Annotated in this window: 49 protein-coding genes and 1 pseudogene; 29 read left to right on the forward strand and 21 right to left on the reverse strand. The window is 73.4% G+C overall.

The window, feature by feature from the left end:
* Positions 1–156: 156 nt before the first annotated feature.
* Positions 157–1,596 (reverse strand): GuaB1 family IMP dehydrogenase-related protein, encoded by a 1,440-nt coding sequence (locus AB0E96_RS01945; protein ID WP_359817350.1) that lies wholly within the window; start codon positions 1,594–1,596, stop codon positions 157–159.
* A 332-nt stretch (positions 1,597–1,928) separates the two neighbouring features.
* Here AB0E96_RS01945 and AB0E96_RS01950 point away from each other — a divergent pair, with 332 nt between their 5' ends.
* Entirely contained in the window at positions 1,929–3,431 is a 1,503-nt protein-coding gene (locus AB0E96_RS01950) for an SDR family NAD(P)-dependent oxidoreductase (RefSeq protein WP_359817437.1), read from the forward strand.
* A gap of 21 nt (positions 3,432–3,452) precedes the next feature.
* Positions 3,453–4,022: an NUDIX domain-containing protein gene (locus AB0E96_RS01955; protein WP_359817352.1), complete on the forward strand. Its 570-nt coding sequence runs from the start codon at positions 3,453–3,455 to the stop codon at positions 4,020–4,022.
* Between the two features lie 60 nt (positions 4,023–4,082).
* Here the strand turns inward: AB0E96_RS01955 and AB0E96_RS01960 are convergent, their stop codons facing one another.
* Genes AB0E96_RS01960 through AB0E96_RS01970 form a run of 3 tightly spaced genes read right to left on the reverse strand, consistent with a single transcriptional unit; the run spans position 4,083 to position 7,521 of the window.
* Complete coding sequence (locus AB0E96_RS01960; protein WP_359817354.1) at positions 4,083–6,317, reverse strand: FtsX-like permease family protein; 2,235 nt, start codon at positions 6,315–6,317, stop codon at positions 4,083–4,085.
* Positions 6,314–7,000 carry an ABC transporter ATP-binding protein gene (locus AB0E96_RS01965; protein WP_359817356.1) on the reverse strand — a complete coding sequence of 229 codons (687 nt, stop codon included), beginning with the start codon at positions 6,998–7,000 and terminating at the stop codon, positions 6,314–6,316. The genes AB0E96_RS01960 and AB0E96_RS01965 overlap by 4 nt, the downstream gene beginning before the upstream one ends.
* Entirely contained in the window at positions 6,997–7,521 is a 525-nt protein-coding gene (locus AB0E96_RS01970) for a PadR family transcriptional regulator (protein ID WP_359817358.1), read from the reverse strand. The genes AB0E96_RS01965 and AB0E96_RS01970 overlap by 4 nt, the downstream gene beginning before the upstream one ends.
* A 396-nt stretch (positions 7,522–7,917) precedes the next feature.
* Here AB0E96_RS01970 and AB0E96_RS01975 point away from each other — a divergent pair, with 396 nt between their 5' ends.
* Positions 7,918–8,577 (forward strand): hypothetical protein, encoded by a 660-nt coding sequence (locus tag AB0E96_RS01975; protein ID WP_359817360.1) that lies wholly within the window; start codon positions 7,918–7,920, stop codon positions 8,575–8,577.
* A gap of 150 nt (positions 8,578–8,727) precedes the next feature.
* On the opposite strand, the gene AB0E96_RS01980 is transcribed toward AB0E96_RS01975, so the two are convergent.
* Positions 8,728–9,405 (reverse strand): YoaK family protein, encoded by a 678-nt coding sequence (locus tag AB0E96_RS01980; protein WP_359817362.1) that lies wholly within the window; start codon positions 9,403–9,405, stop codon positions 8,728–8,730.
* A gap of 139 nt (positions 9,406–9,544) precedes the next feature.
* Positions 9,545–10,279 (reverse strand): MgtC/SapB family protein, encoded by a 735-nt coding sequence (locus AB0E96_RS01985; RefSeq protein WP_359817363.1) that lies wholly within the window; start codon positions 10,277–10,279, stop codon positions 9,545–9,547.
* A 548-nt stretch (positions 10,280–10,827) separates the two neighbouring features.
* On the opposite strand from AB0E96_RS01985, the gene AB0E96_RS01990 reads away from it, so the two are divergent.
* The 4 genes from AB0E96_RS01990 to AB0E96_RS02005 all read left to right on the forward strand — a co-directional run bounded on the left by AB0E96_RS01990 (position 10,828) and on the right by AB0E96_RS02005 (position 15,904).
* Positions 10,828–11,616 (forward strand): ABC transporter ATP-binding protein, encoded by a 789-nt coding sequence (locus AB0E96_RS01990; RefSeq protein WP_359817365.1) that lies wholly within the window; start codon positions 10,828–10,830, stop codon positions 11,614–11,616.
* Entirely contained in the window at positions 11,613–14,354 is a 2,742-nt protein-coding gene (locus AB0E96_RS01995) for an FtsX-like permease family protein (protein ID WP_359817366.1), read from the forward strand. Before AB0E96_RS01990 ends, AB0E96_RS01995 begins: the two co-directional genes overlap by 4 nt.
* 264 nt (positions 14,355–14,618) lie before the next feature.
* The gene (locus AB0E96_RS02000; RefSeq protein ID WP_359817368.1) at positions 14,619–14,990 is read left to right on the forward strand and encodes a BlaI/MecI/CopY family transcriptional regulator; all 372 of its coding nucleotides are present in this window, start codon (positions 14,619–14,621) and stop codon (positions 14,988–14,990) included.
* Positions 14,987–15,904 (forward strand): M56 family metallopeptidase, encoded by a 918-nt coding sequence (locus tag AB0E96_RS02005; RefSeq protein ID WP_359817370.1) that lies wholly within the window; start codon positions 14,987–14,989, stop codon positions 15,902–15,904. Before AB0E96_RS02000 ends, AB0E96_RS02005 begins: the two co-directional genes overlap by 4 nt.
* Before the next feature lie 217 nt (positions 15,905–16,121).
* Here the strand turns inward: AB0E96_RS02005 and AB0E96_RS02010 are convergent, their stop codons facing one another.
* The 3 genes from AB0E96_RS02010 to AB0E96_RS02020 form a co-directional block, all read right to left on the reverse strand.
* Complete coding sequence (locus AB0E96_RS02010) at positions 16,122–17,141, reverse strand: acetamidase/formamidase family protein (RefSeq protein WP_359817372.1); 1,020 nt, start codon at positions 17,139–17,141, stop codon at positions 16,122–16,124.
* Positions 17,138–18,664 carry an APC family permease gene (locus AB0E96_RS02015; protein WP_359817374.1) on the reverse strand — a complete coding sequence of 509 codons (1,527 nt, stop codon included), beginning with the start codon at positions 18,662–18,664 and terminating at the stop codon, positions 17,138–17,140. Before AB0E96_RS02015 ends, AB0E96_RS02010 begins: the two co-directional genes overlap by 4 nt.
* 161 nt (positions 18,665–18,825) lie before the next feature.
* Positions 18,826–19,902: a substrate-binding domain-containing protein gene (locus AB0E96_RS02020; protein WP_359817376.1), complete on the reverse strand. Its 1,077-nt coding sequence runs from the start codon at positions 19,900–19,902 to the stop codon at positions 18,826–18,828.
* Between the two features lie 55 nt (positions 19,903–19,957).
* Here AB0E96_RS02020 and AB0E96_RS02025 point away from each other — a divergent pair, with 55 nt between their 5' ends.
* Positions 19,958–20,470 carry a MarR family winged helix-turn-helix transcriptional regulator gene (locus AB0E96_RS02025; RefSeq protein ID WP_359817378.1) on the forward strand — a complete coding sequence of 171 codons (513 nt, stop codon included), beginning with the start codon at positions 19,958–19,960 and terminating at the stop codon, positions 20,468–20,470.
* A gap of 126 nt (positions 20,471–20,596) precedes the next feature.
* Here AB0E96_RS02025 and AB0E96_RS02030 read toward each other — a convergent pair whose 3' ends face one another.
* Positions 20,597–21,691: an NlpC/P60 family protein gene (locus AB0E96_RS02030; protein ID WP_359817380.1), complete on the reverse strand. Its 1,095-nt coding sequence runs from the start codon at positions 21,689–21,691 to the stop codon at positions 20,597–20,599.
* Between the two features lie 364 nt (positions 21,692–22,055).
* Between AB0E96_RS02030 and mutA the strand changes: the two genes are divergently transcribed.
* The 3 genes from mutA to meaB are packed head-to-tail and all read left to right on the forward strand — an operon-like array spanning position 22,056 to position 27,157.
* Positions 22,056–23,924: a methylmalonyl-CoA mutase small subunit gene (gene mutA, locus AB0E96_RS02035; RefSeq protein ID WP_359817382.1), complete on the forward strand. Its 1,869-nt coding sequence runs from the start codon at positions 22,056–22,058 to the stop codon at positions 23,922–23,924.
* The gene (gene scpA, locus AB0E96_RS02040) at positions 23,921–26,158 is read left to right on the forward strand and encodes a methylmalonyl-CoA mutase (protein WP_359817384.1); all 2,238 of its coding nucleotides are present in this window, start codon (positions 23,921–23,923) and stop codon (positions 26,156–26,158) included. The genes mutA and scpA overlap by 4 nt, the downstream gene beginning before the upstream one ends.
* A gap of 12 nt (positions 26,159–26,170) precedes the next feature.
* A complete protein-coding gene (meaB, locus tag AB0E96_RS02045; protein WP_359817385.1) occupies positions 26,171–27,157 on the forward strand; it encodes a methylmalonyl Co-A mutase-associated GTPase MeaB in 987 nt (328 codons plus the stop codon).
* 71 nt (positions 27,158–27,228) lie between these two features.
* On the opposite strand, the pseudogene AB0E96_RS02050 reads toward meaB, so the two are convergent.
* Positions 27,229–27,549 (reverse strand): annotated as a pseudogene (locus AB0E96_RS02050) (ATP-binding protein); the annotation flags it as partial.
* Positions 27,550–27,659: 110 nt separating this feature from the next.
* Between AB0E96_RS02050 and AB0E96_RS02055 the strand changes: the two are divergent.
* From AB0E96_RS02055 to AB0E96_RS02085, 7 genes are all read left to right on the forward strand, one after another.
* Entirely contained in the window at positions 27,660–27,986 is a 327-nt protein-coding gene (locus tag AB0E96_RS02055) for an antibiotic biosynthesis monooxygenase (RefSeq protein ID WP_359817387.1), read from the forward strand.
* Positions 27,983–29,221, forward strand: coding sequence for a helix-turn-helix transcriptional regulator (locus tag AB0E96_RS02060; RefSeq protein ID WP_359817389.1), 1,239 nt, complete (start codon positions 27,983–27,985; stop codon positions 29,219–29,221). The genes AB0E96_RS02055 and AB0E96_RS02060 overlap by 4 nt, the downstream gene beginning before the upstream one ends.
* A gap of 164 nt (positions 29,222–29,385) precedes the next feature.
* A complete protein-coding gene (locus tag AB0E96_RS02065; RefSeq protein ID WP_359817391.1) occupies positions 29,386–29,586 on the forward strand; it encodes a hypothetical protein in 201 nt (66 codons plus the stop codon).
* 2 nt (positions 29,587–29,588) lie between these two features.
* On the forward strand, positions 29,589–30,125 hold the full coding sequence (locus AB0E96_RS02070) for a DUF6879 family protein (RefSeq protein ID WP_359817393.1): 537 nt from the start codon (positions 29,589–29,591) through the stop codon (positions 30,123–30,125).
* Entirely contained in the window at positions 30,122–30,958 is an 837-nt protein-coding gene (locus tag AB0E96_RS02075; RefSeq protein ID WP_359817395.1) for a helix-turn-helix transcriptional regulator, read from the forward strand. The genes AB0E96_RS02070 and AB0E96_RS02075 overlap by 4 nt, the downstream gene beginning before the upstream one ends.
* Positions 30,959–31,222: 264 nt before the next feature.
* Complete coding sequence (locus AB0E96_RS02080; protein ID WP_359817397.1) at positions 31,223–31,396, forward strand: hypothetical protein; 174 nt, start codon at positions 31,223–31,225, stop codon at positions 31,394–31,396.
* 173 nt (positions 31,397–31,569) lie between these two features.
* Entirely contained in the window at positions 31,570–32,583 is a 1,014-nt protein-coding gene (locus AB0E96_RS02085; RefSeq protein WP_359817439.1) for a methyltransferase domain-containing protein, read from the forward strand.
* A gap of 150 nt (positions 32,584–32,733) precedes the next feature.
* Here the strand turns inward: AB0E96_RS02085 and AB0E96_RS02090 are convergent, their stop codons facing one another.
* The 5 genes from AB0E96_RS02090 to AB0E96_RS02110 form a co-directional block, all read right to left on the reverse strand.
* A complete protein-coding gene (locus AB0E96_RS02090) occupies positions 32,734–33,153 on the reverse strand; it encodes an SMI1/KNR4 family protein (RefSeq protein ID WP_359817399.1) in 420 nt (139 codons plus the stop codon).
* Positions 33,154–33,231: 78 nt separating this feature from the next.
* Positions 33,232–34,041 carry an aminoglycoside 3'-phosphotransferase gene (locus AB0E96_RS02095; protein WP_359817400.1) on the reverse strand — a complete coding sequence of 270 codons (810 nt, stop codon included), beginning with the start codon at positions 34,039–34,041 and terminating at the stop codon, positions 33,232–33,234.
* 58 nt (positions 34,042–34,099) lie between these two features.
* Entirely contained in the window at positions 34,100–34,621 is a 522-nt protein-coding gene (locus AB0E96_RS02100) for a hypothetical protein (protein WP_359817401.1), read from the reverse strand.
* Between the two features lie 108 nt (positions 34,622–34,729).
* Positions 34,730–35,554, reverse strand: coding sequence for a phosphoenolpyruvate hydrolase family protein (locus tag AB0E96_RS02105; protein WP_074002548.1), 825 nt, complete (start codon positions 35,552–35,554; stop codon positions 34,730–34,732).
* A 39-nt stretch (positions 35,555–35,593) separates the two neighbouring features.
* Positions 35,594–36,829: a Tm-1-like ATP-binding domain-containing protein gene (locus AB0E96_RS02110; protein ID WP_359817403.1), complete on the reverse strand. Its 1,236-nt coding sequence runs from the start codon at positions 36,827–36,829 to the stop codon at positions 35,594–35,596.
* A gap of 181 nt (positions 36,830–37,010) precedes the next feature.
* Here AB0E96_RS02110 and AB0E96_RS02115 point away from each other — a divergent pair, with 181 nt between their 5' ends.
* On the forward strand, positions 37,011–38,495 hold the full coding sequence (locus AB0E96_RS02115) for a PLP-dependent aminotransferase family protein (RefSeq protein ID WP_359817405.1): 1,485 nt from the start codon (positions 37,011–37,013) through the stop codon (positions 38,493–38,495).
* Between the two features lie 114 nt (positions 38,496–38,609).
* Here AB0E96_RS02115 and AB0E96_RS02120 read toward each other — a convergent pair whose 3' ends face one another.
* Both AB0E96_RS02120 and AB0E96_RS02125 read right to left on the reverse strand, forming a co-directional pair.
* The gene (locus AB0E96_RS02120; protein ID WP_359817407.1) at positions 38,610–39,638 is read right to left on the reverse strand and encodes a glycosyltransferase family 2 protein; all 1,029 of its coding nucleotides are present in this window, start codon (positions 39,636–39,638) and stop codon (positions 38,610–38,612) included.
* Positions 39,639–39,887: 249 nt separating this feature from the next.
* Positions 39,888–40,490, reverse strand: coding sequence for a superoxide dismutase (locus tag AB0E96_RS02125; protein WP_359817409.1), 603 nt, complete (start codon positions 40,488–40,490; stop codon positions 39,888–39,890).
* A 163-nt stretch (positions 40,491–40,653) separates the two neighbouring features.
* On the opposite strand from AB0E96_RS02125, the gene tsaD reads away from it, so the two are divergent.
* From tsaD to AB0E96_RS02145, 4 genes are all read left to right on the forward strand, one after another.
* Positions 40,654–41,706, forward strand: a complete 1,053-nt coding sequence (gene tsaD / locus AB0E96_RS02130; RefSeq protein WP_359817411.1) for a tRNA (adenosine(37)-N6)-threonylcarbamoyltransferase complex transferase subunit TsaD — start codon at positions 40,654–40,656, stop codon at positions 41,704–41,706.
* 353 nt (positions 41,707–42,059) lie between these two features.
* Positions 42,060–44,339 carry a collagenase gene (locus AB0E96_RS02135; RefSeq protein ID WP_359817413.1) on the forward strand — a complete coding sequence of 760 codons (2,280 nt, stop codon included), beginning with the start codon at positions 42,060–42,062 and terminating at the stop codon, positions 44,337–44,339.
* Positions 44,340–44,896: 557 nt separating this feature from the next.
* On the forward strand, positions 44,897–45,943 hold the full coding sequence (locus AB0E96_RS02140) for a cytochrome P450 (RefSeq protein WP_359817415.1): 1,047 nt from the start codon (positions 44,897–44,899) through the stop codon (positions 45,941–45,943).
* A 61-nt stretch (positions 45,944–46,004) separates the two neighbouring features.
* Positions 46,005–47,060, forward strand: a complete 1,056-nt coding sequence (locus AB0E96_RS02145; protein ID WP_359817417.1) for a cupin domain-containing protein — start codon at positions 46,005–46,007, stop codon at positions 47,058–47,060.
* Between the two features lie 12 nt (positions 47,061–47,072).
* Here the strand turns inward: AB0E96_RS02145 and AB0E96_RS02150 are convergent, their stop codons facing one another.
* Complete coding sequence (locus tag AB0E96_RS02150; protein WP_359817419.1) at positions 47,073–49,163, reverse strand: ABC transporter ATP-binding protein; 2,091 nt, start codon at positions 49,161–49,163, stop codon at positions 47,073–47,075.
* Between the two features lie 253 nt (positions 49,164–49,416).
* On the opposite strand from AB0E96_RS02150, the gene AB0E96_RS02155 reads away from it, so the two are divergent.
* Both AB0E96_RS02155 and AB0E96_RS02160 read left to right on the forward strand, forming a co-directional pair.
* The gene (locus AB0E96_RS02155; RefSeq protein WP_359817421.1) at positions 49,417–49,560 is read left to right on the forward strand and encodes a hypothetical protein; all 144 of its coding nucleotides are present in this window, start codon (positions 49,417–49,419) and stop codon (positions 49,558–49,560) included.
* Positions 49,561–49,635: 75 nt separating this feature from the next.
* Positions 49,636–50,157 (forward strand): histidine kinase, encoded by a 522-nt coding sequence (locus AB0E96_RS02160; RefSeq protein WP_359817423.1) that lies wholly within the window; start codon positions 49,636–49,638, stop codon positions 50,155–50,157.
* Between the two features lie 151 nt (positions 50,158–50,308).
* On the opposite strand, the gene katG is transcribed toward AB0E96_RS02160, so the two are convergent.
* On the reverse strand, positions 50,309–52,525 hold the full coding sequence (katG, locus tag AB0E96_RS02165; RefSeq protein ID WP_359817425.1) for a catalase/peroxidase HPI: 2,217 nt from the start codon (positions 52,523–52,525) through the stop codon (positions 50,309–50,311).
* Positions 52,526–52,814: 289 nt separating this feature from the next.
* Between katG and AB0E96_RS02170 the strand changes: the two genes are divergently transcribed.
* From AB0E96_RS02170 to AB0E96_RS02185, 4 genes are all read left to right on the forward strand, one after another.
* The gene (locus AB0E96_RS02170; RefSeq protein WP_359817427.1) at positions 52,815–53,231 is read left to right on the forward strand and encodes a Fur family transcriptional regulator; all 417 of its coding nucleotides are present in this window, start codon (positions 52,815–52,817) and stop codon (positions 53,229–53,231) included.
* Between the two features lie 130 nt (positions 53,232–53,361).
* A complete protein-coding gene (locus AB0E96_RS02175) occupies positions 53,362–53,841 on the forward strand; it encodes an Rrf2 family transcriptional regulator (protein ID WP_359817429.1) in 480 nt (159 codons plus the stop codon).
* 90 nt (positions 53,842–53,931) lie between these two features.
* Positions 53,932–55,161, forward strand: a complete 1,230-nt coding sequence (locus AB0E96_RS02180; protein WP_359817431.1) for an MFS transporter — start codon at positions 53,932–53,934, stop codon at positions 55,159–55,161.
* Positions 55,162–55,244: 83 nt separating this feature from the next.
* Positions 55,245–55,865, forward strand: coding sequence for an L-threonylcarbamoyladenylate synthase (locus AB0E96_RS02185; RefSeq protein ID WP_359817433.1), 621 nt, complete (start codon positions 55,245–55,247; stop codon positions 55,863–55,865).
* Between the two features lie 25 nt (positions 55,866–55,890).
* Here AB0E96_RS02185 and AB0E96_RS02190 read toward each other — a convergent pair whose 3' ends face one another.
* Positions 55,891–56,499 (reverse strand): cytochrome P450, encoded by a 609-nt coding sequence (locus AB0E96_RS02190; RefSeq protein ID WP_359817435.1) that lies wholly within the window; start codon positions 56,497–56,499, stop codon positions 55,891–55,893.
* Positions 56,500–56,613: the final 114 nt, after the last annotated feature.

The raw sequence follows: 56,613 nt of genomic DNA on the forward strand, positions 1-56,613 counted from the left end.
GCCCGCGGCCCCCCGCCCCCCCGCGGCGCGCCGCGCGCCGGCCGACGGTACGAGCGCGAGTCCGAACACCGCCGGCACGACCACCGCCGCCACCGTCACGACCCCCGCCGCCACGGACGCGCCCGCCGGCCCGGCTCCGGCGGGTGCCGGTGGCGGTCAGGCCCAGCTGGAGTGCAGCGGCTTGCCCTCGGCGTAGCCGGCCGCGCTCTGGACGCCCACGATCGCCTTCTCGTGGAACTCCTCCAGGCTGCCGGCGCCCGCGTAGGTGCAGGAGCTGCGGACACCCGCAATGATCGAGTCGATCAGGTCCTCGACGCCCGGGCGGGCCGGGTCGAGGAACATCCGGGAGTGCGAGATGCCCTCCTCGAACAGCGCCTTGCGGGCACGGTCGTACGAGGAGTCCTGGGCGGTGCGGTTGCTGACCGCGCGGGCCGAGGCCATGCCGAAGCTCTCCTTGTACTGGCGGCCGTCGGCGGCGGTCTGGAGGTCGCCCGGGGACTCGTAGGTCCCGGCGAACCAAGAGCCGATCATCACGTTGGAGGCGCCGGCGGCCAGCGCCATGGCGACGTCGCGCGGGTGGCGCACGCCGCCGTCCGCCCAGACGTGCTTGCCGAGCCGGCGGGCCTCGGCGGCGCATTCCAGGACGGCGGAGAACTGGGGCCGGCCGACGCCGGTCATCATCCGGGTGGTGCACATGGCGCCCGGGCCGACGCCGACCTTGAGGATGTCGGCGCCCGCCTCGACCAGGTCGCGGACACCGACGGCGGAGACCACGTTGCCGGCCACGATGGGGATCTTCGGGTCCAGGCCGCGCACCGCGCGCAGCGCGCTGATCATGGACTCCTGGTGGCCGTGCGCGGTGTCGACCACCAGCACGTCGGCACCGGCCTCGATCAGCGCCGAGGCCTTGCCCGCGACGTCGCCGTTGATGCCGACGGTGGCGGCGATCCGCAGCTTGCCCGCCGCGTCCACGGCCGGGCTGTAGAGGGTGGCGCGCAGCGCGCCCTTGCGGGTGAGGAGGCCGACCAGCCGGCCCTCGGCGTCCACGACGGGCGCGAGCTTGCGGTGCGCCTCGGTGAGCTTGTCGAAGGCGGTCCGCGGGTCGATGCCCTCGTCCAGCACCAGCAGGTCGCGGGACATGACGTCGGCCAGGCTGGTGAAGCGGTCGACGCCCTGGCAGTCGGATTCGGCGACCACGCCGACCGGCTTGCCGTCCTCGACCACCACGAGGGCGCCGTGCGCGCGCTTGGGCAGCAGCGAGATCGCCTCGGCGACGGTGTCGCCGGGGGCGAGCGTGATGGGGGTGTCGAAGACGAGGTGGCGCTGCTTGACCCAGGAGACGACCTCGGCGATGACCTCGGTGGGGATGTCCTGCGGGATGGCGACCAGGCCGCCGCGGCGGGCGACGGTCTCGGCCATCCGGCGGCCGGCGATGGCGGTCATGTTGGCCACGACCAGCGGGATGGTGGTGCCGGTGCCGTCGTTCGAGGAGAGGTCCACGCCCTGCCGGGAGCCCACGGCGGAACGGCTGGGGACCATGAAGACGTCGTCGTACGTCAAGTCGTACGAGGGCTTGAGGTCGTTCAGGAAGCGCATGAAGAAGGGCTCTCTGGCTGGGGGGATACACCTCGGGTGCGGTTGCGGCGATGCCGCCGGGGCGCACTCGGGCGCCCGGCACCCAGCGTTCGATTCTCCGGGAGGGCGGGGGCAAAAGCCAGTTCGAAGAGCATTGCTGGGGCTGTACACAAACCGTGATCAATGCTCCGCGCGTAGACATGGAGGATCATCCAAAGACCCCCTCCGACGTCCGGTTTTCGCCCGGGCCGGGGCCGCTCCCGTAGCATTCACGCGGTAACGGGCATGACTTCACGCGTGTGGGCGTGGCGGAACGGGAAGCGGCAGCAGGCGTGAGCATCGGGCAGACCGACATCGAGCAGACGGACACCGGGCAGGACCGGGTCGAGGGCACCGAGGAGGACATCGACTACGGTCCCGGCCTCGACCCCGAGCGGCTGAGGCTCTGCCTGGAAGTGCTCGCCGAGCTCGACGAGCTGCACGTCGACCACCCGGACGCGATCACCGTCCGCCAGGCCGTCGGCGGCATATTCCGGACCCTCAAGCAGCGCCGCCGCCAGGAGACCCGGGCCCGCAAGACCGCCAACGACCGCGAGGTCACCGCCCGCACCGCCACCGGTGCGCCCTCCCGGATCGACGACGAGACGGCCGGCGCCTTCGGCCTGACCACCGTCACCACCACCGAGATCGCCGGCATCCTGGAGCGCCCGCGCTCCTGCTACACCTGCAAGCAGCGGTACGTCGAGGTCGACGCGTTCTACCACAACCTCTGCCAGAACTGCGCGGTCAAGAACCGCGCCCGCCGGGACGCCCGCGCCGACCTCACCGGCAAGCGCGCGCTGCTCACCGGCGGCCGCGCCAAGATCGGGATGTACATCGCGCTGATGCTGCTGCGCGACGGCGCCCACACCACCATCACCACCCGCTTCCCCAACGACGCGATCCGCCGCTTCAAGGCGATGCCGGACAGCGACGAGTGGATCCACCGCCTCAAGATCGTCGGCATCGACCTGCGCGATCCGGCCCAGGTGATGGCGCTGGCCGACGAGGTCGCCGCCGACGGCCCGCTGGACATCCTGATCAACAACGCCGCGCAAACCGTGCGCCGCCCGCCGGAGTCCTACCGCGAGCTGGTCAACGCCGAGTCCGCCCCGCTGCCGGCCGGCGAGCTCCCGCAGGCCACCACGATCGGCCGCTTCGGCAGCGGCAGCGTCGACCTGCCGGCCCTCCCCCACCAGGCGGACGGCGACGCGCAGCGGATCGCCGCCGAGGACGTCACCTCGCTCGCCCTGGTCACCGGCTCCGCGACGCCCGCCCGGATCGCGGCCGGCACCGCGATCGACGCCGGCGGCCTGGTGCCCGACCTCGCCGACACCAACAGCTGGGTGCAGACCGTCTCGGAGGTCGGCCCGATGGAGCTGCTGGAGGTCCAGCTCTGCAACTCCACCGCGCCGTTCATCCTGATCAGCCGGCTGCGCCCGGCGATGGCCGCCTCCGCCTCGCGCCGCAAGTACGTGGTCAACGTCTCCGCGATGGAGGGCGTGTTCTCCCGCGGCTACAAGGGCGCCGGCCACCCGCACACCAACATGGCCAAGGCCGCGCTCAACATGCTCACCCGCACCAGCGCGCAGGAGATGTTCCAGAGCGACGGCATCCTGATGACCGCCGTCGACACCGGCTGGATCACCGACGAGCGCCCGCACCCGGACAAGATGCGCCTCGCCGACGAGGGCTTCCACGCCCCGCTCGACCTGGTCGACGGCGCCGCCCGGGTGTACGACCCGATCGTGCGCGGCGAGGCGGGCGAGGACCTGTACGGCTGCTTCCTCAAGGACTACGAGCGCGCCAACTGGTAACCGGCTGAAGGAGATGGCGAGTTGAGCACCGCACCGACCGCACCGAACCCGGCCGGCACACCGGAGCCGACGCACGCGGTGGGCCCGGCGGAGGCGCCGGCCCCGGCGAGCGCGCCGACCCCGTCGGCCGCACCGGCCCCTCCGAACGCACCGCTGCTCGGCGCCGGGGTCATCGTGCCCACCGGGGACGGCCGGGTGCTGGTCGGCCGCCGGATCACCGCCGGCGAGCCGCCCACCTGGAGCCTGCCCGGCGGCAAGGTCGACCTCGGCGAGTCCTTCGAGCAGACCGCGGCCCGCGAACTCGCCGAGGAGACGGGCATCGTGCTGCCCGCCGAGGAGATGCGGGTGCTCGCCGTGCACCTCGACCACGAGCTCGGCCGGCCCCGGCTGACCGCCGCCGTGCTGGCGCCGCCCAGCCTGGCCGAGGCCGTGGTCACCGAGCCGCACGCCTGCGCCGGCTGGGAGCGCTTCCCGGTGGACGCGCTGCCCGGGCCGATGTTCTACCCGTCCGCGTTGGTCCTCGGCAGCTGGCTGCCGGATCTGGACGTGGTGCGGGCCGCCGGGACGCACGGCTACCCCGTCGGCCACTGAGCGCGGGGCGGCCCCCGTCGGCCACTGAGCGCGGACCACGGGGCCGACCTCGACGGGAGGTCAGCCGTTGCGGGCCGCCTCCGGCCCGGTGATCCGCTTCAGCAGCGGCAGCGTCGAGGCGATGATCCCGAGCGACGAGGCCAGCCCGAAGGCCGTCAGCCCGTAGTAGACCGCGCCCGGGGGCACCAGGTCGTACTGCATCTGCGATTTCAGGAACATCGCCGCCGCCGCGAAGCCCGTCCCGGTCGCGATCACCGACACCGCCAGCAGCGGCAGGGCGCTCTCCAACCCGATCACCCGCTGGAGCAGCCCCAGCGGCGCCCCGGTCAGCCGCAGCATCGCGAACGGGCGGCGGCGGTCGGAGAGCCCGGCCACCACGCTCACCGCGAGGCTGCACCCGGCGATCGGCAGGGTGGTCAGCAGCACCACGTGCGCCAACTGGCGCCAGGCCTGGAGCCGTTTCTGCGCCTCGGTGCCCCAGTCGTCGACCGTCCGGGCGTCGTACCTCGGGTAGGCCGTGGTGAACAGCGTCCGCAGCCGCTCCTTGGCCGAGGAGGTGCCGTCGGTGGAGGCGTAGAGCAGCTTCACCGGGAGCGCGGCGGCCTCCTCCGCCGGGAGCGGCGCGGTCGGCCACTCCCGCGCCGTGCCCTCCTGGAGGTCGAGGAACTGGACGACGGGGACGGCCGCCACCGCCGCTCCGGGCGCGCAGTGTCCCAGCACCGGCACCTGCGCCAGGTCCGAGCAGAGCACCAGCGCGGGTACCGGGACGTGGGCGGGCGCCGGCGCCGTGCCGATCCGGTCCGGGTTGTGGTGCGCCGGCACCAGCCCCCGGAAGCCGGGCACGGACCGGACGGAGGCCGTCAGGCCGTCCGGTACGGTGCCGAGCGTCTCCGCGGAGTCCAGCCGGTGCGGGAGGTCGACGACCGCCTTGCGGACCTCCGGGTCACCGCTCAGCCGGGCCCCCCGGTTGGCGTCGATGGTCCCGATGACGCCGATCGTCGCACTGGTCACGAACAGTGCCACCACCAGGCCCGCCACCGCCCGGAAGCCCGTCCGCGGATCGTCGGCGAGCCGGCGCACCGCGATCAGCGCGGCCGGACGGCTGGTGCGCAGGGCCACCGCCCGGGCCGCCGTCATGGTCAGCCAGGGCCCGGCGACCACCAGGCCGAGCATCACCAGCAGGAATCCGGTGAGGTAGGCCGCGGCCTGCCCGTTGGAGGTCGTCGGCCGGTTGCCGACGAAGTAGCCGAGTTCGGCGAGGCCGAGCAGCAGCGGGGTCAGCCGCCAGGCCCGCGGCGGCTTCGGGGTGACCCGCCGGGTGACGCCGAGCGGGGAGACGGTGACCCGGCGCAGCGCGAACCGCGCGGCCAGCGCCGCCGCCACCGGCACGCCCAGCGCGACCACGAGCGCCTGGCCGAGGTGCAGGCCCAGGTCCGCCCGGTAGAAGCGGTCCCCGGTGAGCCGCATGTCCGCGATGACCGGGCGCAGCGCGAGGTGGACGCCGAAGCCCGCGGCCGTACCGATCACCGAGGCCACCGTGGACTCGACCGCCGCGATCACCGACACCTGCCGGGGCGTCGCCCCCACCAGCCGCATCGCGGCGAAGCGCTGCTCCCGGGTGGCGGCGGACAGCCGGGTCGCGGTGCCGATGAAGATCAGCACCGGGAAGATCAGCGCACCGACCACCACGCTCAGGGTGAGGGTCACGGCATCGCCGTGGATGCCGAAGCCCAGGCAGTCGGCCGCGCACCGGTCCGGCATCGCGGTCGCGATCGCGGTGACCGGCCTGGCCTCCGGAACGCCCTTGAGCTCGTCCACGGTGCGGCCGGCCACCATGGCCAGGGTGTCGGGGGAGGTCAGCGCCTCGGGTCCGATGGTCCCGACCGGCCGGCCCGGGAAGCGGTCGCCCAGTTCGGCGGTCGGGGTCCTGCGCAGCAGCTCTGCCAAGGCGGGCGAGGCGTAGTACTCGCCGGGGGCCGGCAGCCGGTCCAGGCCGGGTGGAAGCGGCGAGGCGGGGCCGGTCGGGGCGACGTCGAACTCGACGATCCGTTTGCCCTGGTGGAAGTGGTCGTGGCCGTACCACCAGAGCGGGTCCGTCTGGGCCGTCCCGGTCCAGTCCGCGGAGCCGGTGTTCATCCAGAGCAGCCGCCCGTTGGAGTGGCCGACCGCGTTGAGGGCGGCGAGGCTCGACAGCAGCAGCCCGACCCCGATCGCGACCGCCGCCGCGATCATCAGCAGCCGGGCCACCGCCTCCCGGCCGCCGCTGACGGCCAGTCGGAGCGAGAAGGGGATCACGGGGCCACCGTGCCGACGGAGAGGGTGCGGGCCAGGCCGTCCCGGACGACCGCCTCACGGTCCGCGTACGCGGCGACCCGGGCCTCGTGAGTGACCAGGATGACGGTGGTGCCCTGCTCCTTGGCCGAACCCACCAGCAGCTCCATCACCTGCTCGCCGGTCAGCGAGTCCAGCGCGCCGGTCGGCTCGTCGGCGAACAGCACCCGCGGCCGGGCCACCAGGCCCCGGGCCAGCGCCACCCGCTGTGCCTGACCGCCGGACAGCTCACCGGAGCGGCGCCGCTCCATGCCATCCAGGCCGAGCCGGCCGAACCAGGGCCGGGCCTCGGCCAACGCGGCGGAGCGGCGCACGCCGTTCAGCAGCAGCGGCAGCGCGATGTTCTCCTCGGCCGTCAACTCCGGTACCAGCTGCCCGAACTGGAACACGAAGCCGAACACGTCCCGACGCAGGGCGCTGCGCCGCGCCTCCGGCATGGTGTCCAGGCGCTGTCCGTCGAACAGCACCTCGCCCGCGTCCGGCACCAGGATGCCGGCCAGGCAGTGCAGTAATGTCGACTTGCCGGAGCCGCTGGGGCCCATGACGGCGAGCACCTCGCCGGCCCCGACGGACAGGCTCGCCCCGCGCAGGGCGGGGGTCTCGCCGAAGGCGAGGGCGACGTCACGGGCCTCGATGATCGCGGTCACGCCTTCACCTCGACGGCGAGCGCGTCCAGGCGGGCGGCGGTGAGGTCGATCCAGCGCAGGTCGGCCTCCAGGTGGAACAGGCCGTGGTCGGCGAGCAGGGAGTCCACCAGGGCTCCGGTGCGGCGCAGTTCGGTGAGCTCGCGCATCCGGCGCAGGTGGGCGGCGCGCTGGGTGTCCAGGTAGTGCTCGGCGTCACGGCCCAGCATCAGGGCCAGCACCACCTTGGTGAACAGCACCGACTGGAGGTTGGGCTCGGGTGCGACCGGCTCCCGTAGCCAGGTCTCGAACTCGGTCGCCCCGGTCTCGGTGATGACGTAGCGCTTGCGCTCGGGCCCGTCGCCGGGCTCCGCCTCGCCGGCCACCACCTTGCCGTCACGGGCCAGCCGGCCGAGGGTCGCGTACACCTGGCCGTACGGGAGGGGCTTGCCGCGGCCGAAGAGGGCGTCGTAGTCGCGCTTGAGGTCGTAGCCGTGGCTCGGCTCACGCTCCAGCAGCCCGAGGAGGGTCAAAGGAACACTCATGCGGGGAAACATACACCCGGCGTATACTCCGAGTGTATACCTGGGCGGAACAAGGCCCCGAGCTGGGGCGACGTCAGTTTCCGTGCGCGGAACGGGCAGGAGCCCGCCCGGAACAGGCAGGAGGTGACCCCCACGATCACCCCCTGCCCCGTTACCGCGACCCGGCGCCCCCACGGCCGATCCGGGTCTCGGCCGCGCCCAAGCACCGGGAGGGCGCCGCCGCTCCCCAGCTTGCCCGCCCCGGCGCGCGGATGCCGAGGGCCGAACGTCCCGGGCTCGGGGCCGAGCGGCCCTGGCGGTCCTACGGGCGCGCACGACTCTTGTGCGCGGGGGGCCGCCGGGTGGACATTGGGGCGGAACCGCCCCGCGTCCCCGCGCCCCTGAGGAGCCCTCACCGTGTCCAGCACTCCCCGTCCGACCCGGCCCGCGTCGCTCCCGCAGCGCACCGGCCGCCGGCTGCGGCGTGCCTTCGGTGCCCGGCACGAGCCGCTCGCCCGCCCCCTCGACCGCTCCCGGGCCCGCGCCTGGCTGTCCGCCCTGCTCGGCGCGGTGATCGCGCTGGCCCTCTGCGCGGGCGGCTCCCTCCTCCTCTACCGCTCCACCGCGCACCAGGCCGACCTCGACCGCGGACGGCTGCGGCAGGTCGACGCCGTGGTCCGCGACATCCCGGACCGCACCACCGCGGCCACCGGCAGCCGCTACTCCGGCGGCTACAGCAACCGGATCGACGTCACCGCCGTGTGGACCGCCCCGAACGGCATCCAGCGCCTCGGCACCGTCCAGGCCCCGCACTCCGTTGTGCCCGGCAGCCGCCTCCCGATCTGGGTCGACCCGGTCGGCGCCGTCTCCGCTCCCCCGGGCGACCGCGCGGCCCTCGCCGTCTCCGCCGCCTGCACCGGCGCCGGCGGCCTCCTCGCCCTGCTGGCGCTGCTCCTCCTCGCCCTCCGTGTGCGCCTCCACGCCCTCGACCGCCGGGCCGAGGCCGCCTGGGCCGCCGACTGGGCCCGCCTCGAACCGCTCTGGAGCGGGCGCGCCGGCCACTGCCGCGAGGACTGACCAGGCCGCCGTACCGTCAATCGCCGTTGACCGCCCGGGAGCAGCGGCCGCCGGCACGCCCGGCCGACCCGTCCGCCCCCCGGGGGCGATCCGCCGACCGCGGGGGCGGTCCGGGCGGGCACCGGGACGGTAGAGGGAGCGTCGGACCGCTCAGCGGGGGTGGGTCCAGGCGGGGGCCGGGGTGGGTTTGGCGGCGTGGTGGGTGAGGGCCGCGACGGCGAGGAGAAGCGCGAGGGCCAGTGCCAGGGCGAGCGGGATGTCGGCGTGGAGGACGAGGAGGGCGCCGAGGAGGGCGCCGGCGAACATCCAGACGGCGGAGGCGAGGCGGCGGGGGCCGGTGCGGTCGGCGGCGAGGGCCGTGATCGTCATGGTGAGCACGGTGGTGGTGAGGTCCGGGACCTTCAGGGCGCGGACCACCGCGTTCTGACCGCCCATCGCGAAGCCGAGCAGCCCGATCAGGGTGTAGCGGGCGGGGTCGGAGGTGTGGCCGACCACGGCCGCCAGCACGGTGGCCGCCGCGACCAGTGCCGACTGGAGGGCCACGGCGGCGGTCAGCAGGTGTCCGCGGTGGCCGGGCAGCCGGCGGGCGAGGTGGCCGCCGGCCAGGGCGCCGAGCAGGAAGGCGGCGAGGGCGGCCAGCGAGGCGGTGGCCGAGAGGTTGGCCGCGCCGGCCAGGGCGAATCCGAGGAACACCACGTTGCCGGTCATGTTGGCGACGAAGACGTGGCCGAGTTCGAGGTAGCTGATCGCGTCCACCACTCCGGTGACCACGGTCAGCACCAGCAGCATCGGCACCAGCGGCCCGTGGTCGGGATCGGGGGTGGGCATCGGACCTCCAGGGGGATCGATCGGCGGGGTGGTGAAACGGCCCGGGCGAATGACCCGGGCGAACGGCCAGGGCGAACGGCTCGGGCGAACGGCCAGGGCGAATGGCCCGGGCGAACGGCCCGGGTGACCGCCCGTCCGCTCAGGCGAGCGCCGGGTTGCCGGGCTCCTCGGACTCGTCGTCCAGGTGCCAGTGCAGGTCACGCACGCCGGGCTCCAACGACAGCCTGGTGACGACCTGTTCGAGCGCCGGCGTCACCCGGCCGGTGATCGCGACGGTGGCCCGCAGGCTGGTGGCGTCCCCGTTGTCGGTGCGGCGGGCGCGCAGGCCGGTCGGGGCGAGGCCGGAGGCGGCGAGGGCCTGGAGGAGCAGTGCCCGGATGTGGGTCTCGGACTTGCGGTCGCACTCCAGGTGGACGGTGGCGCGGCAGGTGGAGTCCGGGTCGTTGCCGGACTGCGGGGTCCGGTCGAGGAGCCGACCGGCCGGGCGCAGCACGAGGTGGACGCCGAGCACGGCGAGGGTGCCGAGGACGGCGAACTGGAGTTCGCCGGAGGCGGCGAGCACCCCGACGGCGGCCGAACACCACAGTGTCGCGGCGGTGTTGAGGCCGCGGACGCCGGCGCCGTCGCGCAGGATGACGCCACCGCCGAGGAAGCCGATGCCGGAGACGACGTAGGAGGCGACCCGGGTGGGGCTGCCGGTGTCGCCGACGGCCTCGCTGTAGAGCACGAACAGGGTGGCGCCGGCGGCGACCAGGGCGTTGGTGCGCAGGCCGGCCATCCGGGCGCGCCACTGGCGTTCGACGCCGATCAGCGCGCCGCAGGCGACGCCGGTGGCGAGCCGGATCAGGAAGTCGACGGTGGTCAGGGTGTGCACGACGGCACCTCCTTCACGGGAGGAGGGGTACGGACGATGACGCGCGGCCGGGGCCCGGTGCGGCCCGGACGACCTCGATGATGGCGATCGCCGTCACGGCCGACCGGGAGGCGCGCAGGGCCCGGGACGGACCGTACGGGTGGTCGCACCGCGCGGTGGCGGCACGTCAGGGGGACGGGCGGAGAACGCCCGGTGAACGTCGGGGAAGGGCGCTACCGCACACCGCGGGGGCGGGGGCGACTGCGACCCGGACTACCGCAGTCCATGTCTCCCGCCTCCTTCCGGCCCGGGCGCATCGGGGTGCGCCGCTCCACGGCACAGCCCGGCGGAGAGGAAGTCCCGCCCGGGGCCGTGAACCTTCCCGAGCATAGACCGCCCCCGAACGATCGGTCCCGGTTTCCGTCGACATCCTCGACAGCTTTGTAGAAGTTTGACCGAACCCGATCACCCCGGCCATGGATTCCCGGGAACCACCCTGACTTGCCTCGCGTCCTCCGACATATATAGTTCACCGACATATGCAGTTGAGCAGCTCACAAGGGGGAAGAGTGTCCCACACCGATCCGACCCGGCCCGCACCCGTCCTGCGCCTGACCGACGTCACCCGGGTGCACGGCCGGGGTGCCGCCGAGGTGCACGCCCTGCGCGGCATCGACCTGGCCGTCCACCCCGGCGAGTTCGTCGCCGTCATGGGCCCGTCCGGCTCCGGGAAGTCCACCCTGCTGACCCTCGCCGGCGGGCTGGACCAGCCCAGCGGCGGCGAGGTGCTGGTGGAGGGGGTCGCGCTCGGCGGCCTCGGCCGCGGCAGGCTCGCCGACCTGCGGCGGCGGTCGATCGGCTACGTCTTCCAGGACTACAACCTGATCCCGGCGCTGACCGCCGCCGAGAACATCGCCCTGCCGCGCGAGCTCGACGGAGTCCTGGGACGCCGGGCCCGCCGGGTGGCGCTGGCCGCGCTGGAGGAGCTGGGCATCGGCGAGCTCGCCGACCGCTTCCCCGACGACATGTCCGGCGGCCAGCAGCAGCGCGTCGCCATCGCCCGCGCCCTGATCGGCGACCGCCGCCTGGTGCTCGCCGACGAGCCCACCGGCGCCCTCGACTCGGCCACCGGCGAGGCGGTGCTCGCCGTCCTGCGCGCCCGCTGCGACGCCGGCGCCGCCGCCATGATGGTCACCCACGAAGCGGCGCACGCCAGTTGGGCGGACCGGGTGGTCCACCTGCGGGACGGCGCGATCGCCTCGGAGGCCCCCGGCCGCCGCTCCTCCGCCCGCCTCGCCGCCGTCCCCCCGTCCGGCACCGGGCACCCGTACGGTGCGGTCGGCGAGGTGGCGCGGTGAGGATCGGAGCCTGGCGGGTCGCGCTGCGCATCGCCCGCCGCGACGCCCTGCGCGCCAAGGGCCGCAGCGCGCTGATCGCCGCCATGATCGCGCTGCCCGTGCTCGGCGTCACCGGCGCCGACGTGGTCCACCGCAGCGGCCAACTCACCCCGGCCGAAAGGGTCGAGCGGGTGGTGGGCGGCGCGGACGCCCTGGTCACCTCGCTCAGTCCGGGCCAACTCGTCGAGCAGGCCCCGATCGCCGAGGACGGCGCCTTCGCCGTCCAGCCCCGACCGGGGGAGCAGCCGACGGCCGAGCAGGTGAAGGGCGCGGGCACCGACCCGGTCGCCCTGGTCGGCTCGCTGCTGCCGCCCGGCAGCGTGCTCACCCCGGCCCGGCCCGGGCCGGAGGCCGGGGCGACCTCGCCCGAGGGCATGGTCCGCACCCTCACCACCGAGGCCGACCTCGGCGACCCGCTCTGGCGCGGACGGCTCGACCTGGTCGACGGACGGGCGCCGGGCGCCCCGCACGAAGTGGCCGTCACCCGGGCCTTCCTGGACCGCACCGGACTCGCGCGCGGCGCCACCACCACCCTCCAGGGCCTGGAGGGCACCACGTACACCATCACCGGTGTGGTGGAGCACCCGGGCGAGCTGGGCCGGGTCGAACTCGTCGCCAGGCCGGGCGAGTTGATCGACCAGCTGAGCGGCGCGCTGGCCGCCGGCGGGCCCGCCGCGGAGAAGCCCTCCGACAGCCGGTCCGCCTGGCTGGTCCGACTGCCCGCCGGGGCCGCCCTCGACTGGGCCGCCGTCCAGCGGTTCAACGCCCACGGCTACACCCTGACGGCGCGCTCGGTGGCGCTCGCCCCGCCGCCGGAGCAGGCCGTCCCCTACTACCGCGACGCCTACCGCTACAGCGACCCGACGGCCGCCAACAACACCAGGATGGTCGTCGCCACCGTCACCGGCATGGCGCTGCTGGAGGTCGCCCTGCTCGCCGGGCCCGCCTTCGCGGTCGGCGCCCGCCGCTCGCGCCGCCAGCTCGCCCTGCTCGGCGCGGCCGGCGGCAGCCGGGCCCACGTCGGCGCGGTGGTGCTCGGCGGCGGCCTGGTCCTCGGCGCGGCCGGGGCGGCGGTCGGCGTGGTGCTCGGCACCGCGGTGGTCGCCGTGCTGCGGACGCGGATCGAACAGTTCGGCGGCGCGCGCTTCGGGCACTTCGCCGTACCGCCGCTGGACCTGCTGGCGATCGCCGGCATCGGCCTGGTCACCGCGCTGCTCGCGGCCGCGCTGCCCGCCCTGCAGGCCGCCCGGCGCAGCGTCACCGCCGGCCTCACCGGCCGGGACACCGTCCGCGCCCCCAGCCGCCTGGTCACCTTCGCCGGTCTGGCGCTGGTCGTCCTCGGCGGGGTCCTCGCGATGTACGGCGCGGGCGTGGTGCAGCGCGACCGGCCGGGCATGGGCGGCTACGACACCCGCACGCTCACCGTGCTCGGCGGCTCGGTGGTCGCCGAACTCGGCCTGCTGCTCTGCACCCCGATGCTGGTCGCCCTGATCGGCCGGGCCGCCGGCCGGCTGCCGCTCGGGCCGCGGCTCGCGCTGCGCGACTCCGCCCGGCACCGCTCGCGCACCGCTCCGGCGGTGGCCGCGGTGATGGCCGCGGTGGCCGGCGCCGTCGCCATCGGCGTCTACACCACCAGCACCGACGCCGAGAACCGGCGCGACTACCAGCCCGAGGCCCCGTACGGCGCCGTCCAGCTGGTCAGCCACGTCGAGGGCCCCCGGCTCGCCGAGGAGCGCGCCGAGCTGGAGAAGCAGCTGAGCGGGCTCGGCCCGCGCGGCGACCTCGGCCAGGTGGAGTACCGCTTCTGCGACAACTGCTCCAGCGTCGTCACGCTCAGGGGCCCGGCGGAGCGGCGCGGCCTCGGCGCACCGCCGCACCTGGCCGCCGGTGACACCACCGTGCTGCACAACCTGTTCGACGTCCACGACCCGGCCGCCGAGCAGGCGTTGGCCGCCGGCAAGCTGCTGGTCTTCGACCGGGCCCTGGTGGGCGCCGACGGCAAGGCCGTGATGCTGCTGCGCGGCGGGGGCGGCGCGCCGCTCCAGCCGGGCGAGGTGCCCAAGCCGGACCTCCAGGAAGTCCCCGTCGACGCGGTGCTGGTGGACAACCCGGGCGCCGCCGGGTTCGCCCAGGGGCTGGTCTCGCCCGCCGCGCTGCCCGCGCTCGGGCTCGCCGCCCGGCCGACCGGCTCCGTCTGGCTGCCCGCCACCCCGCCCGACCGCAAGGCGCAGCAGCGCGCCGAGGCGGCCGCCGTCCGGCTGGACCGGCTCGCCCGGCTGACCGTGGAACGCGGCTACCAGCCGAAGAGCGACGCGCTCACCCTGGCGCTCACCGGCTTCGCCGGGCTGGTCGTGCTCGGCGCCGCCGGGATCGCCACCGGCCTGGCGGCGGCCGACTCCCGGCAGGACCAGGCCACCCTGGCCGCGGTCGGTGCCCCGCCGCGGATCCGGCGGAGCATGGCGGGCCTCCAGTGCACGCTGATCGCCCTGCTCGGAGCGCTGCTCGGGGCGGTCAACGGGTTCGTGCCGGCGGTGGGGCTGCTGAAGTCCCGGGCCGGCGGGCTCGGAGCCCCGCCGGCGCTGATCACCGCGCCCTGGGGCGAGCTGCTGCTGATCGTGCTGGCGCTGCCGGTGGTCGCGGGGCTGCTCGCGGCGCTGTTCACCCGCTCCCGCGTCCCGCTCGGGCGGCGGCTGTCCTGAGAAGGGGCGGCCGGCCCGGGGGGCCGCACGTCCCCCGGGCCACCAGCGGCGGCCCCGGGACGCCGCCGTCCGTGTCCGAGGGGCAGCGGGCGTCCTCGGACACGGCTTGGACACCGGCCGACCACCTGCTGGACACCACCCGCGACGCGCCGGGCGTCCGCCCCCTCGATTCGAGGGCGGGCGCCCGGCGCTCTTCCGTACCATGGGCCGCGGTCCGGCGGGCGAAGGGCGCCGGCGGCCGGCTCGGCGAGGGAGAAGAGGGCGGTGCTACGGGGGTTCGGCGATCTGGAGGCCGAGATCATGGACCGGCTCTGGTCCTGGGCCCGGCCCGCCACGGTGCGCGAGGTGGTGGACGACCTCCAGAACGAGCGGGCCGTCGCGTACACCACCGTCACCACGGTCGCGGACATCCTGCACACCAAGGGCTGGCTGCGCCGCGCCAAGGTCGGCCGCGCCTGGGTGTACGAACCGACCTGCACCCGCGAGGAGTACACCGCCCGGCTGATGCACCAGGCGCTGGAGACCACCCCCGACCGGACGGGCGCGCTGCTCCACTTCGTCGACCGGATCAGCGGCGACGAGGCCTCGGCCCTGCTCGCCGCCCTCGAACAGGTGAAGTCCCGGGGCCCCGAGTGACTCTCGCGCTGCTCTGCCTCCACCTGGTGGTGACCGGTGTCCTGCTGCCCCGCCGACTGGCCGGCTCCGCCCGGATCCAGGCCCGTCCGGTGGCGGGCGCCGCGCTCTGGCTGGCGCTGATGGCCTCGTTCACGGTGGGTCTGCTGCTCACCGCCCACCACGCGGCGGAGCCCTTCGCCCACCGGCCGGCCGGCCTCCTCGGACTGCTCCGCCTGTTCGGCCCGGTCCGGGGCCCCGGCCCGGGCGTTCCGGCGCTTCCGCACACCCACGACTGGTGGCTGCTCGCCGTCGGCGGGGCCCTGCTCGCCGCCCTGGTGACGGCCGTCGGCCTGCGCACCGGACGGGCCCGGCGGCGGCACCGGGCGATGCTGGACCTGGTCGCCGCACGGGACCGGCGCTGGGACGCGCTGGTGCTGGAGCACCCGCGTCCGGCCGTCTACTGCCTGCCCGGGCGCCGCGCCCGGGTCGTGCTGTCACGCGGGGCGCTGCGGCTGCTGGACGAGCGCCGGCTCGCGGCGGCCGTCGCCCACGAGCGCGGGCACATCCGCGGCCGCCACCATCTTTTCCGGCTGCCCGCCGACACCTTCGCGCTGCTGCTCGGGCCGCTGCCGCTGGCCCGGCTGGGGCGCTCCGAGGTGGCCCTGCTGCTGGAGATGGCGGCCGACGACGCGGCGCTGGCCCAGGTGTCGCGGAGTGAACTGGCCTCCGCGCTTTGCGCGTTGGCGACCGCCGACACTCCCGGCCGGGGAGCCCCGGCGGGCGGCGGCCCGCTGGACGCGGCGTCCACCGGGGTGCTCACCCGGGTGCGGCGGCTGGCCCGGCCGTCGAGCGGACGGCGCCGGCCGGTGTGGGGGCTCGGGGCGGCGGCGCTGCCGCTGCTCCCCTACCTGCTGGTCTGCGCGCCGCACCCGTAGCCCCGCCGGACAACGGCGACACCCGCCGGGAACACCGCGCGGGCCCGTCGGCCTGGGGGTGCCGACGGGCCCGCGGTGGGGGCGGGGTGGGGGCTCTGGGTGGGGGCTCGGGGGTGGGGGCGGGGTGAGGGCTCTGGGCGGGGGCTCGGGGTGGGCTGCGGGATTTGCCGGGACCTTGACCCGCGGGGCTGAACCCGGCGCGCCCGGCCCCGCGTTGCTACCGGTGCCGCAGGTACGCCCCGGCGGTCGCGCGCAGCCGGTCGTGCAGCCCGTCGTAGGCGCGGGCCCGGCCGAGCAGGTTCTTCGGCAGCTTGGCGACCATCGTGTAGTTGGTGTCGCAGACGTTCGCCGCCGGGGCCAGCCCGGCCTGGCTGACCAGCTGGTAGGCGTCGAGCTGGTCCAGGCCGAGGAGGCCGGCGGTCCAGCCGACCAGGTCGTGCTGGCTGATCCGGAACGCGTCCTCCAGCGGTCGGGCGGAGCCGGTGCTGATCAGGAAGTCGTCGTTCTCCAGCCGGGGCCAGGCCGGGCCGCCGCCCTTGACCAGGTCGACGATCACGGTGGTGCGCATCGCGGCCTCCACCGCCGTGCCGCACACCTCGCCCTCGCCCTGACGGGCGTGGCCGTCACCGATGGCGAGCAGGCCTCCCTCGACGTTGACCCCGAAGTAGGCGGTGGTGCCGGCCCGCATCTCGGGGGTGTCCAGGTTGCCGCCGTGCGCACCCGGGGTGATCGAGGCCAGCACCTCGCCGGCCGCCGGGGCGACGCCGACCGTGCCGTGCATCGGGTCGAGCGGCAGCTCCACCGTGAACTCGCTCCTACGGGCCCGGAACCGGCAGACGCCCGCCTTCACGTCCAGGTCGTAGACCCAGACCCGCTCCTCCAGGGCCGGGTGCAGCATCGCGGTGCTGTGGGTCGCGGTCAGCGCGCCGAAGTGCGGGAAGGTGCTGGAGATGCCGTGGTCCCGGGCGGGGGTGATCTCCACGAAGTGCACCGCGAGGACGTCCCCGGGCTCGGCGCCCGCCACCGCGATCGGACCGGTGACCGGGTTGAGGTAGGGGAAGACGCAGACCTGGCTGGGCAGGTCGCCGGTGCCGCGCACCTTGCCGCCGAAGCAGTCCTCGGTGGTCAGCTCGATGACGGTGCCGGGCTGGACGGTGACCAGTGGGGCGCGGCCGCCGAAGGTGTACGCGTAGTCCTCCGGGGTGGGCTTGAGCGTGACGGTCTCGGGCAGGCTCACTGGTTCTCCTTGGGGGTGGTGCCGTTCGCGGTGGTGCCGGTGTTCGTGGTGGTGGTGCTCCCGGCGGCGGAGTCCGCGGAGTCCGCGGCGGCCGGGGCGGCCGGGGCGGCCGGGGCGGCGTCGGTGCCCGACCCGGCCTCGGCCTCGGCCACGGCCAGCCGGGGCTTGCGTCCGGTCGCGATCAGCCCGGCAAGCACGATCCCGCCGACGAGCAGCCAGACGAACCCGAGCCGCTGAGCCGCGATGTTGGCGTTGACCACCACGTACGCGAGGATCGCGAAGCCGAGCGCGGGGGCGATCAGGTGCCGCCAGTAGTCCTTGCTGCGCTGCCGGACCAGGTAGTGGACGACCACGGCGACGTGCAGGACCAGGAAGGTGGTCAGCGCGCCGAAGTTGACCAAGGTGCTCAGCAGGGTGATGCCGTCCTCGCGCGAGGCCATGTAGAGGCCGAGCACCAGCGAGATCCCGGCGGTCAGGAGCGTCGCGTTGACGGGCACCCGGCGGGTGGGGTGGATCCGGGCCAGGAAGGCGGGCAGCTGGCGGTCGCGGGCCATCGCGTACAGCAGTCGGGAGGTGGCGGCCTGGGCGACCAGCGAGTTGGCGAAGCCCCAGGCGACGGCGGTGGAGGCCGCGGTCAGCGTGGCGAGCCAGCCGCCGGCGGCGGTGCGGGCCGCGTCGTAGAAGGCGGTGCCGTTCGGGTCGCCGTCCCGGATCAGCGCGTCGGGGTCGGCGACCAGCAGCGAGGCCACCCAGGTCTGCACGATGAACAGTGTGCCCGCGAGCAGCAGCGCGGCGACCATGGACCGGCCGATGGCCTTGGCGGAGTCCCGGTTCTCCTCCGAGAGGGTGGAGATGCCGTCGAAGCCGAGGAAGCTGAGCACCGCGATCGAGACCGCCCCGAAGGCCAGGCTCCACGAGAAGGTGTGCGCGTTGTAGAGCGGGGTGAAGTCGAAGCCCCGGCCCTTGCCGTTGGCCAGGGCGATCACGCCGACCACCACGAACAGGGCCAGCACAACGAGTTCGCCGATCAGCATCGCCTTGTTGACCCGGTTGGTGGTCTCGATGCCGAGGTAGTTGACCACGGTGTTGAGCAGCACGAAGCCGATCAGCCAGAGCCAGACCGGGACGGACGGCACCAGCGAGTTCATCGCGACGCCGGCGATCAGGTACAGCAGTCCGGGCACCAGCACGTAGTCGAGCAGGATCATCCAGCCGGACAGGAAGCCGACCGGGGCGGCGATGCCCCGGCCCGCGTAGGTGTAGACCGAGCCGGCCATCGGGAAGGCCCGGGACATCTGGGCGTACGACAGGGCGGTGAACATCATCGCCACCATGCCGAGGACGTAGGCCAGGGCGACCATGCCGCCGGAGCCCTGGAAGACGCCGCCGAAGATGCCGAAGGGCGCGATCGGCACCATGAACACCAGCCCGTAGACGAGCAGGTCGGTGAAGCCGAGCGAACGGCGCAGTTCCTGCTGGTAGCCGTAGCTCTCGATGCCCTTGGGCGCGGGTGTGTCGGCCATGGTGCTCTCTCTCCGTGACGACCCTGCGGGGTGTGTGGAGAGACTGTAGGGGGAACTATTTCCAGATGGAAGGGTTTCGTTCCGACATTCCACCTGGCGAGAAACGGGGCGCCCTCGGCACGGGCGACGGGACCGGGGACGTGGTGCGCCGGAGGCGGGGCTCAGCGCGGCAGGACGGCGAAGCCGAGCCCCTCGGCCCGGGCGAGGTGGATCGACGCCCGGCCCGCGTCCTCACGGTGCAGCAGCTCGGCGGCGGCCGCCAGCAGTCCGTCCGGGGCCAGGGCCCGACGGGCCGCCAGGTCGGCGAGCAGGTGCAGGCCCTCGTACAGGCCCACCGCGTACGCGTCCAGGACCGGCGCCCACGGGCCGCACAGCGCCCGGTGCCGCTCGGCGAGGCTCTGCCGGCGCTCCTCGGGCAGCGTCGCGAAGGAGGGCATCGCGGCGTACAGCGTCCCGGTGTCGTCGCCGCCGAGCGCGAGCAGGCCGTTCTCCTCCAGGGCCCCGGACAGCCGCACCAGCGTGCGGTCCAGCCCGCTGCGCCGCAGCGCCCGGTTGAAGTGCACCAGGTCGCGCCCGATCAGACTGAGCAGCAGGGCGTCCGCATGGGCGTCGCGCAGCGCGTCCAGCAGCGGTTCGAGCCGCTCCTCGACCGCCCCGAAGGGCACCCTCCGCTCCAGCACCACCCGGGCGCCGGCCCGTGCCGCGAGCCCCTCGGCGGACCGGTGGACGGATCGCGGCCAGATGTAGTCGTTCCCGATCAGCGCCCAGCGCCGAAGGTGGTGACTGGCCGTCAGCTCCCGCATGGCCGAGCCGAGTTGGCGGGCCGGGTCGATCCCCGTACAGAGCACACCCGGCAGCCGGGAGCCGCCCTCGTGCGGCGGGGTGAAGACGTAGGCGATCCGGCCCGCGGCGGCGGCCTCGACCGCCCGGTGCACATCGCTGGTGTGGCAGCCGGCGAGCGCGTCCAGCACCCCGGCGGCCAGCAGCCGCCGCACCTCTCCGGCCACCCGGCCCGGCGCACCGCCGCCGTCCACCAGGACCAGCTCCAGGGGGCGGCCGAGGACCCCGCCGCCCGCGTTGACCTCGTGCGCGGCGAGCAGGGCTCCGTCCAGCGCGGACGGGCCGGTGAGCCCGAGCGGACCGGACTGCGGCACGACGAGGCCCACCCGAAACGCCGTCCCCTCGTGGACCGAGTGCAGCGCGTCGAGCGGATCGATCAAGCTCACCTCGACGCTCACAGTGCGAGTATCGTCGTACCGCCGATATCGGGAAAGGCCGGAACGGGAGGGTCCGATGAGCTCAGTTGGTGCCGCACCGGAGGTCGAGGGCCGCTCCCCCGGCGCCGCCGGGGACCAGGGCCTGCCCGAGCCGGCCCTGCCCGAGCCGGCCCTGCCTGACCCGGCCCTGCCTGAGCCGCTCCTGGTCGAGCTGGTCACGCTGGCCCACCGCCGGCTCTCCGGCGGCCTCGCCGCCGCCCTGGCGGAGGAAGACTGCACCGTCGACCAGTGGCGGCTGCTGCGCGTCCTCGCGGACGGCCGGGGGCACGCGATGGGCGGACTGGCCCAGGCCCTGCTGATCCCGCAGGCCAGCCTGAGCCGGCTGGTGGACTCGCTGGCCGACTCCGGCCTGGTCTACCGCCGCCAGGACGACCAGGACCGCCGCCGGATCACCGCCCACCTCTCCCGCCAGGGCCGCACCCGGCTGACCCGCCTCGACGCCCTCGCCGCCGCCCACGACGCCGCCGTCCGCCGGGCCTGCGGCCTCACCGATCCCGCCCACCTGCTGCGCCGGCTCGCCGCACTCTGACCGGCCCGCCGGCGCCGCCGCCGGACACTCCCCGACGGCACCGGCCCGCCGAGCGGCGCCACGCGGCCCCGAAACGCCGGCGGCCCGCCCCCGCCGGAGCGGGAACGGGCCACGGCGGGCGTACGGTCAGGCCGGGCGGACGGCGCCCATGTAGGGCATCGCGGAGATCGGCAGGACCTCGATGTTCTTGCCCGTGCGCGGGGCGTGGATCATCTTGCCGTCGCCGATGTACAGGCCGACGTGGTGCAGGTCGTTGTAGAAGAAGACCAGGTCACCGGGCTGCAGGCTGGCGCGGTCCACGTGCGGGCCGTCCTTCCACTGTTCCTCGGAGGTCCGGGAGATCGTGACGCCCGCCGCGCGGTAGGCCTGGCTGGTGAGGCCCGAGCAGTCGAAGGAGGCGGGGCCGTTCTTGCCCCAGCCGTACGGCTTGCCGAGCTGGGCCTGGGCGAACGCGATGATGGCGCCGGCCCGGCCGGAGGCCGACGGCACCGGGGCGTTCATGTCCGGGCGGTCGCTGGAGCGGGAGGCCCGGTCCTTGGCGGCGGCCGCGGCCGCGGCGGCCGCCTGCTGGGCCTCGGCCTTGGCCTTCTCGGCGCTCTGCTGGGCGTTGATCTTGGCCCGGTCCTCGGCGCTGAGCTTGTTCAGCATCTCCTGGGCCTGGGCCAGCTTGGTCTGGATGTCCTTCTTCTGCTCCGCCAGCTGGGTGCCCACCTGGTCGAGCGCGGCCAGGGTGGCGGTGGCCTCGGCGCGGTCCTGGTCGAGCTTGCGCTGCTCGTCCTGGGCCTGCTTGAGCAGGTTCGCCTGGGTGTCGGACACCTGGTTCTGCACCGAGGCGCGCTCCAGGTAGGCGGACGGGTCGGAGTCGAGCATCAGCTGGACCGAGGGGTCGATGCCGTTGGTGCGGTACTGGTCGGCGGCGACCACGCCGAGCCGGGTCCGCAGCTCGTTCATCGCCTCCTGGCCGCGGGCGACCTTCTCCTGGATCTGGCCGGCCTCGGCCTGGAGCTTCTGCTGCTTGGCCTGGAAGCCGTTGTGCTTCTCGATCGCCTGCTCGGCATCCTCGTTGAGCTGGTCGACCTGCTCCTTGACGGAGGCGAGGCTCGGGGTCGGCTCGGCGTGGGCGGTACCCGACGCCAGGACGGCACCGCCGGCCGCCATGGCCGTGGTGAGGACTGCCATGCGGGCCCGGCTCGGGGGGCTGGGCTTGCGGCGCTTTCCCATGGCGGTCGCTCTCCTTCGGGGGAATCTGGGGACGCTCCGGACGGGGCCGGGGGACGGCCCGACCGGGGCCGGGGACGGTGAAGGCGGGCAGGACGAGCAACGGGGGGGTACTGCCCCACCCACCTTCTTCGAAGTAACTTAATAGATGAGGGGCCGGGTTCCGCAATCCCCCTGATCATGACGATTTGACGGCATGACGGGACATCGATCGCGTTCCGTGCCATCGGCGTTGACCTCGGACACCCCGCCCCGGCGTTCCTGGCACTCCAGGCCCCCCGAAGTGCTCCGATCCCGGCCGGACCGAGGGCAAGGTCACACGGATTCCCCCTCCTGCGGCCCTGCGAACGAGCGCTAACCTGCGGACATGAAGGTCCCGCCCGAAGGTCTCCCCCTCGCCGCCGAGTTCCCGGCCGCGCACCGAGAGCAGTGGCAGCAGCTCGTCCAGGGCGTGCTGCGCAAGTCCGGCGCCCAGCCCGAGGACGGCCCCGCCGCCGAGCAGGCGCTCACCACCCGGCTCCAGGACGGGCTGAGCGCCCGCCCGCTGTACACCGCCGAGGACACCGCCGTCGACCCGGGCTACCCGGGCTTCCCGCCCTTCGTGCGCGGCGGCCGGCCGCAGGGCTCCGCCGTGGCCGGGTGGGACGTCCGCCAGCGGCACGCCGACCCGGACCGCCGGCGTGCCAACGAGGCCGTGCTCGCCGACCTGGAGCACGGCGTGAGTTCGCTCTGGCTGGAGCTGGGCGACACCGGCCTCCCGGTGGACGCCCTCCCCGAGACGCTCTCCGGGGTCTACCTGGACCTGGCCGCCGTCGTACTCGACGCCGGCGCCGAATTCACCGCCGCCGCCGAGCAGTTGTTCGCACTGTACGAGGAGCGCGAGGTCTCCCCCGGCGCCGCCGTCGGCAACCTCGGCGCCGACCCGCTCGGCCTCCAGGCCCGCACCGGCCTCGCCGAGCGCACCGAGGGACTGCTCGCCGGGGCCACCGCGCTGGCCGCCCGCTGCGCCGCCGGGTACCCCGGCCTGCGGGCACTCACCGTCGACGCCCTCCCCTACCACGAGGCGGGAGCCTCCCCCGCCCAGGAGCTGGGCTGCTCGCTGGCCGCCGGCGTCGCCTACCTGCGCGCCCTGACCGCCGCCGGACTCCCGCTGGACGACGCGCTCGGCCAGCTGGAGTTCCGCTACGCCGCGGACGCCGACCAGTTCCTCACCATCGCCAAGTTCCGTGCCGCGCGCCGCCTCTGGGCCCGGGTCGCCGAGGCCTCGGGGGCCGGCCCGGCCGCCTCCGCGCAGCACCAGCACGCCGTCACCTCCCGGGTGATGATGACCGCCCGCGACCCGTGGGTGAACATGCTGCGCACCACGGTCGCCTGCCTGGCCGCCGGGGTCGGCGGCGCCGACTCCGTCACCGTGCTGCCCTTCGACAGCGCGCTCGGCCTGCCCGACGCCTTCGCCCGCCGGATCGCCCGCAACACCCAGGCGATCCTGCTGGAGGAGTCCCACCTGGCCCGGGTGATCGACCCGGCCGGCGGCTCCTGGTACGTCGAGCAGCTGGGCGAGGAGCTGGCGCGGGCCGCCTGGGCCTGGTTCCAGGAGATCGAGCGGGCCGGCGGCCTGTCGGCCGCCCTCTCCACCGGACTGGTCGGGGACCGGATCGCCGCGACCTGGTCGGAGCGGTCCGTCCGCCTCGCCAAGCGGCGCGAACCCGTCACCGGCGTCAGCGAGTTCCCGCACCTGGACGAGCAGCCGCTGGTCCGTGAGCCGGCCCCGGCCGGGCTCGGCGGCGGGCTCCCGCGGGTGCGCCGCGCCGAGGCCTACGAGGCGCTGCGGGACCGCTCGGACGCCCACGCCGCCGCGCACGGCGCCCGCCCGGGCCTCTTCCTCGCCTCGATCGGCACCGCCTCCGCGCACACCGCGCGCACCACCTTCGCCGCCAACCTGTTCCAGGCCGGCGGCATCGCGACGGTGCCGGCCGAGTCCGTCGACCCGGCGGCCTTCGCCGAGGCCTTCCGGGCCTCCGGCGCCACCGTCGCCTGCCTGTGCTCCAGCGACGCCCTGTACGCCGAGCACGCCGCACCCGTCACCGAGGCCCTCAAGGCGGCCGGCGCCGAGCGGGTTCTGCTGGCCGGGCGGCTCGGCGAACTGCCCGCAGGAGTGGACGAGTTCATCTACGCGGGAGTCGACGCGATCGCCGTCCTGACCTCCCTGCTGGACCAGATCGGAGCGGCTCGATGATCCCCGACTTCACCGGAATCGAGCTGGACGGCGGCGCCGGCGGCGCCACCGTCAACTCAGGCACCTCAGGCACCTCAGGCGTCACCGAGGACCAGTGGCAGGCCGCCTGGCGCCGGTCCACCGGCAAGGACGTCGACGAACTGCTCTGGGACACCCCCGAGGGCATCGGCGTCAAGCCGCTGTACACCGGCGCCGACCTGGCCGGCCTGGACTTCCTGGAGACCTACCCGGGCGTCGCCCCGTACCTGCGCGGGCCCTACCCGACCATGTACGTCAACCAGCCCTGGACCGTCCGCCAGTACGCGGGCTTCTCCACCGCCGAGGAGTCCAACGCCTTCTACCGCCGCAACCTCGCGGCCGGCCAGAAGGGCCTGTCCGTCGCCTTCGACCTGCCGACCCACCGCGGCTACGACAGCGACCACCCGAGGGTCACCGGCGACGTCGGCATGGCGGGCGTCGCCATCGACTCGATCTACGACATGCGCCAGCTGTTCGACGGCATCCCGCTGGACAAGATGTCGGTGTCGATGACCATGAACGGCGCCGTGCTGCCGGTCCTCGCGCTCTACATCGTCGCGGCCGAGGAACAGGGCGTACCGCCCGAGAAGCTCGCGGGGACCATCCAGAACGACATCCTCAAGGAGTTCATGGTCCGCAACACCTACATCTACCCGCCGCAGCCGTCGATGCGGATCATCTCGGACATCTTCGCGTACACCTCGCAGAAGATGCCCCGGTACAACTCGATCTCCATCTCCGGCTACCACATCCAGGAGGCCGGTGCGACGGCCGACCTGGAACTGGCCTACACCCTGGCCGACGGGGTGGAGTACCTGCGCGCGGGCCTCGACGTGGGGCTGGACGTGGACGCCTTCGCGCCGCGGCTGTCGTTCTTCTGGGCGATCGGCATGAACTTCTTCATGGAGGTCGCCAAGCTGCGCGCCGCCCGGCTGCTGTGGGCCAAGCTGGTCAAGCAGTTCGACCCGAAGAACCCCAAGTCCCTCTCGCTGCGCACCCATTCGCAGACCTCCGGCTGGTCGCTCACCGCCCAGGACGTGTTCAACAACGTCACCCGTACCTGTGTGGAGGCGATGGCCGCGACCCAGGGCCACACCCAGTCGCTGCACACCAACGCCCTGGACGAGGCGCTCGCCCTGCCCACCGACTTCTCCGCCCGGATCGCCCGCAACACCCAGCTGCTGCTCCAGCAGGAGTCGGGCACCTGCCGGGTCATCGACCCGTGGGGCGGCTCGGCGTACGTCGAGAAGCTGACGCACGACCTGGCCCGCCGCGCCTGGGAGCACATCCAGGAGGTCGAGGCGGCCGGCGGCATGGCCAAGGCCATCGACGCGGGCATCCCCAAGCTGCGCGTCGAGGAGGCCGCCGCCCGCACCCAGGCGCGGATCGACTCCGGCCGCCAGCCGGTGATCGGCGTCAACAAGTACCGGGTGGACAGCGACGAGCAGATCGACGTGCTCAAGGTCGACAACAGCTCCGTGCGGGCACGGCAGATCGAGAAGCTGCGCCGACTGCGCGAGGAGCGCGACGAGACCGCGTGCCGGGACGCCCTGAACGCGCTGACCCGGGCCGCCGAGGCCGGCCCGCAGCGCGGCGGTTCGCTGGACGGCAACCTGCTGCACCTGGCCGTCAACGCGGCCCGGGCCAAGGCCACCGTCGGCGAGATCTCCGACGCCCTGGAGAAGGTGTACGGCCGCCACTCCGGCCAGATCCGTACCATCTCGGGTGTGTACCGAGACGAAGCGGGCCCGTCGGCCCCCCTCCAGCGCACCCGCGACCTGGTCGAGCGGTTCGAGCGGGCCGAGGGCCGCCGGCCGCGCATCCTGGTCGCCAAGATGGGCCAGGACGGCCACGACCGCGGCCAGAAGGTCATCGCCACCGCCTTCGCCGACCTCGGCTTCACGGTGGACGTCGGCCCGCTGTTCCAGACCCCGGCCGAGGTCGCCCGCCAGGCCGTCGAGGCGGACGTGCACATCGTCGGCGTCTCCTCGCTGGCCGCCGGCCACCTGACGCTGGTGCCCGCGCTGCGCGCCGAACTCGCCGAGGCCGGACGGGAGGACATCACCATCGTGGTCGGCGGCGTCATCCCGCCGCAGGACTTCGATGCCCTGTACGAGGCCGGCGCGGCGGCGGTCTTCCCGCCGGGGACGGTCATCCCGGAGGCGGCGTACGACCTGCTGAAGTCCCTGGCGGCCGATCTCGGCCACGAGCTGTGATCGACTGATCGCATGCCTCCGCGGACGATCGACCTCGACAGCTATGTGACGGGCGTACTGGACGGCTCGCGCGCCTGGATCGCGCGCGCCGTCACCCTCGTCGAGTCCACCCGGCCCGACCACCGCGCGCTCGCGCAGCAGCTGCTCCAGCGGCTGCTGCCGCACGCGGGCGGGGCCGTCCGGGTCGGCATCACGGGGGTGCCCGGCGTCGGCAAGTCGACCTTCATCGACACCTTCGGGACGATGCTCACCGGCCAGGGCCACCGGGTCGCGGTCCTCGCCGTCGACCCGACGTCGAGCCGGACGGGCGGCTCCATCCTGGGCGACAAGACCCGGATGGAACGGCTCGCCGTCGACCCCGCCGCCTTCGTCCGGCCGTCCCCGACCTCGGGGACGCTCGGCGGGGTCGCCAAGGCCACCCGGGAATCCATGGTGGTGATGGAGGCCGCCGGCTACGACGTGGTGCTCATCGAGACGGTGGGCGTCGGCCAGTCCGAGACGGCCGTGGCGGGGATGGTGGACACCTTCCTGCTACTCAGCCTGGCGCGGACCGGCGACCAGCTCCAGGGCATCAAGAAGGGCGTCCTGGAACTGGCGGACGTCATCGCCGTCAACAAGGCGGACGGCCCGCACGAGACCGACGCCAAGGCGGCGGCGCGCGAACTCGCGGGCGCACTGCGACTGTTGCAGGCACCCGACGCGGCCTGGACCCCGCCGGTGCTGACCTGCAGCGGGCGCGACGGGGCGGGCTTGGACGTGCTGTGGGAGCGGCTGCGGCAGCACCGCAAGGTCCTCGACGCCACGGGCGCGCTGGCGGCGAAGCGCCGCGACCAGCAGGTCGAGTGGACCTGGTCCATGGTCCACGACCAGCTCTACGCCCGCCTCCACGAGAACCCTGAAGTACGCCGTCTGACACCGGAGTTGGAATCCCAGGTCCGCGCCGGCACCCTCCCTGCGGGGCTGGCGGCCCAGCAGATCCTGGACGCCTTCTTCGCCTGACCTGGCCCTCGCAGACCGAGCGCCGTGCCCCACCCCCGCGTGGGGCGCGGCGCTTCGCTGGTTTCGGGAAACTCGAACCACACCACCTTGCCCACCTTCACCGGGTACCACCCCCACGCATCCGCCAGCGCCTCCACGAGCAGCAGGCCGCGCCCGCTGGTCGCCTTCTCGTCGCAGTCCTTGACCTGCGGCTCCGCCCCTCGGTCAGCCACCTCCACCCGCACCCGCCCGCTGCGCCAGCGGACGGAGACGACGCATCGCTCCCCCGTGTGCACCAGCGCGTTGGCGATCACCTCGCTCGCACACAACTCCAGCTCCTCCATCGCGCCAGATGGACAGTGGCTACCGGCAGGCGGCAGCGAAAGGGACGCCAATCCATGACTCTTCGCCACTGTGACAACACAGAACGTAGTCGCAGAAAAACTGCGAGTCAAGAATTTCTGCGACTGACAACTCTATCGCTGCGCCGTGCGAGACTCATGCGATCCAGGAAGGGAGACCCATGGGATTCGGCCTTGTTGTGCGCTTCGTTGCCCGAGACGCTGCGGCGGCCCACGCCTTCGACGAGCTGGCAGACCAAGCGCTGGACGGCATCCGAGCCAAGGAGCCCGGCACTCTCGTCTACGTCAACCACGCCGTACCGAACGAGCCCCACGTTCGGATCTTCTACGAGCTGTACGCGGACCGTGAGGCCTTCGAAGAGCACGAGCGCCAGCCTCACATCCGCCGATTCCTGGCCGAACGCGCCCAGTACCTTGAATCGTTCGAGGTCACGTTCCTGAACGAGATCGCCGGCAAGGGCGCGTCCACCGACAGGGCCGCCCGTTGAGTCCGGAAGAACGGCGCGCCTTCGGAGCTCGGGTCGCCCAGCTCCGCAAGAGCCGCGGAATGAGGCAGGACCAGCTTGCCGCCGCCATCAATCGGACGGCCAGTTGGGTATCGCAGGTCGAACGAGGCGTCCAACCAGTGGTCCGCCTCGACGTACTTCAGATGCTGGCGGACGGCCTCGGCGTGTCCGTCCAAGCCCTGCGCCCTGATGCTCCGGCGGCGTCCACCAGCTCTTCATCCACAGCCCCGGATCAGTCCAACGACCTTGACCTGGCCCGGCTTTCGCTCTCAGGACACCCCGCTCTCGACGCTCTGCTCGCCGAGCAACCTCGATCCGGCGCACCCGACATGGCCGAGTTGACCGCCGACGTCGAGCGGCTCTGGCAGCTGACGCACAGTGCTCGGTTCGCCGAGCTGAGCGCAGCCATCACAGAAGTGCTACCGCGCCTGGAAGGGGCGGCACGTGTCGCTGATGGCGGGAGCGTCGAGATCCATCTGCTACTCAGCCAGGCATACCAGGCGGTCGCAGCAGCCTTCGTCCGCCAGGACGAGGCCGATGCGGCATGGGTAGCCGCCGATCGGGCGATCCGATCTGCCGAGCAATCCGGGCAACCACTGCACGTCTTCGCCGGCATCTACCGACTGGCCCATGTCTTCGTCCGGCTACGGCGGCTGGACCAGGCGGACCACACAGCCGGGAACGCCGTAGCCGCCCTTCGGGCACACCTCCCAGTGACCGACCCGCCGCCGGAAGCACTTTCGGTTCTCGGGTCGCTGCATCTGATCCTCGCGTTGGCCGCCGCCCGCAGCGGCCAACGCGAGCAGGCACGGAAGGAGATCGGCAACGCCCGAGAGGTCGCCGGGCAACTCGGCGAGGACCGGAACGACTTCAACCTCGAATTCGGCCCGACGAACGTCGAGATCCATGCCGTCTCGACGGCGGTCGATCTCGGCGACGCAGGCGAGGCACTGGATGTGGGCCTGCGAATCGACCCCGGGCGCCTCTCTCCCGAGCGGAGGTCCAGACTCCTGATCGACCTCGGACGAGCACACGCTCAGCGACGCCACCTCGGCGACGCCATCGACTGCCTCCTCCGCGCCGAGGAACTGGCACCCGAAAGCATCCGAACCCACGGAGCGGCCCGAGCAACGATCCGTGAACTCATCCTCATCGCCGGCCGGAGCGCGCCATCGGAACTGGTGAAACTGGCCAAGCGGGCGAACGCCACGGCGTGACGGGTCGCACAATGGATGTTGTCGGATTGCAAGCTGTGACACTTCACCACTCCGGTTTCCACGACGCTTCCTTCACTCCTCAGCCTGAGTTCTTTCCGAACCGTCCCACGAACCGACCGCCTGACTGCATTCTGGTTTCCCAGCAGACGAGAAGGAGTCCACTGATGAAACTCACGTTCCTCGGCAGCAGTAGCGAAGACGGAAAGTGCCCGACTCTCTACGAGACCGAGACGGGCGACATCGTCGTCCAGGGCCACCGTCTCACCGACCCCGAGGCCCTCGCCCAACTTCGTGATGTCCTGCCGGGTGAGACCTTCGTCGTCGTTCCTCGTGACCTCCTCATCCGCTATTCCCCCAAGGACTGAGCATGGCCTACATCAGCGATGACCGGTTCGACCACTTCTTCGACGAAGGGTTCACCCGCTCCGCTTGGCGCCTGGAGAGCCGCCGCGGCTACGCCTCGGATCGACAGGGTCTCGGCTTTCAGCGATGGGCCCGTGGCGAGGATCCGCAGACGGACCCGCACCGGCCCTGGTGTCGTAACATCACGGCTCAGGTCGCGGCCGGGAAGCGTGTCGAGCGGGTCCGGGTCGCGGACCTCCCGATGACCGACGGACAGGCGTACCTGCTCGCCGTCGGATGGGCCAACGTCCAGGCAGGCGAGGACATTCGGCACCTGCCGCGTGCCACGGCGCGACAGCTCGACCTGCCCGAGCGTGACTTCTGGCTGTTCGACTCCACGTCGCTGCTGGAGATGCACTTCGACGCGGGTGACAACTACCTCGGGGCCGAACTGATCGAAAGCCCCGAGGCAGTTCTGGAGGCATGCCGGATCCGGGATCGGTCCTGGCATTCTGCCGTCCCCCGCGCGGACTTCACCCAGCAGGTTCCGCCCCGGGCGTGAGCGACTTCCAGCGGGCTCGTGAGGCGCTCGGCGCGCGGCTTCATCGGCTGCGCGCCGATGCTGGTCTCACCGGCCGCGAGATGGCGAGCCGACTGGGATGGCCCCACTCGAAGATCAGCAAGCTGGAGAACGGTCGGCAGACTGCCACCACCGCCGACCTGGCCGCATGGGCCGAAGCTACCGGGCGCACGGATCTGTCGGACGCGCTCCGAAGTGACCTCGCGGGTCTGGAGACGCACTACCGCTCGTGGCGCCGTCGCTTGGCCGGCGGCCATCAGCACGTACAGCGTGAGGCCGGCATGGAGGAACGTAGCGCGCATATCGTCCGGGCCTACGAGCCGACTGTCGTACCCGGGCTGCTCCAGACACCCGACTACGCGCGTCACGTCCTACACGCCGCCGCATTGCATCAGTCGCCCAGGGACACGGACGAAGCCCTCCGTGAACGAATGCGTCGGCAAGAACTGCTCTACGAGTCCGGTCGATGCTTCCGCTTCATCGTTTGGGAAGGCGCGCTGCACGCCAGAGTCTGCCCTCCGGACATGCTCCGGTTGCAGCTCGACAGACTCGACGGCCTGATCGGCCTCGACACGGTGAGCATCGCGATCATCCCGTTCTCTGCAACGCTGCCACTTTCGCTCCGTCACGGATTCTGGATCCACGACCGGTCGTTCGTGACCGTTGAGACGATCAACGCCTCACTCCACCTCGACGACCAGGCGGATGTGGCGCTCTATCTCCGGGCATGGGAGCTGTACGAACAGGTGACCGTGACCGGAACGGACGCGCGCCACGTCCTAGCGGCCGCCCGCCATGCGTTGGGTGCAATCTGAGAAGCACCGAGAAGCAGCCCCCGGCGTCCGCGAAACCATGAGAAACACGCACCACGGGCTGGTGAAGTACCCCCTACCGTCCTGTCGTGACAGAGCTCCCGCTCTGGGTCAGCCACCACCGGCACGAGGAACCGAACCATGATCACGCCGTTTTCCAAACCCCCGAGGCCGCCGGCGCCGCCGGGGCCCGGGCCCGACATGCCGGTGAGTGGACAGACCGGCAGCAGCACCACGACGACCACCACGAGCAGGTAGGAGAATCCCATGGGATGGGGCCTCGGCAAGGGCGGCAGCTCCGGCGGCGGCAGCGGTTCCAACGACGGCGGTCAGGGCAAGCACGCCGGCAACAAGGACTTCAACACGAGCAAGTCGACGTCGGACACCTCGTCCGGGTCGAAGACCGGAAAGCACGGCAAGGGCAGCGAGAAGGACAAGTGACGACTCAGTCGAGCGCCCGCGAGCAGGCCGCCGTGCGCGGCCTGCTCCACGCTGTCTCCCGCTTCCTCGGACATGAGCCGGCACCGGAGTGGCGTAAGGCGGCCTACGCGACTCCGCGCCACCGCTTCCTCCCTGCCCGTGTCTGGCTGGGTCCCGTCGGCGACACTCTCGCCCTGTGCGATCGTGAACGCGAGCCCGACCGGTGGTGGGGCGCCGCGTATGCGGACGAACCCGTGGTCACGCAGATCAACGACGGGCAGGATGCGGAGGACCCGTCCGACACCCTCCCATCCTCCTCCGCCTCCGCCCCGTCGATCGTCTTCAGAATGCTCGAACTCCTGGACCTCGCACCGGGAATGAGGGCGTTGGAGATCGGCACCGGAACCGGCTTCAACGCCGCCCTCCTCTCCCACCGGCTGGGCGACACCAACGTGACCACGATCGAGCTCGACCCCGCCGTGGTCGAGCTCGCCCGGTCCAACCTCAAGGCCAATGGCTACGCCCCCACCGTCGTCCACGGTGACGGCAGCGTGGGATGGAGCGTTCAAGGCCCCTACGACCGCGTGATGGCGACGTGTTCTGTCAAACGAGTCCCCTACGACTGGGTCCGTCAGACCAGGCCCGGTGGAGTGGTTCTCACCCCGTGGGAAAACCCTTGGATCTGCGGTGGCCTGCTCCGCCTCACCGTCGGCGACGACGGGACCGCCACCGGCCGCTACACCCCCGACAGCGCCTTCATGCTGATGCGCACCCAACGCCTCGGCCTCCGGCTCTTCCGGGACGTCGTCATGGACGAGCACGTGCCGACGGAATCCACGACCGCCCTCGACCCGTGGGCCGTCGCCGATTCCGCCTTCGAGACCCAGTTCGCCCTCGGCCACCGCCTCGGCGACCTCTGGTACGCCTGGCACCACGGGCCCGAAGTCGAGGGCGTGGTGACCCGCCTCTGGGTGGCAACGACCGACGGCGGCTCCTGGGCGGCCGTCGACTGGGACGGCACCGAGAACACCGAGCGCTACACGGTATGGCAGCACGGCCCGCGCCAGGTGTGGAAGGAAGTCGAGGCCGCTCACCGCTGGTGGCTCGACAACGACCGCCCCGGGCCGGACCGGTTCGGCTTGACCGTCACGCCCGAGGGGCACACCGCCTGGCTCGACCATCCGGCGAACGGGTGGCCCTTGCGGTAGGACCGCACCCGCTCCCGGGCACACCCTTCTCGCCCCCTCGGCGCTGGGTTCCGGAACAGCCGGTGCCTCTTGAGCGCGTCCGGCTGCGGTGGCAGCCGGACGCGCCCGCCGCATCGCTCGACCACGGCCGGTCGTTCCCTGAGGCAACCGTCACCGGTATGAGGCCCACAGCGTCCCGCGGATGAAAGCGGCGAAGGAGGGCGCGCCCTCGTGCACGCCGTCGTGGCCTTCGGCGACCTCGTACGTCCTCCCGTCCTTCTCGGCCGGGCCGATGAAGGAGTAGATGTAGCCCTGGTGGCCCATGAACACGACGCAGCCGTCGAGCGACTCCCGCGGAGCCGCCTCCTCCAGGATCTCCCGGGCGTACTCCTTGATTCCCAGGAGCTCCGGGAACGCGTACGTCTCCCCGCGCAGCGGGTGGAATCCGCCGCCGCCGGCGAGTTCCAGGAACTCCCGGTAGTCATCGGGGAGGGGGACTCCCTGGTCCTGCTCGACCAAGGAGATCTGCTCCCGAGTCAGGCCGGTCGCCCCGTCGAGGGATCCCGGGAACGCTCTCAGGATGTCGGACATCACGCCCACGTGTCGCGCACCTCACATCATCGCGGAATCGACTGTCAAAGACCGGCTGCCGCCTGGCGGTCTCGGCGCTCAGTCCGTCAGTTCCCACAGCAGCCGGTAGTAGGCGGTCCGCTCCGGGTCGGGGGCGATGCCGTAGGCGTCGAGCAGGGGCTTCTCCCAGCCCGGGCCGTAGTTCCACTGGGTGCTCCAGGTGGCGATGGCGAGGTCGGCCCAGCGGTCGGCGAGGCCGAGGGTGCCGAGGTCGACGTGGCCGGTGGGGGTGCCGTCGTCGCCGATCAGGGTGTTGGGGGCGCAGGCGTCGCCGTGGCAGACGACGAGGCGGTCGATCGGGGGGATGTCGGCGAGGGCGGCCAGGGCGCGTTCGACGGTGCCGTGGTGGCGTAGTTCCTCCGGCCAGTCGGCCGGGTCGGTGCGGCCCGCTTCCGCCTTGGCCCGGGCGTTCGTCAGGCGTGCTTCGGCGGACCAGTCGAAGGGGCAGTCCGCGACGGGCAGTGCGTCATGGAGCGCCCGCAGGCCGGCGCCGATGGCGCGGACGGCGGTGGCGGGGTCGCGCTTCCAGTGCTCGTCCACTGCCGACCGGCCGGGCAGGCCCTGGGTGACGAGCCAGGATCCGGTTTCGTCGGCGCCTTCGGCGACGACCGGTGGCACCACGGCGAACCTCGAGGCCCAGCGCAGGCGGACCGCCTCCGCCGCGAGATCGATACCGGTGCCGCTGCCGGCCGGCGTCCACTTCACGAACTGCCGGGTGTCGCCGTGGCCGAGCTGGAAGGTCAGTCCGCCGAGTTCGTTCTCCCAGACGGCCCGTACCGGCCGTCCGGCCGCGAGCTCGGTGACGACGGGTGGCGGCTGGACGGGGCCCTGTGGCGCGGCGGCGATCATCCGTCCATTCTGACCGGGGCGGGCGGCACCCTGCCAACCGTTTTGCGGGGTTCCGCCGCTACCAGGCGGCGGCCCGGAGGACGTCCTGGGCGATGTCCTCGACCGACCGGTCGTCCGTCGGGACGCGGACCGTGCCGGCCGGTGCCCGTTCGTCCAGGTGCCGCGCCATGAACAGGCTCCGCTCGATGTGGGCGGCCAGTTGGGAGCCGGTCTCGCGCTGGGCGAGCCGCCGTCGTACGGTCTCCTTCCGCGCCGTGAGCAGGACGCAGATGGCCCGGACCGGACCGCCGCCCATGGCGCGGCCGATCATCGGCGCTTCGAGGATGCTCACGGTGTTGGTGTAGACGAGGCGGCGCTGTCCGAGGGCGGCGTAGTTCGCCCAGACGGCGGCGATGTTCCGTTCGGTGATCGCCGTGCGGTGGGGGTCGCCGTCGGGGGCGGGGTGGATCTGGTCCATGAAGTCCCCCTCGATGAGGCAGTGCGCCGTGTCGCGCGCCCGCAGCACCTCCGAGACCTCGAAGCCGACGGTCGACTTCCCGACGCCCGATCCGCCGCCGAGGAGCAGGAGTTCGTAGCTCATGGCAGGCCAGCATGGCAGGGTCGGGCCGCGCCGGCATCGGGTTTTCCGACGGCTGGGGAGGGCGCGGCGGCGCCCCCGTCCGTGAGGGTGCCGCCGTCCCGCCCGTGCTCAGCCCAGCGGCAGGGACTTGAACGCGCGGGCCTGCTCCGTGATGGCGCGTTCGGTGGGCAGCCGCTCCATCGAGGAGGCGCCGAAGAACCCGGCGATCCCCGTGGTGTGCTCCAGAACGTAACGGGCGTCCTCGGGTTCAGCGATCGGGCCGCCGTGGCAGAGCACGATGATCTCCGGGTTGACCCGCTTGGCGGCGTCGTGCATCTCCTGCACGGCGGCCGCCGCCTGGTCGAGGGTGAGCGCGGTGGCCGCGCCGATGGAGCCCTTGGTGGTGAGCCCGACGTGCGGGACGAGCACGTCCGCGCCGGCCCGGGCCATGTCGGCGGCCTGCTCCGGGTCGAACACGTAGGGGGCGGTGAGCAGTTCGCGCTCGTGGGCCTGGCGGATCATGTCGACCTCCAGCCCGAAGCCCATCCCGGTCTCCTCCAGGTTCGCTCGGAACGTGCCGTCGATCAGTCCGACCGTCGGGAAGTTCTGCACCCCGGTGAAGCCGACGGCCTTCAGCTGGTCCAGGAAGTTGCCCATGATCCGGAACGGGTCGGTGCCGCACACCCCGGCGAGCACCGGCACCTCGCGGACCACCGGCAGCACCTCCCCCGCCATCTCCAGCACGATGGCGTTGGCGTCGCCGTACGGCATCAGGCCCGCCAGCGAGCCGCGGCCGGCCATCCGGTAGCGGCCCGAGTTGTAGATGATCAGCAGGTCGACGCCGCCGGCCTCCGCGCACTTGGCGGACAGGCCGGTGCCGGCGCCGGCCCCGATGACCGGCTTCCCGGCGGTGATCTGCGCGGTCAGGCGGGCCAGGGCTTCGGTGCGGTTCACGGTGGGCTCCTCGTTCAGTGGGGGGGTAACGGCAACGGGTCAGGCGTGCGCGGTGATCAGCTGGTGCAGCCGGTCGGCGGCCGCGACGGCGAAGGCCGGGTCGTTCAGGTGGGCGTCCAGCTCGCGCAGTTCGACCGGTCCGCCGGCCAGCGCCGAGCGCAGCGCCGCCAGACCGGCCCGGTCGGCCTCCGGGTCGTGGAACGGCCCGCCCGGCGCGTCCACGGCGGACACCCCGCCGAGCGGCCAGAGCACCGTCACCGGGCCGCGCGCCGCGTCGAGCTTGCGCCCGAGGTCGGCGCCGACGGCGGACATCTCCTCGGCGGTGGTGCGCATCAGGGTCACGGTGGGGTTGTGGACCAGCAGCCGGCGCCCGGCGAAGCGCTCCGGGACGGTCTCCCGGGGGCCGAAGTTGACCATGTCCAGCGCGCCCGGCGCGACCACCTGGGGGATGCCGGCCCGCCCGGCCGCGGTCAGCCGGTCGGGCCCGGCGCTGAGCACGCCGCCGACGAGTTCGTCCGCGAGTTCGGTGGTGGTCAGGTCCAGGACGCCGGCCAGGAATCCGCCCGCGGCCAGCTTCTCCAGCGCCCGGCCGCCGACCCCGGTGGCGTGGAACACCAGGACCTCGTAGCCGAGTTCGTCCAGGCGCTCGCGGGCGGCGTCGACCGCGGGCGTGGTCACGCCGAACATGCTGGCGCCGACCAGCGGGCGGCCGTGCGGCCGCGGGGCGGCCAGCACCCGCTCGTGCCGGACGGCCATGCCCGCGGCGGCCGCCGCCGCGTTCCCGAGGATCAGCGAGGACACCGAGTTGATGCCCGCGACGTCCACCACGCTGTACATCAGGGTGACGTCGCTGCTGCCCACGTACGGTGCCACGTCCCCGCCCGCCATGGTGGACACCAGCAGCTTGGGCACGCCGACCGGCAGCGCCTGCATCGCGCGGGCCGCGATGGACGACCCGCCGCTGCCCGCCACCGCCAGGACGGCGTGCAGCCGACCCGACCGGTACAGCTCGCCGACCAGCCGCTCGGCGCCCTGAGCCATCGCCGTCACGGCCGCCCCGCGGTCGCCCGCGGAGCGCAGCGCCGCCAGGTCGTGTCCGGCGGCACGGGCGACCTCCTCCGGGCCGAGGTCGGCGGCGGGCGTGCCGGGGGGCGGCGGCAGCACGCCGGCGTCGACCATGACCACCTCGCAGCCGTCCTCCCGCAGCCGCTCGGCGAGCCACGCGTACTCCGCGCCCTTGGTGTCCAGTGTCCCGACCAGTACGACGGTCGCCATGTCCCTGCTCCTTTGAACGGACGGTTCCCCGATCATCCGGCGGGGCCTGGGCGGCGGCAAAGACCACTTGCGGGCAAGTGGCCTGCCGTCCGGCCCGGTCACCGGACCGACCACCAGGCCAACCACCGGACAGAGCACCGGACCGGACGGCGGCCCGGGCCACCGGGGCATCATGGACGGCATGGACCGGATCCCCGCCACCCGCCTGTCGCGCCTGCTCACCGGCTGGGCCGCCGACGGTCCGGGGGCCCTGCCGCGGCTGCTCGCGGACGCGCTGCGCGAGCTGGCCGAGCGCGGGGACGTGGCCCCCGGCACCGCGCTGCCCTCCCAGCGGGCGCTGGCCTCGGCCCTCGGGGTCAGCCGCTCCACCGTCACCTCCGCGTACGGGCTGCTGGAGGCGGAGGGGCGGCTGGAGAGCCGGCACGGCAGCGGCTCGCGGCTGCGCGCCTCGGGGGCGGTCGGCGAGCCCGTCGGCGAGGGGCGGCTCGCCAGTTTCGGCACCCGGGACGGCGTCGTCGACCTCTCCAGCGGGGCGCTGGAGGGCCTGCCCGCCGTGGCGGACGCCCTCGACTCGCTGTCCGGCCGGGACCTCTCCGCCGCACTCGCCGGTGACGGCTACCTCCCGTACGGGCTGCCGCGGCTGCGCGAGCTGCTGGCCGAGCAGTACCGCGCGGACGGCCTGCCGACCTCGCCGGACCAGATCCTGGTCACGGCCGGGTCCCAGCAGGCACTCTGGCTGATCACCCAGGGGCTGGTCGAGCCGGGCGACACCGTGGTCGTCGAGGACCCCACCTACCGGGGCGCCCTGGAGGCACTACGCGCCCGGGGCGCACGCCTGGTGCCGCTGCCCGCGTACGGCTCCCGCCCCGGCGCGGCCGGCGCCACCGACGGGCACGAGGACGGGCCCGCCGCCCTGGCCCGGCTGACCGGCCGGATCCGCCCGCGCCTGGTGTACCTCCAGCCGGCCGTGCACAACCCGACCGGACGCGCCATGAGCGCGCCCACCCGACGGGCCTGGGCCGCCGTCCTGGCCGAGCGCGGCCTGTACACCGTCGAGGACAACGCGTACGCGGAGCTGTCCCTGTCCGAGGACGGCGCGCCGCCCCCGCTCGCCGCTCAGCTGCCGGACGGCACGGCCGCGACCATCGGCACCCTCTCCAAGCTCTACTGGGGCGGCCTGCGGCTGGGCTGGATCCGCGCCTCCCGCCCGGTCATCCACCGCCTGGCCGAGCTCCGCAAGTCCGTCGACCTCTCCTGCCCGGTGGTGGAGCAGCTGCTCGCGGTGCGGCTGCTCCAGGGGCTGCCGGAGGCGCGGGCCCGGCGCCGCGCGCAGCTGCGCGAACGCCTCGCCGCGGCCGAGCGGCTGCTCACCGCGCAGGCGCCGCACTGGCGTTGGGAGCGGCCGGCCGGCGGCTCCGCGCTCTGGGTCGAGCTCCCCGGCACCGACGCCGAGGCCACCGCCCAACTGGCCCGCCGGGCCGGGGTCCTGGTGGTGCCCGGGCCCGCCTTCTCCGCCGTCGACGGCTTCCGCAGCCGCCTGCGGCTGCCGTTCGCCGCCCGGCCCGACCAGCATGACCCGTACGACCGGCACGACCCGCAGGACCGGCTGGCCGCCGCCCTGCCCGTCCTCCTGCACAGCGCCGACCGCGCCGGTCCCGTCCGCTGAGCCGCCGTCCCCGCGGAACCGCCGTCCGCCCGTACCTACCGAACCGCCGTCCCGCAGAAGCACTGAACGGCTGAAGCACTGAACCGCCGAACCGCCCGCCCAGCGGTCCCCGGCTCAGCGGCGGAGGGCCTGGCGGGTGCGGCGGGCGAGGCGGTGGGCGCGCTGGACGGCGACGAAGCCGGGCATGGAGTCGGCGAGGGTGAGGCGGTACTTGAGCCGGAGCTGGGGGTTCAGGGCGGCCAGGTGCTCGGGGCCGATGGCCCGCAGGAGGCGGGCGACGTGCTGCTGGTAGGCGGCGCGGTAGGCGCGGTCGCCGTCGGGGACGGTCCAGAAGAACATCGGGATCTCCTCGACCAGGCAGTTGCGGTCGTAGGCGCGCAGGTGGTCGGCGAAGGCGGGTTCGGGGCGGGCGAGCAGCCACTCGCGGACGAGTTCCATCGAGCGGACCCGGTCGACCAGGCCCCGCGGGTCGGTCTTCTTCTGGGTGATGGAGAGGTCGCCGTCCTCGCGGACGCGCCAGTGGTAGATCGGCTCGGCGAGCACGTCGACGCGGTCGGCGAGGAAGTGGTGGGGCACGCTGACCGGGGCGTCCTCGTAGAGGATGCCCTCGGGGTAGAGCAGGCCGGCGCCGTCGAAGAAGGAGCGCCGGTAGACCTTGTTCCAGGCGGTGCGGTCGGTAACCAGGGCGGGCAGTTCGCCGATGTGGGTGCGCAGCCGGGTCTCACGGAACGGGCGGCGGTGGGCGTGGGAGGGGCTGAGGCCGGTGGTGCGCAGCCGCATGGCGTTGCCGGCGGCGAAGTCGGAGCCGGTCCCGTCCAGGGTGTCGATCATCAGCTGGTAGGCGTGCGGCGGGAGGGTGTCGTCGCTGTCGACGAAGGCCAGGTACTCGGTGCCGGGGGTGAGGTGGCGCCAGCCGGTGTTGCGGGCGGCGCCGAGGCCCTGGTTGTCCTGGCGGACCAGCCGGAAGCGCGGGTCCCGGTCGGCGTGGGCCCGGGCGACGGCCGGGCCGTCGTCGGTCGAGCCGTCGTCGACCATGACGCACTCGAAGTCCCGGAAGGTCTGCGCCGCGATGGAGTCCAGGCATTCCCGGAGGTAGCGCTCGACGTTGTAGATCGGGACGACGAGGGAGAGTCGCGGGGCCATCGGGCGCCCTTTCGCTCAGCGGCGGCAGCAGCAGCGGACGGGCCGGACGGCCGTCGCCGGCCGGTCACCGGCAGTGGTCCGAGCGAGCGTAGGGAGCGCGCGCGACCGGCAGGCGAACGGCGGGTGGCGTCCAGCCTGCGGCGGAGTGTAGCAGCGCCGCAGACGTCAACTCCCGCCTCAGGAGCACCCGTTCAGGGGAAGGCCCCGGACCGCCCGACCGGTCCGGGGCCCTGTGTCACCCGATGCGGGTCAGGCGCTCTTGACGGCCGCGAAGCGGTCCGAGACGTCCTGCCAGTTGACGACGTCCCACAGGCGGGTGACGTAGTCCGGGCGGACGTTGCGGTACTGCAGGTAGTAGGCGTGCTCCCAGGCGTCGAAGGCGAGGAGCGGGGTGGTGCCCTGGCCGACGTTGCCGTGGTGGTCGTAGACCTGCTCGACGATCAGGCGCTTGCCGAGCGGCTCCCAGGAGAGGATGCCCCAGCCGGAGCCCTGCACGCCGGTGGTGGCGTTGGTGAGCTGCTTCTTGAAGGCCTCGAAGCTGCCGAAGTGCTCGGTGATGGCGTCGGCCAGCTCGCCGTCGGGGCGGTCGCCGCCCTCGGGCGAGAGGTTCTGCCAGAACAGCGAGTGCAGGACGTGGCCCGACAGGTGGAAGGCGAAGGTCTTCTGCAGGCCGACCAGGCCGCCGAACTGCTCCTTGTCGCGGGCCTCGGCCAGCTGCTCCAGGGTGTCGTTGGCGCCCTTGACGTACGCGGCGTGGTGCTTGGAGTGGTGCAGCTCCAGGATCTCGGCCGACATCGCCCGCTCCAGCGCGGAGTAGTCGTACGGCAGGTCGGGAAGCGAGTAGGTGCCCATCAGGACACGGCCCCTTTCGGCGGGTTGAACGGTGGTGATCGTGCCGGGACAACACTATTGCGTATCAGTTGCAAGAACGAAGCATGGGCTCCTGCTTATTCCTCACGTCTCGTCGGGCACAATGGTCGTCGTTCCGCGTAATGACCGACAAGGGTGAGTGACTGTGACAGGGTCGCCGGTGGTGCTGGGCATCGAGTCCTCCTGCGACGAGACGGGCGCGGGCCTGGTGCGCGACGGCGTGCTGCTCGGGCAGGCGGTCGCCTCCTCGATGGACGAGCACGCCCGCTACGGCGGGGTGGTGCCCGAGATCGCCGCCCGGGCGCACGTGCACGCGATGGCGCCCGTGGTCCAGGAGGCGCTGGACCGGGCCGGGCTCACCCTGGAGGACGTCGGCGCCGTCGCGGTGACCACCGGTCCGGGCCTGGCCGGGGCGCTCCAGGTGGGCGTGGCCGCCGCCAAGGGGTACGCCTTCTCGCTGGGCGTCCCGCTGTACGGCGTGCACCACCTCGCCGGGCACGTCGCCGCGGCCACCCTGGACGGCGGGCCGCTGCCCGATCCCTGCGTGGTGCTCATCGTCTCCGGCGGCCACACCTCGCTGCTGCTGGTCCGCGACCTGGCCCGGGACCCGATCGTCCACCTCGGCGACACCCTGGACGACGCGGCCGGCGAGTGCTTCGACAAGGTCGCCCGGATCCTGGGGCTCCCCTACCCCGGCGGCCCGGCGATCGACCGCGCCGCGCGCACGGGCGACCCGTCGGCCGTCCGGCTGCCGCGTCCGCTGACGGGGCCGCGGGACGACCCGTACGCGTTCTCCTTCTCCGGCCTGAAGACCGCCGCCGCCCGCTGGGTCGAGGCCCGGCGGGAGCCGAACGTGCCGGACGCGGCGGCCGCGTTGCAGGAGGCGATCGCGGACGTGCTGACCCGCAAGGCGGTCCGGGCCTGCGCGGACCACGGGATCGGCACCCTGGTCGTGGTCGGCGGGGTCGCGGCCAACTCCCGGGTGCGGGAACTGGCCGAACAGCGTTGCGCGGCGGCCGGGATCGCTCTGCGGGTGCCGCCGCTGCGGCTGTGCACCGACAACGGCGCGATGGTGGCCGCGGTCGGGGACCTGCTGGTGCGCGCGGGCGCGGAGTCCGCCCCGGCCGACCTCTCGGTGGACCCGTCGGCGCCGCTGGAGTTCGCGGCGCTCACCCCGCGGCCGCTCGTCCGGGCCTGACGCGCCGGCCGCTGACGCGCCGGCCGCTCCCGAACCGGCCCGGGCGGGGACCGGCAGCAGGCGGGCGCGGACGAGGGCCCGGGAGCAGGCCGACTCGGCAACAGGCCGGGGGCGAGCCCGGGGCCGGACCCGAGTCGGGTGAACAGACCCGGCGGACAGGCCCGGTGAACAGGCCCACGAGCCGATCCCGGGCGCCGTTCTGACAACGTTTCGGTCTCGCCGACCGGCAATCCGTTCTCGGGGGCTTCCCTCCGCGTTCAGCGTTGTGCCATTTTACATGTCACACAGCAAGTCCCGTGCGCCCCACGCCGCACGGCCACCCCCACCCTCAACGGTCCCGGAGGCCCCCACAGATGCGTTCCTCCTCGATAGCGAAGGACGGCGTGCGCGGACTCCCCGCGCTCGGCACCGCCCTCCTCCTCTCACTCGGCCTGTTCGCACCGGCGGCACACGCCACCGAGACCCCCTCGGCCACCCCGGCCGGCAAGCCCGCCACCTCGGCCGGGAAGGCCTCGCCGCGCACGATCCCCGTGCCCAAGTCGCCCGACACCCCCAAGGACGACCGCCCGCTCGTCTCGGACCCGCAGGCCAAGGCCACCGCCCCGACGGCGGGCAGCTCCGTCGGCGCCGCCGCGTCGGCGCGGTCGCTCACCGCCGCGGCCTGCGACGTCTCCGCCTTCACCGGCAAGTCCGGTGCCGCGCTGGTCCAGCAGGTCAAGACCGCCGGGCTGGACTGCGTCAACACGCTGTTCCAGGTCACCGGCAACGACGCCAAGGCCGCCTTCAACGAGGCCCAGATGGTCACCGTCGCCAACGCCCTGCGCGACACCGCCGCCACCTACCCCGGCGACAACTCCACCTCCGCCGGGCAGCTGGTGCTCTTCCTGCGGGCCGGCTACTACGTGCAGTGGTACAACAAGGACGCCGTGGGCCCGTACGGCGACAGCCTCAAGACCGCCATCCGCGGCGCGCTGGACGCCTTCTACGCCGCCCCGCACAGCAAGGACGCCACCGACGCCAACGGCGCCACCCTCGCCGAGGCCGTCACCCTGATCGACAGCGCCCAGGAGAACGCCCGCTACACCGGCGTCGTCAAGCGGCTGCTGAACGACTACACCGGCAGCTGGCCCGCCGCGATGACCAGCGCCGTCGCCAACACCGAGACCGTCATCGAGCGCGGCTTCGACCTGCCGGAGTTCGTCTCCGCCCTCCAGACCGACCCGTCCTTCGCCACCACGGTGTCCTCCTTCGTCACCCGCAACAGCAGCCTGATCGACGGCGGCGACGTGGTCACCAAGGTCGGCATCCAGCTCGGCAACCTGGTCGCCAACGACACGCTGCGCGCCCAGGGCCGGCCGATCCTCAAGGACCTGATCAACCGCTACCCGCTGGTCGGCAACACCGGTCCGCTCACCATGAACCTGCTCTGGTTCACGGAGAAGAAGGACGCCGGCAACTGCTCCTACTACGGCACCTGTGACGTGCCCGCCAAGCTCGTCCCGCTGGTGCTGCCCGTCGACCACACCTGCAACGCCAACCTGCGGATCCGCGCGCAGGAGATGACCGCGCAGCAGCTCGCCGACACCTGTACCAGCCTGGTCAACCAGGACGCGTTCTTCCACAAGGTCGTCAAGGACAACGGTCCGGTCCCGAACGACAACAACACCAACCTCGAGGTGGTCGTCTTCGACGACTACTACAACTACAGCCTGTACGCCTGGGAGATGTACAAGATCGAGGTCGACAACGGCGGCATGTACGAGGAGGGCGACCCGGCCAAGGCCGGCAACCAGGCCCGCTTCATCGCCCACGAGGCCTCCTGGCTGCGCCCCCAGTTCCAGATCTGGAACCTCAACCACGAGTACACCCACTACCTCGACGGCCGCTACGACATGTACGGCGACTTCGAGGCCGGCATGACCACCCCGACCATCTGGTGGGTCGAGGGCCTCGCCGAGTACGTCTCCTACAGCTACCGCGGCGCCCACTACGACGACGCCGTCGCCCAGGCCGGCAAGGGCACCTACGCCCTGAGCACCCTGTTCGACACCACCTACGACAACGCGGACTCCACCCGCGTCTACAACTGGGGCTACCTGGCCGTCCGTTACATGCTCCAGTCGCACCCGCAGGACGTCGACGCGCTGCTCGCCAAGTACCGCGCGGGTGACTGGAACGGCGCCCGCACCCTGCTGAAGACCACCATCGGCACCACGTACGACGCCGACTTCGCCACCTGGCTGAAGGCCTGCGCCGCCGACAACTGCGGCTCGCTGCCCACCACCGAGCAGCCCAAGGCCCCGCTCTGCACCGCCACCGACGCCCGGCAGTACGACAAGAACTGCCGCCGCGACAACGTGGCCGCCACCACCGGCAACTACAGCTACAGCTTCCTGAACCTGCCGGCCGGCGTGAAGCAGCTGACCATCACCACCAGCGGGGGCACCGGCAACGCCGACCTCTACTACAACGCCGGCTCCTGGGCCACCACCGGCTCGTACACGGCCAAGTCCGCCCACGCCGACAACGGCGAGACCCTGACCATCACCAACCCGCCGGCCGGGTACGTCTTCTTCAGCCTCTACGGTCAGCAGGGCTTCGGCGGCGTGACCGTCACCACGACCTACAACTGACCGACCGTACGGGCGCCGCACGCGCCACGACGTTCCCGCTCACGCAGCAGGGCCCCGCGACCTCCGCGGGGCCCTGCCCGCGTTCACGGCCCCGGCATACTCCCCCACCTCGGGGTTCAAAGGGGTTATAACGATTGGCAACCGAATAGCGGTGTTAACGCGGTGCAGAGATCGCATAATTCTCTGCCGGAGGGGTGTCCGGGCATCGAACTTTCGGTTAGGGTCCGAGACAGCTGAACCCGTTCGGCTTCTGGCGCCGGAATGCCGAATACCACCGATGGCTCGGACTGCGGCGGTTTCGCCGCAGCCGCAATCCCCGGAATGGAGAACAGTCATGAAGATGATCAAGGCCCTCGTCAAGAAGTTCAAGAAGGAGCAGGACCTCGCGAACTACTCGTGGGTCCCGCACGTCATCTGACGTGGCAGTTCACCGGCGGGGGCAAGGGTCGGCCGCGCCCCCGCCGGTCCCGTTCCGCACCCTCGGCACAATCTCCCCCCTCCCCGCAGCCGCCGCTCCCCGGACATTTCGAAATGGAGGCAGGATTCCCGTGGAAGAAATGTCGACGGCAGTCGCCCCCAGCCATTCCCTCGCGTTCGCCCCGCGAATCCAGGAGCTGCTGGACCGGGACGAGAAGGTCTTCCGCATCGACCCGGACAAGGTCGGCGTATCGGACTCCCGGCTGCTTGCCGAAATCGTCGCGGCACGCCCGGTGCATTCCACCGAGCGCTCGGTCTACAAACCCGCCGCCGGCGCCGACATCCCCCACGACAGCGCGACCCGGACGATCCGGGCCCTCGGGCAGGACGCCATGGCGGGCATCCGCAAACCGCCGCCCCCGGCCCGCGGAATGTCCGGCACCTGGCCCTACGCGGGCACCTCCCACCTGCGCCGCTGGCTCTTCTCCGACGACGCGCTGCCCGTCGCACTGCTGTCGAAGCGCGGCGTCTCCCGCTCCGACTCCCTCTCCCTGCTCGTCGACCGCGCCGTCACCCGCTGGCCCGGCCGGCCGGGCCGGGCCGGCTCGACCGAACTGGCCGGGCTGATCCGCGACGCCGAGGACCCGCTGGAGCGCAGGCAGGCCGCCGCGATGTACCGGCGGGCGACGGCCACCCTGTGCGACGGCGTCGCCGGCCTCACCGGCAACGCCCTGTGGCTGATGGGCCCGCAGCGGCGTCAGGAGTGGCACCGCGGCGACCTCACCGCGATCCTCTGGGAGACGCTGCGCCTGCTCCCGCCCGCCTGGATGCTGTACCGCAAGGGCGGTGAGGCGTACGCCGGGCTGCACCCCGAGATCCGCCCCGGGGACGACATCGCGCTCTTCCCGCTCCTGATGCATCGTCACGCCGACTACTGGTCGCAGCCCTTGGAGTTCCGACCGGAGCGCTGGGACGGCGTCGCGGACCCGGAGAAGGCGCCCGCCTTCATGCCGTTCGGATTCGACGGCGCCCGCTGCTGGGCCAAGCACCTGGTGGTGCCGCTGGCCGAACGGCTGCTGACCACCGCCCTGGAGAACGGGATCCTCGTCCGCAGTCCCCGGCCGGAGGCGGAGGTGCCGCTGCGCTCCCTGCTCTCCGTCCGCTTCGAGGCGCGGCTCGCGGTCTGACCCCCCATCCCGACGCCCCGACGCCCCACTGATTCGCCGCCTCGACACCACGGGACACACCATGGAATCGCCCACACTGGCCGACTGGGTCGGCGACGTCGACGGCTTCACCGGCCGGCTGTGGCAGCGCGAACCCGCGCTCTTCCCCCGGAACGGCCCGCAGGCCGCCGCCCCCGCCCCGCCGTTCGACCTCGACGAACTGGACGCCGCCTTCGACAGCGGGCTGCTGCGCACGCCGTACCTGGAGATGGTCCGCTCCGACAAGGTCACCATCCCGCCCGAGGCCTACACCGCCCCGCGCGTCGTCAACGGCGTCACGCACCACGGCTTCGCCGACCGGGCGAAGGTCCTCGCCCTGCTCCGCCGCGGGGCCACGCTGCTGCTGCGCCGCGTCGACCAGTGGCACCCGGCGACCGGCGAGCTGGCGGCACGGCTCTCCGAGGAGCTCGACCGGCGGGTGGAGGCCTTCTTCTTCGTCACCCCGGCCGGCGGCCAGGGCCTCGCCGTGCACCGCGACGACGCCGACGTGTTCGTGCTCCAGGCCGCCGGGCGCAAGACCTGGTACGTCCACGACGCGCCGACCACCGCGCACTGGCGGCTCGGCGAACTCCCGGACGACGAGCGCTCCCCGCTGCGCCTGCACGGCGTGCTCGAACCCGGCGGCGTGCTCTACGTCCCGCGCGGGTTCGCGCACCGGGCGGTCGGCGCCGGAGGCCTGTCCGCCCACCTGTCGCTGACCGTCCGCGACCTCTCCGTCCAGGATCTGCGCACCGCCCTGGAGGGGCAGTTGACGGCAGGCCTCGTCCTGCCCGCCCGCCCGCTCGGCGAGGCCGCGATCACCGAGGCCTGCGCCGCGCTGCTCGACCACGCCCGGGCGCGGCTCGACGCGCTCGGGCCGGCGGAGCTGCTGCGCGCCGCCCGGGCACGCGCGGCGGACCCGGCTGATTCAGCGAACCCGGCGGGCCCGACGGCTCCGGCGGGCCCGGCGCCGCGGGAGACCCTCGCCGGGGCGGCCCGGGCCTGGGAGCCCGGTGCGCCCGTCGCCGGACGCACCGGGCCGGCCTCCGTCAGCCGCGCCTGGCGCAGACTGCGCGGTGCGGCCCGCGCCGGAGCCTGACGGCCGTACCGGTCAGCGCTCCTCCTCCCCCGTGCCCGTCCGCTGGGCGGGGACCGCACGGTCCCGCTGGAGGTCCAGCAGTTCCCGGAACAGCCCGTCCGGGCGCGCGGCCAGCTCGGACCAGGTGCCGGACTGGACGATCCGGCCCCGGTCCATCACCAGCACCCGGTCCGCGACCGCCGCGTTGGCGATGTTGTGGGTGACCAGCAGGGTGATCCGGCCCGGAGCGAGGTCGCGCAGGGCGTGCAGGATGCGGTGCTCGGCGCGCGGGTCCAGGTCGGAGGTCGGCTCGTCCAGGATCAGCAGGCCGGGGCTGCGCACCGTGCGGTAGAGCGCCCGGGCCACCGCCGCGCGCTGCCAGCCACCGCCCGACAACTCGGCGCCGCCCCACCAGCCCTGGGCCAGCAGGGTGCGCCAGCCGGAGCGCAGCCGGGCGACCACCTCGTCGAAGCCGGTGCGCGCCGCCGCGTCCTCGACGTCCGCCATCGGCCGCTCGGTGAGGTGCCCCAGGTGGACGTTCTCGGCGGCGCCGAGCGGCCAGCGGGCGAACTCCTGCGGCACCCGCGCCACCCGGGCCCACATGGCGTCGGCGTCCAGTTCCTCCACCGGAACGCCGTCCCAGGTGATCCGGCCCGACTGCGGCAGGTAGAGGCCGGAGAGCAGCTTCAACAGGGTCGACTTGCCGCTGCCGTTCTGCCCGATGACGGCGACCACCTCGCCGGCCCGCAGCGTCATGCTGACCCCGCGCAGGGCCGGCTCCTGCTGCTCGCCCGGGTAGCGGTGGACCAGGTCGGTCACCTCGACCGACCGCGGTGCGGCGGGCACCCGGTGGCCGCGCCGGATGCGGTGGCCGCCGGCCTCGTCCAGGAAGGTGAAGTAGTCGTCCAGGTACAGGCCCATCCGGTACAGCCGGGCGCCGTTGCCGACCAGGCCGTGCAGGCCGGTGGCGGCGGTGCGCAGCGCGAAGGTGGCGGTGCCGGCCGCCGCCAGGTCGATCCGGCCGCTGCCCACCAGGAAGAGCAGGGTGCCCCAGATCAGCGCGCTGCCCGCCCCGGTGCCGAGCGCGGCCAGCAGCGAGACCTTGGCGGCCTCCTTGGTCGCCCGGTCGGTGGCCGCGACGATCTTCCCCTCGGCACGGCGGTACTTGGCCATCAGGAAGGGCGTGACCTGGTCCGAACGGACCTGGTCCGCACGGGTCTTGTCGATCAGGAACCACCGGTAGACGCGCAGCGCCCCGCGGTCCTCGTTGGTGGTCACCGCCGCCAGGTAGTGGATCCGGGCGGTGCGCACGGCGCCGACCCCGGTCGGCACCGAGCCGAGCAGCAGCAGCGGCACCAGCCAGGGGTGGAGGGTGGCCAGGACGCCCGCTGCGGCGGCCAGCGAGACGGTGGAGGCGATCACGTCCTGGGCGTTGGAGAGCAGGTCGGGCGTGGTCGAGGCGCCCCGGTCGGCGGCCTCCCACTGCTCGTTGTAGGCGGGCTCGTCGTACGCCTTCAGCTCGGCGGCGCACCCGGCCGCGATCAGCGCCAGCTCCGCCTCCCGGGTGATCCGCGGCGAGACCCGCCCGGACAGGCCGACCACGGTGATGCCCAGCACGGCGCGCAGCGCGGCCGAGACGGTGAGGAGCAGCAGTGAGGGCGCGGCGGTGCGCAGGTGCTCGGTGACCGGGCCAGGCACCAGCAGGGCGCCGAGGGTGCCGGTGGTGGCGTACAGCGCGAGCGCCCCGAACACGCCGGCCAGCACCTGGCAGACCAGCAGCAGCACGGTGGACGTCCGGTCCGCCGCCCAGGCCAGCGTCATCGCGCGGCGCACCAGGTGGGGCAGGCGGCGCAGCATGGCGCTCGCCGACATCGAGGCGCCGGCCCGGGCCCGGCGGTCGCCGGGGAAGCGCAGGCGCAGTTCCTCGTCGTGCTCGGCCTCGTCCCGCTCGGCCTCGCCGCGGTCGCGGCCCTCGTCGCGGTCCTCGTCGCGGTCCTGCTCGCGACCGAGGTGCTCACGACCGACGTGCTCACGGCCCTCGCGCCGGGCCTCGGCGGGCTCGCGGCCGTCCGGCTCGGCCTGGGGCTTCTCGGGGTTCCCGGGTTTGTCGACCTGCTGGGACACGGTGGTCCTCCCTGGTACGGCGGCCGGTGGCCGCGGCGGGTCCGCACGCGGGCAGCCCTCACCGCCGGGTGGGCGCGGTGGGTCGGCAGCGGTGCCGGTGGCACTCTGCGAGGGGCGGTCTGCCGGTGCGGACCCCGATCCTGGCAGCGGTCCCCGGGGTGCTCGGGCGTGTCCCGGCCGCACTCACTCGATCCGGGCAATTCCGTGTCGGCGACGGCGAGTTGGTGGCAATCGATCACCGGAGAGGTCCGCCGTGTTCGATTTCGGAGGGGACGGCGCACCCGGTCCGCCGATCGGCACCGCCGACACCCCGGAGGAGGGCGTCGCCCTGCTGGTCGAGCACCTCCCGCCGGACCTCGGACCGGTGCTCGACCACCCGCCGGAGGCCACCCGGTAAGCGCTCCTGTGGCCGGGGCGGCCATGGGAGGCCACGATGGAAGACCCGAGCGACCCCCGTCCCGATCGGAGTGCGATGAGCGACCGGCACAACGTCGTCCTGCTGACCTTCCCCGACGCCGGCTCGTGGCGCCCGGCCTTCGACGAGGCGCAGCACCTGCCGGGCCTGCGGATGGCGGCGGCGATGGAGCGCAGCGCCGACGGCCTGCTGGAGATCGAGGACACCTTCACCCGGGGCGCGGGTCTGGCCACCGTCGGCTCCAGCGTGCTGGGCGGCCTGATCGGGCTGCTCGGCGGACCGGTCGGCGTGCTGCTGGGCTTCGCCGCGGGCGCGGCGCTCGGCAACGCCGCCGAGGAGCACCAGGCGAGCGAGGGCGGCGCGGGGCTGATCCTGCTCTCGCCCCGGGTGCCGGACGGCGGGGCGCTGCTCGCCCTGGAGATCAAGGAGTCCGCCCCGGGACCGGCCGACGAGCTGGCCGCCCGGCACGGGGCCGCGGTCGAGCGGATCGACGCGCACGCGTTCGCGGAGCAGGTCCGGGCGGCCGAGAAGCGGGCGGAGGAGCAACAGCCGGACGGAGGTGCCGGCGAGGCCGGGTGAAGCCCGCCCGGCACCGCGAACGCGCCCGCCGTCCGGGCCCGCCATCCGGTCGGCGTGGGCTCGCCGGGGGTCCGGTAGCACGCGACGGCGGGAGTCCGGGGTCGGCGCCCCGGGCTCCCGCCGTCAGCCGTCAGCCGTCAGCCGTCGAGTGTCACGCGAGGTCGAAGCGGTCCGCGTTCATGACCTTGACCCAGGCCGCGACGAAGTCCTCCACGAACTTCTCCTTGGCGTCGTCGGCCGCGTACACCTCGGCGACGGCCCGCAGTTCGGCGTTCGAGCCGAAGACCAGGTCGGCACGGGTGCCGGTCCACCGCACCCGGCCGGACTCGTCCCGGGCCTCGAAGGTGTGGGCGTCCTCCGAGGTGGCCGTCCAACTGGTGCCCAGGTCCAGCAGGTTGACGAAGAAGTCGTTCGTCAGAACACCGGGGGTCTCGGTGAGCACGCCGTGCGCGGACCGGCCGTGGTTGGCGCCCAGCACGCGCAGGCCGCCGACCAGCACGGTCAGCTCGGGCGCGCTGACGCCCAGCAGGTTGGCCTTGTCGAGCAGCAGGTACTCGGCCGGCAGCCGGTTGCCCTTGCCGACCCAGTTGCGGAAGCCGTCCGCCTTGGGCTCCAGCGCGGCGAAGGACTCGGTGTCGGTCAGTTCCTGCGGGGCGTCCACCCGGCCGGGTGCGAACGGCACCTCGACGGCCAGACCGGCCGCCTTGGCGGCCTGCTCGACGCCGACGCCGCCGGCCAGCACCACCAGGTCCGCGAGCGAGACCTGCTTGTCGCCGGCCTGGGCGTTGAACTCCTGCCGCACGCCTTCGAGGGCGCGCAGCACGGTGGCCAGCCGGTCGGGCTCGTTGACCTCCCAGCCGATCTGCGGCTGGAGCCGGATGCGGCCGCCGTTGGCGCCTCCCCGCTTGTCGCTGGAGCGGAAGGAGGAGGCGGCCGCCCAGGCGGTGGAGACCAGTTCGGACACCGACAGGCCGGTGGCGGTGATCCGCCGCTTGAGGTCGGCGACGTCGGCCGCGCCGATCTGCTGGTAGGTGACCTCCGGCAGCGGGTCCTGCCAGAGCAGGTGCTCGCCGGGGACCTCCGGGCCGAGGTAGCGGACGACCGGGCCCATGTCGCGGTGGGTCAGCTTGAACCAGGCGCGGGCGAAGGCGTCGGCGAACTCCTCCGGGTTCTCCAGGAAGCGCCGGGAGATCGGCTCGTAGACCGGGTCGAAGCGCAGCGACAGGTCGGTGGTGAGCATGATCGGCACGTGCCGCTTGGCCGGGTCGTGCGCGTCCGGCACGGTGCCCTCGCCGCCGCCGTCCTTGGGCTTGTACTGCCACGCGCCGGCCGGGCTCTTGGTGAGCTCCCACTCGTAGCCGAACAGCGTCTCGAAGAAGCTGTTGTCCCAGGTGATCGGGGTGGGCGTCCAGGTGCCCTCCAGACCGCTGGTGATCGCGTCGCCGCCGACGCCGGTGCCGAAGCGGCTCTTCCAGCCGAGGCCCTGCTGCTCGATCGGGGCGTCCTCGGGGGCCGGGCCGACGTTGTCGGCCGGGCCGGCGCCGTGGGTCTTGCCGAAGGTGTGGCCGCCGGCGATCAGCGCGACGGTCTCCTCGTCGTTCATCGCCATCCGGTAGAAGGTCTCGCGGATGTCGCGGGCGGCCGCGATCGGGTCCGGGTTGCCGTTGGGGCCCTCGGGGTTGACGTAGATCAGGCCCATCTGGACGGCGGCCAGCGGGTTCTCCAGCTCGCGGTCGCCGGTGTAGCGCTCGTCGCCGAGCCAGGTGGTCTCGGGGCCCCAGTAGACGTCCTCGTCGGGCTCCCACTCGTCGACCCGGCCGCCGCCGAAGCCGAAGGTGCGGAAGCCCATGCCCTCCAGGGCCACGTTGCCGGACAGGACGATCAGGTCGGCCCAGGACAGCGCGCGGCCGTACTTCTTCTTGACCGGCCACAGCAGGCGGCGGGCCTTGTCCAGGCTGGCGTTGTCGGGCCAGCTGTTCAGCGGGGCGAAGCGCTGCTGGCCGCCGCCGGCGCCGCCGCGGCCGTCGCTGATCCGGTAGGTGCCGGCGCTGTGCCAGGCCATCCGGATGATGAACGGACCGTAGTAACCGAAGTCGGCCGGCCACCAGTCCCTCGAAGTGGTGAGGGCCTCCTGGATGTCCCGCTTGACGGCCGGGAGGTCGAGGGTCTTGAAGGCCTCGGCGTAGTCGAAGTCCGCACCGAGCGGATTGGCCACGGCCGGGTTCTTCGCGAGGATCTTGAGATTGAGCCGTTCCGGCCACCACTGGCGGTTCCCGCCGCCCTGGGTGGGGTGCGGCGCCCGCCCGTGGATCACCGGGCAGCCCTCCGCGTTCGCCTCTACGCCGGTTGCATCGTGGTTGTCAGACATGGGAATCCTTCCCTCACAAGGCGGATCACGGTGTCTTCTCTGCTACCTACGGCACCTACTGCTGCTGCCTGGTCCTGGCGCGTCACGTGTGGCCGCTGCTCGCCGTTGCGCACGGCGGCGACGGAAGTCACGTGCTGCTGCTACCCAGGCTAGCGCCGGAGCCGATCCTACGATGGACGGAATCCAAGTCAAGAAAGACACCAAAGCCATATCCGATCGGGAACCGGAAGGCACCGGATGTGCATTGGTAAACTCCGGTCCTCCCCTTGACCTGAATAGGTGAACCGATATGAGTGACCTGCTGGAGCGGCTGCGCGGGCGCGGCTGGCGCCTCACCTCCCAGCGGCGTGTCGTGGCCGAGGTCCTGGACGGCGAGCACGTGCACCTGACCGCCGACGAGGTCCACGCCCGGGCCGCCGAGCGCCTCCCGGAGATCTCCCGGGCCACGGTCTACAACACCCTCGGCGAGCTGGTCACGCTGGGCGAGGTCGTCGAGGTGGCCACCGACGGGCGCGCCAAGCGGTACGACCCCAACGCGCACCATCCGCACCAGCACCTGATCTGCACCGGCTGCGGCGCCATTCGCGACGTCCACCCGCGGGGCAATCCGCTGGCCGACCTGCCGGCCGAGCAGCGCTTCGGATTCGCCGTGGCGCAGGCGGAGGTCACCTACCGGGGGCTGTGCCCGGACTGCTGCGCGAACTGACCACCGGCGCACCGTCGGCCGGTGCGCCGCCCCGCACTACCACGCGCCGTCCCGCACGCCGTCCTGCTCGCCTTCCACCTTCCGTCGTCACGTCTTCCGCGAGGAAACCAGGACATGTAGTGTCCCGGTTATGCGCATGGGCGAGGGAGTCGAGTGGGGCCTGCACTGCTGCCTCACGCTGGCCTGGCTGGACGACGGCCGACCGGTGCCGACCGCCCGGCTGGCGGCCTGGTTCGACCTCCCGCCCGCCTACCTGACCAAGCGCCTACAGGCGCTGGTCCGGGCCGACGTCCTCAGCTCCGTCCCCGGCGCCCGGGGCGGCTTCCGGCTGGCCCGTCCCCCGGAGCGGATCACGCTCATGGACGTGGTCGCGGCCATCGAGGGCCCCGACGACCTCTTCCGCTGCACCGAGATCCGGCAGCGCACGGAGGGGGCGGCCGCCGCCGGCGACGACTTCCGGCTCCCGTGCGGGGTGGCCACCGCGATGCGCCGGGCCGAACTGGCCTGGCGGCGCGAGCTGGCCGGACAGACGGTGGCCGACCTGATGGCCGCCGCACCCGCCGGCGCGGCCGAGCGCACCCGGCGGCACTACGCCCGTCTGACGGGCTGAACGCTCCCCTTCCCCGGCGCTCCTCCCCTCCCTTCCGCCCCCGCTCCCGTACCCCCGCGGGCCCCGCACCGACTCCCGAGGTGAACCCGGATGTCCGATGTCCTGATTACCCCCGCCCCGCCGTCCCCACCCGGGCCGACCAGCGGATTACCCTCCACCCTGGTCCTGGCACTGGGCACCTTCGCCGTCGGCACGGACGCCTTCGTGGTCGCCGGATTCCTCCCCGCCATGGCCGCAGACCTGCGCGTCACCCCCGCCACCGCCGGCCAGTCGATCACCGTCTTCGCCGCCGCCTACGCCGTCCTCTCCCCCGTGCTCGCCACCCTGCTGGCCCGCCTGCCCCGACGGACGCTGCTGGTCGCCGCGCTCACCACCCTCGGGGTGGCCAACCTCGGCTCGGCGCTCGCACCGGACGCCGCCGTCCTGCTCGCCACCCGCGTCCTCGCCGCGGCCGGCGCGGCCGCGTACACCCCCAACGCGGGAGCGGTCGGCGCCTCGCTGGTCCGCCCCGAACTGCGGGCCCGCGCGCTCGCGGTGGTGATCGGCGGCCTGACCGTCGCGACCGCGCTCGGCGTGCCGCTCGGGAACGCCGCGAGCCACTGGTTCGGCTGGCGCACCGCGCTCGGCCTGGTCGCCGGACTCTGCCTGCTGGTCGCCGCCGCCCTGCGCGCGAGCATGCCGCCGCTGCCGGGCAACGCCCGGGTCCCGCTGCGCACCCGGCTCGCCGTCCTGCGCCGCCCGGCCGTCCTCACCGTGCTGCCGCTCACCGTCCTCGGCATGGCGGCGAGCTACACCGCCTACGCGTACAGCGTGCCGGTGCTGGGCGCCGTCGGGGTCCCGGAGGGCTCGGCGCTCTGGATGCTCCTCCTCTACGGCCTCGGAGCGGTGGCCGGCAACCTCGCCGCCGGCTGGGCCACCGACCGCTGGAGCTCCACGACGGTCCTGACCGCCGGGTACGCCACGATGGCGGCGGCGCTCGCGGTACTGGCCGGGCTGGCGGCGTCCCGCACCGGGGCCGTCCCACTGGTCGGACTGCTGGTGCTGCTGTGGGGGGCGAGCAGCTGGTGCCAGACGCCGCCGCAGCAGCACCGGCTGATCGGCGTCGCACCGCAGGAGGCACCGCTGGTGGTCTCGCTCAACTCCTCGGCCATCTACGCCGGGATCGGCCTGGGAACGGTGCTCGGCGGCGCGACCCTCGGGTCCGGGGCGGCCGTGGTGTACGGGCTCGGCGCGGGGATCGCGGCGCTCGCGCTGCTGTTCCTGCGCGGCTCCCTGCGCGTCCCCCCGCGCTCGTCCCCGCGCCGGGCCCCGCGGGAATGACCGGCAGGACGCCGCTGGGGGCGGACGCACCGGCACGGAGGCCGCTGCACCGAACGGGGGCCGGGATCCCTTAGGGTCGGCCAATGGCGAAGTACTTCGACGTGCACCCGGAATCCCCCCAGCCCCGCACCATCGGCACCGTGGCCGACGGCCTACGGTCCGGGGACCTCATCGCGTACCCGACCGACTCCTGTTTCGCCCTGGGCTGCCGCTTGGACAACCGCGACGGCCTCGAACGGATCCGGTCGATCCGGCGTCTCGACGACCGCCACCACTTCACGCTGATGTGCATGGACTTCGCCCAGCTCGGCCAGTTCGTCCACATCGACAACAACGTCTTCCGCGCCGTCAAGGCCGCGACGCCGGGCAGCTACACCTTCATCCTGCCCGCCACCAAGGAGGTCCCGCGCCGCCTGATGCACCCGAAGAAGAAGACCGTCGGCGTCCGGATCCCCGACCACACCGTCACCAGGGCCCTGCTCGCCGAACTCGGCGAGCCGCTGCTCTCCAGCACGCTGCTCCTGCCCGGCGAGGACGAACCGATGACCCAGGGCTGGGAGATCAAGGAACGGCTCGACCACCAGCTGGACGCCGTGCTGGACTCGGGCGACTGCGGCACGGTGCCGACGACCGTCGTGGACTTCTCCAGCGGCGAGGCGGAGATCGTCCGTCGCGGGGCCGGCGACCCCGCACGCTTCGAGTAGCCGTCGGCCCACCCGGGCGGCCGTCTCAACCCCACTGGACCGGCAGTGACTTGAGGCCGTTCTGGAAGTTGGACACCAGGTGCTGCGGCGGCCGCCCCGGCACCAGGGCGAGCCCGGGGAGGCCTGCGAGCAGCTCGCGCAGCGCCGATCGCAGCTGGATCCGGGCGAGTTGGGCGCCGAGGCAGAAGTGCGGCCCGTGGCCGAAGCTCACGTGGTCGTTCGGACTGCGGGTGATGTCGAAGCGGTCCGGGTCGGGGAACACCGCCCCGTCCCGGTTGGCGGAGGCGTGGTAGACCACCACCTTGTCGCCCCGCCGGACCGCCCGTCCGCCCAGCTCCACGTCCCGCGTCGCGGTGCGGCGGAAGTCCGTCACCGGCGGCCAGTACCGCAGCATCTCCTCCACCGCCGAGGGAACCAACTCCGGGTTGGAACGCAGGAGTTCGTACTGCCCCGGATGGCCGAGCAGGGTGTAGAGGCCACCGGGGAGGCCGTTGCGGACGGTCTCGTTCCCGGCGACGGCGAAGAGGAAGAACATCGTCTCGAACTCCTCGACCGTCAGCCCCGCCCCGAGCGTCCGGGCGAGCAGGCCGCCCGGGGCGGGCCGCCGGGCCAGGCCGTGGGCGTAGGCGAACATGTCCGCCAGCGCGGCGCGGGAGCGGGGGTTGACCGGCCGCGCGGCCGGCGGGGGCGAGCCCCGGGGGGGGGGGGGGGGGGCCGGCGCGGGGCCGTCCGGGCCGCAGGGGCGCGC

Origin of the sequence: Kitasatospora sp. NPDC036755 (assembly GCF_040636595.1) — a bacterium.
In the GTDB taxonomy this organism is placed as follows: Bacteria; Actinomycetota; Actinomycetes; order Streptomycetales; family Streptomycetaceae; genus Kitasatospora.

Bases quoted from the DNA above. Each gene is read 5' to 3' on its own strand.
- AB0E96_RS01945 (WP_359817350.1), bottom strand. From the start codon at position 1,596: ATGCGCTTCCTGAACGACCTCAAGCCCTCGTACGACTTGACGTACGAC.
- AB0E96_RS01970 (WP_359817358.1), bottom strand. From the start codon at position 7,521: ATGAGTGTTCCTTTGACCCTCCTCGGGCTGCTGGAGCGTGAGCCGAGC.
- AB0E96_RS01980 (WP_359817362.1), bottom strand. From the start codon at position 9,405: ATGCCCACCCCCGATCCCGACCACGGGCCGCTGGTGCCGATGCTGCTG.
- AB0E96_RS02015 (WP_359817374.1), bottom strand. From the start codon at position 18,664: ATGGCCGACACACCCGCGCCCAAGGGCATCGAGAGCTACGGCTACCAG.
- AB0E96_RS02025 (WP_359817378.1), top strand. From the start codon at position 19,958: ATGAGCTCAGTTGGTGCCGCACCGGAGGTCGAGGGCCGCTCCCCCGGC.
- AB0E96_RS02030 (WP_359817380.1), bottom strand. From the start codon at position 21,691: ATGGGAAAGCGCCGCAAGCCCAGCCCCCCGAGCCGGGCCCGCATGGCA.
- mutA (WP_359817382.1), top strand. From the start codon at position 22,056: ATGAAGGTCCCGCCCGAAGGTCTCCCCCTCGCCGCCGAGTTCCCGGCC.
- scpA (WP_359817384.1), top strand. From the start codon at position 23,921: ATGATCCCCGACTTCACCGGAATCGAGCTGGACGGCGGCGCCGGCGGC.
- meaB (WP_359817385.1), top strand. From the start codon at position 26,171: ATGCCTCCGCGGACGATCGACCTCGACAGCTATGTGACGGGCGTACTG.
- AB0E96_RS02055 (WP_359817387.1), top strand. From the start codon at position 27,660: ATGGGATTCGGCCTTGTTGTGCGCTTCGTTGCCCGAGACGCTGCGGCG.
- AB0E96_RS02065 (WP_359817391.1), top strand. From the start codon at position 29,386: ATGAAACTCACGTTCCTCGGCAGCAGTAGCGAAGACGGAAAGTGCCCG.
- AB0E96_RS02070 (WP_359817393.1), top strand. From the start codon at position 29,589: ATGGCCTACATCAGCGATGACCGGTTCGACCACTTCTTCGACGAAGGG.
- AB0E96_RS02080 (WP_359817397.1), top strand. From the start codon at position 31,223: ATGGGATGGGGCCTCGGCAAGGGCGGCAGCTCCGGCGGCGGCAGCGGT.
- AB0E96_RS02090 (WP_359817399.1), bottom strand. From the start codon at position 33,153: ATGTCCGACATCCTGAGAGCGTTCCCGGGATCCCTCGACGGGGCGACC.
- AB0E96_RS02095 (WP_359817400.1), bottom strand. From the start codon at position 34,041: ATGATCGCCGCCGCGCCACAGGGCCCCGTCCAGCCGCCACCCGTCGTC.
- AB0E96_RS02100 (WP_359817401.1), bottom strand. From the start codon at position 34,621: ATGAGCTACGAACTCCTGCTCCTCGGCGGCGGATCGGGCGTCGGGAAG.
- AB0E96_RS02110 (WP_359817403.1), bottom strand. From the start codon at position 36,829: ATGGCGACCGTCGTACTGGTCGGGACACTGGACACCAAGGGCGCGGAG.
- AB0E96_RS02115 (WP_359817405.1), top strand. From the start codon at position 37,011: ATGGACCGGATCCCCGCCACCCGCCTGTCGCGCCTGCTCACCGGCTGG.
- AB0E96_RS02120 (WP_359817407.1), bottom strand. From the start codon at position 39,638: ATGGCCCCGCGACTCTCCCTCGTCGTCCCGATCTACAACGTCGAGCGC.
- AB0E96_RS02125 (WP_359817409.1), bottom strand. From the start codon at position 40,490: ATGGGCACCTACTCGCTTCCCGACCTGCCGTACGACTACTCCGCGCTG.
- AB0E96_RS02135 (WP_359817413.1), top strand. From the start codon at position 42,060: ATGCGTTCCTCCTCGATAGCGAAGGACGGCGTGCGCGGACTCCCCGCG.
- AB0E96_RS02140 (WP_359817415.1), top strand. From the start codon at position 44,897: ATGTCGACGGCAGTCGCCCCCAGCCATTCCCTCGCGTTCGCCCCGCGA.
- AB0E96_RS02145 (WP_359817417.1), top strand. From the start codon at position 46,005: ATGGAATCGCCCACACTGGCCGACTGGGTCGGCGACGTCGACGGCTTC.
- AB0E96_RS02160 (WP_359817423.1), top strand. From the start codon at position 49,636: ATGAGCGACCGGCACAACGTCGTCCTGCTGACCTTCCCCGACGCCGGC.
- katG (WP_359817425.1), bottom strand. From the start codon at position 52,525: ATGTCTGACAACCACGATGCAACCGGCGTAGAGGCGAACGCGGAGGGC.
- AB0E96_RS02170 (WP_359817427.1), top strand. From the start codon at position 52,815: ATGAGTGACCTGCTGGAGCGGCTGCGCGGGCGCGGCTGGCGCCTCACC.
- AB0E96_RS02175 (WP_359817429.1), top strand. From the start codon at position 53,362: ATGCGCATGGGCGAGGGAGTCGAGTGGGGCCTGCACTGCTGCCTCACG.
- AB0E96_RS02180 (WP_359817431.1), top strand. From the start codon at position 53,932: ATGTCCGATGTCCTGATTACCCCCGCCCCGCCGTCCCCACCCGGGCCG.
- AB0E96_RS02185 (WP_359817433.1), top strand. From the start codon at position 55,245: ATGGCGAAGTACTTCGACGTGCACCCGGAATCCCCCCAGCCCCGCACC.
- AB0E96_RS02190 (WP_359817435.1), bottom strand. From the start codon at position 56,499: ATGTTCGCCTACGCCCACGGCCTGGCCCGGCGGCCCGCCCCGGGCGGC.